The sequence below is a fragment of the Brevundimonas sp. GW822-FHT03E11 genome (assembly GCF_058801445.1).
Genome location: NZ_JBXANG010000004.1, coordinates 390,377 through 445,694, shown reverse-complemented (window position 1 = coordinate 445,694; position 55,318 = coordinate 390,377). Strand labels below are relative to the sequence as shown.

At 65.9% G+C, this 55,318-nt stretch carries 46 protein-coding genes and 2 tRNA genes; 38 read left to right on the top strand and 10 right to left on the bottom strand.

Annotated features, from left to right (window positions below):
• Positions 1 to 181 precede the first annotated feature (181 nt).
• The 8 genes from serS to AC1RKE_RS09745 all read left to right on the top strand — a co-directional run bounded on the left by serS (position 182) and on the right by AC1RKE_RS09745 (position 8,979).
• Positions 182 to 1,642 carry a serine--tRNA ligase gene (gene serS, locus AC1RKE_RS09780; RefSeq protein ID WP_395942416.1) on the top strand — a complete coding sequence of 487 codons (1,461 nt, stop codon included), beginning with the start codon at positions 182 to 184 and terminating at the stop codon, positions 1,640 to 1,642.
• A gap of 126 nt (positions 1,643 to 1,768) precedes the next feature.
• Positions 1,769 to 2,560, top strand: coding sequence for a 5'/3'-nucleotidase SurE (surE, locus tag AC1RKE_RS09775; RefSeq protein WP_348685271.1), 792 nt, complete (start codon positions 1,769 to 1,771; stop codon positions 2,558 to 2,560).
• Positions 2,557 to 3,201 carry a protein-L-isoaspartate(D-aspartate) O-methyltransferase gene (locus AC1RKE_RS09770; protein ID WP_054765861.1) on the top strand — a complete coding sequence of 215 codons (645 nt, stop codon included), beginning with the start codon at positions 2,557 to 2,559 and terminating at the stop codon, positions 3,199 to 3,201. Before surE ends, AC1RKE_RS09770 begins: the two co-directional genes overlap by 4 nt.
• A gap of 275 nt (positions 3,202 to 3,476) precedes the next feature.
• Complete coding sequence (locus AC1RKE_RS09765) at positions 3,477 to 4,526, top strand: peptidoglycan DD-metalloendopeptidase family protein (RefSeq protein WP_321208062.1); 1,050 nt, start codon at positions 3,477 to 3,479, stop codon at positions 4,524 to 4,526.
• Between the two features lie 104 nt (positions 4,527 to 4,630).
• On the top strand, positions 4,631 to 4,948 hold the full coding sequence (gene yajC / locus AC1RKE_RS09760; RefSeq protein ID WP_054765860.1) for a preprotein translocase subunit YajC: 318 nt from the start codon (positions 4,631 to 4,633) through the stop codon (positions 4,946 to 4,948).
• A 35-nt stretch (positions 4,949 to 4,983) separates the two neighbouring features.
• Positions 4,984 to 6,576 carry a protein translocase subunit SecD gene (gene secD, locus AC1RKE_RS09755; RefSeq protein WP_201462670.1) on the top strand — a complete coding sequence of 531 codons (1,593 nt, stop codon included), beginning with the start codon at positions 4,984 to 4,986 and terminating at the stop codon, positions 6,574 to 6,576.
• On the top strand, positions 6,576 to 7,565 hold the full coding sequence (gene secF, locus AC1RKE_RS09750; RefSeq protein WP_228184220.1) for a protein translocase subunit SecF: 990 nt from the start codon (positions 6,576 to 6,578) through the stop codon (positions 7,563 to 7,565). The genes secD and secF overlap by 1 nt, the downstream gene beginning before the upstream one ends.
• A gap of 109 nt (positions 7,566 to 7,674) precedes the next feature.
• Positions 7,675 to 8,979 (top strand): cation:proton antiporter, encoded by a 1,305-nt coding sequence (locus AC1RKE_RS09745; RefSeq protein WP_348683993.1) that lies wholly within the window; start codon positions 7,675 to 7,677, stop codon positions 8,977 to 8,979.
• A 51-nt stretch (positions 8,980 to 9,030) separates the two neighbouring features.
• On the opposite strand, the gene AC1RKE_RS09740 is transcribed toward AC1RKE_RS09745, so the two are convergent.
• Positions 9,031 to 10,236: a pyridoxal phosphate-dependent aminotransferase gene (locus tag AC1RKE_RS09740; RefSeq protein WP_348683995.1), complete on the bottom strand. Its 1,206-nt coding sequence runs from the start codon at positions 10,234 to 10,236 to the stop codon at positions 9,031 to 9,033.
• Positions 10,237 to 10,359: 123 nt separating this feature from the next.
• Here AC1RKE_RS09740 and AC1RKE_RS09735 point away from each other — a divergent pair, with 123 nt between their 5' ends.
• From AC1RKE_RS09735 to AC1RKE_RS09695, 9 genes are all read left to right on the top strand, one after another.
• A complete protein-coding gene (locus AC1RKE_RS09735; RefSeq protein WP_152950322.1) occupies positions 10,360 to 11,073 on the top strand; it encodes a TVP38/TMEM64 family protein in 714 nt (237 codons plus the stop codon).
• 284 nt (positions 11,074 to 11,357) lie between these two features.
• The gene (locus AC1RKE_RS09730) at positions 11,358 to 12,398 is read left to right on the top strand and encodes a rod shape-determining protein (protein WP_054765854.1); all 1,041 of its coding nucleotides are present in this window, start codon (positions 11,358 to 11,360) and stop codon (positions 12,396 to 12,398) included.
• 152 nt (positions 12,399 to 12,550) lie between these two features.
• A complete protein-coding gene (gene mreC, locus AC1RKE_RS09725; RefSeq protein WP_054765853.1) occupies positions 12,551 to 13,672 on the top strand; it encodes a rod shape-determining protein MreC in 1,122 nt (373 codons plus the stop codon).
• Complete coding sequence (locus tag AC1RKE_RS09720) at positions 13,669 to 14,187, top strand: hypothetical protein (RefSeq protein ID WP_287104064.1); 519 nt, start codon at positions 13,669 to 13,671, stop codon at positions 14,185 to 14,187. Before mreC ends, AC1RKE_RS09720 begins: the two co-directional genes overlap by 4 nt.
• Positions 14,184 to 16,181 (top strand): penicillin-binding protein 2, encoded by a 1,998-nt coding sequence (mrdA, locus tag AC1RKE_RS09715; protein ID WP_395941948.1) that lies wholly within the window; start codon positions 14,184 to 14,186, stop codon positions 16,179 to 16,181. Before AC1RKE_RS09720 ends, mrdA begins: the two co-directional genes overlap by 4 nt.
• Positions 16,178 to 17,332, top strand: coding sequence for a rod shape-determining protein RodA (gene rodA, locus AC1RKE_RS09710; RefSeq protein WP_201462665.1), 1,155 nt, complete (start codon positions 16,178 to 16,180; stop codon positions 17,330 to 17,332). The genes mrdA and rodA overlap by 4 nt, the downstream gene beginning before the upstream one ends.
• 197 nt (positions 17,333 to 17,529) lie before the next feature.
• A complete protein-coding gene (gene uxaC / locus AC1RKE_RS09705) occupies positions 17,530 to 18,945 on the top strand; it encodes a glucuronate isomerase (protein ID WP_348683452.1) in 1,416 nt (471 codons plus the stop codon).
• A gap of 98 nt (positions 18,946 to 19,043) precedes the next feature.
• Positions 19,044 to 20,423: a mannitol dehydrogenase family protein gene (locus AC1RKE_RS09700; protein WP_348683451.1), complete on the top strand. Its 1,380-nt coding sequence runs from the start codon at positions 19,044 to 19,046 to the stop codon at positions 20,421 to 20,423.
• Positions 20,424 to 20,426: 3 nt separating this feature from the next.
• The gene (locus AC1RKE_RS09695) at positions 20,427 to 21,926 is read left to right on the top strand and encodes a UxaA family hydrolase (protein WP_348683450.1); all 1,500 of its coding nucleotides are present in this window, start codon (positions 20,427 to 20,429) and stop codon (positions 21,924 to 21,926) included.
• A gap of 45 nt (positions 21,927 to 21,971) precedes the next feature.
• On the opposite strand, the gene AC1RKE_RS09690 is transcribed toward AC1RKE_RS09695, so the two are convergent.
• The 3 genes from AC1RKE_RS09690 to kduD form a co-directional block, all read right to left on the bottom strand.
• A complete protein-coding gene (locus AC1RKE_RS09690; protein WP_228184211.1) occupies positions 21,972 to 23,621 on the bottom strand; it encodes a pectate lyase in 1,650 nt (549 codons plus the stop codon).
• Positions 23,622 to 23,731: 110 nt separating this feature from the next.
• A complete protein-coding gene (locus AC1RKE_RS09685) occupies positions 23,732 to 24,775 on the bottom strand; it encodes a sugar kinase (RefSeq protein ID WP_082382699.1) in 1,044 nt (347 codons plus the stop codon).
• Between the two features lie 19 nt (positions 24,776 to 24,794).
• Positions 24,795 to 25,553: a 2-dehydro-3-deoxy-D-gluconate 5-dehydrogenase KduD gene (kduD, locus tag AC1RKE_RS09680; protein WP_348683449.1), complete on the bottom strand. Its 759-nt coding sequence runs from the start codon at positions 25,551 to 25,553 to the stop codon at positions 24,795 to 24,797.
• A gap of 224 nt (positions 25,554 to 25,777) precedes the next feature.
• Between kduD and AC1RKE_RS09675 the strand changes: the two genes are divergently transcribed.
• Positions 25,778 to 26,440 carry an RpiB/LacA/LacB family sugar-phosphate isomerase gene (locus AC1RKE_RS09675; protein ID WP_182714294.1) on the top strand — a complete coding sequence of 221 codons (663 nt, stop codon included), beginning with the start codon at positions 25,778 to 25,780 and terminating at the stop codon, positions 26,438 to 26,440.
• Positions 26,441 to 26,495: 55 nt separating this feature from the next.
• On the opposite strand, the gene AC1RKE_RS09670 is transcribed toward AC1RKE_RS09675, so the two are convergent.
• A complete protein-coding gene (locus AC1RKE_RS09670; RefSeq protein WP_224764259.1) occupies positions 26,496 to 27,545 on the bottom strand; it encodes a LacI family DNA-binding transcriptional regulator in 1,050 nt (349 codons plus the stop codon).
• Positions 27,546 to 27,848: 303 nt separating this feature from the next.
• Between AC1RKE_RS09670 and AC1RKE_RS09665 the strand changes: the two genes are divergently transcribed.
• From AC1RKE_RS09665 to AC1RKE_RS09655, 3 genes are all read left to right on the top strand, one after another.
• Entirely contained in the window at positions 27,849 to 28,550 is a 702-nt protein-coding gene (locus tag AC1RKE_RS09665) for a 2-keto-4-pentenoate hydratase (protein WP_395941947.1), read from the top strand.
• An 83-nt stretch (positions 28,551 to 28,633) separates the two neighbouring features.
• Complete coding sequence (locus AC1RKE_RS09660) at positions 28,634 to 29,920, top strand: MFS transporter (RefSeq protein WP_152950316.1); 1,287 nt, start codon at positions 28,634 to 28,636, stop codon at positions 29,918 to 29,920.
• A 53-nt stretch (positions 29,921 to 29,973) separates the two neighbouring features.
• Positions 29,974 to 30,972, top strand: a complete 999-nt coding sequence (locus AC1RKE_RS09655) for an alpha/beta hydrolase (protein WP_201462657.1) — start codon at positions 29,974 to 29,976, stop codon at positions 30,970 to 30,972.
• A gap of 5 nt (positions 30,973 to 30,977) precedes the next feature.
• Here the strand turns inward: AC1RKE_RS09655 and AC1RKE_RS09650 are convergent, their stop codons facing one another.
• The gene (locus tag AC1RKE_RS09650; RefSeq protein ID WP_395941949.1) at positions 30,978 to 32,534 is read right to left on the bottom strand and encodes a carboxylesterase/lipase family protein; all 1,557 of its coding nucleotides are present in this window, start codon (positions 32,532 to 32,534) and stop codon (positions 30,978 to 30,980) included.
• A 302-nt stretch (positions 32,535 to 32,836) separates the two neighbouring features.
• On the opposite strand from AC1RKE_RS09650, the gene AC1RKE_RS09645 reads away from it, so the two are divergent.
• Positions 32,837 to 35,692 carry a TonB-dependent receptor gene (locus AC1RKE_RS09645; protein ID WP_348683179.1) on the top strand — a complete coding sequence of 952 codons (2,856 nt, stop codon included), beginning with the start codon at positions 32,837 to 32,839 and terminating at the stop codon, positions 35,690 to 35,692.
• Between the two features lie 149 nt (positions 35,693 to 35,841).
• Here the strand turns inward: AC1RKE_RS09645 and AC1RKE_RS09640 are convergent, their stop codons facing one another.
• Positions 35,842 to 37,206 (bottom strand): MFS transporter, encoded by a 1,365-nt coding sequence (locus AC1RKE_RS09640; RefSeq protein WP_287395441.1) that lies wholly within the window; start codon positions 37,204 to 37,206, stop codon positions 35,842 to 35,844.
• 213 nt (positions 37,207 to 37,419) lie between these two features.
• Here AC1RKE_RS09640 and cyoA point away from each other — a divergent pair, with 213 nt between their 5' ends.
• The 7 genes from cyoA to AC1RKE_RS09605 are packed head-to-tail and all read left to right on the top strand — an operon-like array spanning position 37,420 to position 44,308.
• A complete protein-coding gene (gene cyoA, locus AC1RKE_RS09635) occupies positions 37,420 to 38,634 on the top strand; it encodes a ubiquinol oxidase subunit II (RefSeq protein ID WP_348683178.1) in 1,215 nt (404 codons plus the stop codon).
• Positions 38,635 to 38,647: 13 nt separating this feature from the next.
• Positions 38,648 to 40,648 (top strand): cytochrome o ubiquinol oxidase subunit I, encoded by a 2,001-nt coding sequence (gene cyoB / locus AC1RKE_RS09630; RefSeq protein WP_333896477.1) that lies wholly within the window; start codon positions 38,648 to 38,650, stop codon positions 40,646 to 40,648.
• Between the two features lie 3 nt (positions 40,649 to 40,651).
• Positions 40,652 to 41,278, top strand: coding sequence for a cytochrome o ubiquinol oxidase subunit III (cyoC, locus tag AC1RKE_RS09625; protein WP_333896476.1), 627 nt, complete (start codon positions 40,652 to 40,654; stop codon positions 41,276 to 41,278).
• On the top strand, positions 41,275 to 41,670 hold the full coding sequence (cyoD, locus tag AC1RKE_RS09620) for a cytochrome o ubiquinol oxidase subunit IV (protein ID WP_152950309.1): 396 nt from the start codon (positions 41,275 to 41,277) through the stop codon (positions 41,668 to 41,670). The genes cyoC and cyoD overlap by 4 nt, the downstream gene beginning before the upstream one ends.
• 42 nt (positions 41,671 to 41,712) lie before the next feature.
• The gene (locus AC1RKE_RS09615; protein WP_333896475.1) at positions 41,713 to 42,441 is read left to right on the top strand and encodes an SURF1 family protein; all 729 of its coding nucleotides are present in this window, start codon (positions 41,713 to 41,715) and stop codon (positions 42,439 to 42,441) included.
• Complete coding sequence (locus AC1RKE_RS09610; RefSeq protein ID WP_333896474.1) at positions 42,438 to 43,775, top strand: ATP-binding protein; 1,338 nt, start codon at positions 42,438 to 42,440, stop codon at positions 43,773 to 43,775. Before AC1RKE_RS09615 ends, AC1RKE_RS09610 begins: the two co-directional genes overlap by 4 nt.
• A complete protein-coding gene (locus AC1RKE_RS09605; RefSeq protein WP_054765832.1) occupies positions 43,772 to 44,308 on the top strand; it encodes a response regulator transcription factor in 537 nt (178 codons plus the stop codon). The genes AC1RKE_RS09610 and AC1RKE_RS09605 overlap by 4 nt, the downstream gene beginning before the upstream one ends.
• 100 nt (positions 44,309 to 44,408) lie before the next feature.
• On the opposite strand, the gene AC1RKE_RS09600 is transcribed toward AC1RKE_RS09605, so the two are convergent.
• Positions 44,409 to 44,483 (bottom strand) — tRNA-Asn (locus AC1RKE_RS09600).
• Positions 44,484 to 44,545: 62 nt separating this feature from the next.
• Here AC1RKE_RS09600 and AC1RKE_RS09595 point away from each other — a divergent pair.
• Together AC1RKE_RS09595 and AC1RKE_RS09590 are read left to right on the top strand one after the other, a co-directional pair.
• The gene (locus AC1RKE_RS09595) at positions 44,546 to 45,370 is read left to right on the top strand and encodes a TrmH family RNA methyltransferase (RefSeq protein ID WP_054765831.1); all 825 of its coding nucleotides are present in this window, start codon (positions 44,546 to 44,548) and stop codon (positions 45,368 to 45,370) included.
• 17 nt (positions 45,371 to 45,387) lie between these two features.
• Positions 45,388 to 45,549, top strand: a complete 162-nt coding sequence (locus AC1RKE_RS09590) for a hypothetical protein (protein WP_233455775.1) — start codon at positions 45,388 to 45,390, stop codon at positions 45,547 to 45,549.
• 77 nt (positions 45,550 to 45,626) lie between these two features.
• Here the strand turns inward: AC1RKE_RS09590 and AC1RKE_RS09585 are convergent.
• A tRNA-Cys gene (locus tag AC1RKE_RS09585) sits at positions 45,627 to 45,700 on the bottom strand.
• Between the two features lie 134 nt (positions 45,701 to 45,834).
• Between AC1RKE_RS09585 and AC1RKE_RS09580 the strand changes: the two genes are divergently transcribed.
• From AC1RKE_RS09580 to AC1RKE_RS09560, 5 genes are all read left to right on the top strand, one after another.
• On the top strand, positions 45,835 to 46,464 hold the full coding sequence (locus tag AC1RKE_RS09580; RefSeq protein WP_333897582.1) for a protein-L-isoaspartate O-methyltransferase family protein: 630 nt from the start codon (positions 45,835 to 45,837) through the stop codon (positions 46,462 to 46,464).
• A 136-nt stretch (positions 46,465 to 46,600) separates the two neighbouring features.
• On the top strand, positions 46,601 to 48,136 hold the full coding sequence (locus AC1RKE_RS09575; protein ID WP_054765829.1) for a TolC family outer membrane protein: 1,536 nt from the start codon (positions 46,601 to 46,603) through the stop codon (positions 48,134 to 48,136).
• A gap of 158 nt (positions 48,137 to 48,294) precedes the next feature.
• Positions 48,295 to 48,918, top strand: a complete 624-nt coding sequence (locus tag AC1RKE_RS09570; RefSeq protein ID WP_348683174.1) for a DUF2497 domain-containing protein — start codon at positions 48,295 to 48,297, stop codon at positions 48,916 to 48,918.
• 103 nt (positions 48,919 to 49,021) lie between these two features.
• The gene (locus AC1RKE_RS09565; protein WP_348683172.1) at positions 49,022 to 51,751 is read left to right on the top strand and encodes a valine--tRNA ligase; all 2,730 of its coding nucleotides are present in this window, start codon (positions 49,022 to 49,024) and stop codon (positions 51,749 to 51,751) included.
• 130 nt (positions 51,752 to 51,881) lie between these two features.
• Entirely contained in the window at positions 51,882 to 52,607 is a 726-nt protein-coding gene (locus tag AC1RKE_RS09560; RefSeq protein WP_395942091.1) for a TlyA family RNA methyltransferase, read from the top strand.
• Between the two features lie 189 nt (positions 52,608 to 52,796).
• Here AC1RKE_RS09560 and AC1RKE_RS09555 read toward each other — a convergent pair whose 3' ends face one another.
• Entirely contained in the window at positions 52,797 to 53,444 is a 648-nt protein-coding gene (locus tag AC1RKE_RS09555) for a YMGG-like glycine zipper-containing protein (protein WP_183215448.1), read from the bottom strand.
• 205 nt (positions 53,445 to 53,649) lie between these two features.
• Between AC1RKE_RS09555 and AC1RKE_RS09550 the strand changes: the two genes are divergently transcribed.
• Positions 53,650 to 54,894 (top strand): class I SAM-dependent RNA methyltransferase, encoded by a 1,245-nt coding sequence (locus AC1RKE_RS09550; RefSeq protein ID WP_201462651.1) that lies wholly within the window; start codon positions 53,650 to 53,652, stop codon positions 54,892 to 54,894.
• Positions 54,895 to 54,898: 4 nt separating this feature from the next.
• Positions 54,899 to 55,288, top strand: a complete 390-nt coding sequence (locus tag AC1RKE_RS09545) for a hypothetical protein (protein ID WP_348685302.1) — start codon at positions 54,899 to 54,901, stop codon at positions 55,286 to 55,288.
• Positions 55,289 to 55,318 lie beyond the last annotated feature (30 nt).

Genomic DNA, 55,318 nt, shown 5'->3' with positions numbered 1-55,318 from the left:
GCGCTTTGCGCCGCGCCACCTCCCCCAGAGGGGGAGGATTTCGGTCATCGCATTCCTCCCCCTCTGGGGGAGGGGGACCGCGCGAAGCTTGGTAGAGGGGGAACCGGCCGGCCGCCGTTGCCCGTAACCGCGCGGGCGGGTAGAGCGTTCGGCTTCTCCCGCCCAACCGAAGTTTCAGACCATGCACGACATCAGAGCCATTCGCGAAAACCCCCAGGTTTATGTCGCGGGCTGGTCGTCGCGCGGGGTCGATCAGGCCGACGGGCTGGTGGCGGACATCCTGCGGCTGGACGCCGAACTGCGCCACGCCCAGACCACGGGCCAGGACGCCCTGGCCAAGCGCAACGCCGCCTCCAAGCTGATCGGCGCCGCCATGGGCAAGAAGGACATGGCCGAGGCCGACCGGCTGAAGGCCGAGGTCGAGGCGCTGAAGGGCGATATCGCGGCGGCGGCCGAGGTCGAGGCCCGCGTCGGCAAGGAACTGCGCGACCTGCTGGCGGGGTTGAAGAACCTGGCGGCCGAGGATGTGCCGGACGGCGAGGACGAGGCGGGCAATGTCGAGGTCTCGCGCTGGGGCACGCCGCGCGAAGGCGGCCCGGCCAAGGATCACGCCGACCTGGGCGAGGCCCTGGGGATGCTGGACTTCGAGGCGGCGGCCAAGATGTCGGGCGCCCGGTTCGCGGTGCTGAAGGGCCAGCTGGCGCGGCTGGAACGGGCCGTGGGCCAGTTCATGCTCGATATGCAGACGGACCAACACGGCTATCTGGAAGTGAACCCGCCGCTGTTGGTGCGGGACGAGGCGATGTTCGGCACGGGGCAGTTGCCGAAGTTCAAGGACGACCTGTTTCAGACGTCCCTAATGGACGAAGAGCGTCGTATTCGCGCACTCATTCCCATGTGGAACGCACGTCTGGCGCGACCGATTGGAAGTAGGACAACCTCTCTGACGACCGGGGAGGTGGGGCGGCAAGGCATTCCCCTGATGGAGCCATCGGAATGGACTGAGACGCTCAATGAGCTAGCAATCAGTAATCGCTACCTCATCCCCACCGCCGAAGTCTCCCTGACCAACCTCGTGCGCGATCAAATCCTGTCCGAGGACGACCTCGCCACGCCAATGCGGATGACGGCGCTGACGCCCTGCTTCCGGGCTGAGGCCGGGTCGGCGGGGCGGGATACGCGCGGGCTGATCCGTCAGCACCAGTTCTCCAAGGTCGAGATGGTGTCGATCACGCGGCCGGAGGACTCCGAGGCCGAGCACGAGCGGATGACGGCCTGCGCCGAGGCGGTGCTGAAGGCGCTGGAACTGCCGTTCCGGCGGATGCTGCTGTGCAAGGGCGACATGGGCTTCTCGGCCCAGAAGACCTTCGACCTGGAGGTCTGGCTGCCCAGCCAGAACACCTATCGCGAGATCAGCTCCTGCTCCAACTGCGGCGATTTCCAGGCGCGGCGCATGGACGCCCGGTTCAAGCGAGCCGGCGAGAAGAAGACCGAGTTCGTCCATACGCTGAACGGGTCGGGGCTGGCGGTCGGCCGGACCCTCGTGGCGATTATGGAGAACTATCAGCAGGACGACGGGCGGATTGCGGTGCCGCAGGTGCTGCAGCCGTATATGGGAGGTTTGACCCATGTGGGCGCTTAATCCTCCCCCGTTGGGGGAGGGGGACCGCGACGCGGTGGAGGGGGCCTTCCGCCCCCGTGCCGGTTCCGCCTTGCCCCCCTCTGGCGCGCTATGCGCGCCTGTCTCCCCCCAAGGGGGGGAGATCGCATGAGAATCCTCCTGACAAACGACGACGGGATCGAGGCGGAAGGTCTTGAATCCCTTGAGCGGATCGCGCGGACCCTGAGCGACGACATCTGGGTGTGCGCCCCCGCCGTCGAACAGTCGGCCAAGGGCCGGGGCATCACCCTGACCGAGCCGCTGCGGGTGCACAAACTGGGCGAGCGGCGGTTCTCGGTGACCGGGACGCCGACCGACTGCGTCATCCTGGCGGTCAACGATCTGATGCCGCAGAAGCCCGATCTGGTGCTGTCCGGCGTCAACCGGGGGCACAATATCGGCGAGGACGTCAGCTATTCCGGCACGGTGGCGGGGGCGCTGCAAGGCATGGCCTTCGGCATCCGCTCCATCGCCCTGAGCCAGAGCCTGGAAAGGTTCCATGACGAGGTGGTCGCCCACTGGGAGACGGCCGAAGCCTTCGCCCCGGCCATCATTTCGCGTCTGCTGGACCAGAAATGGGCGCCGGGCGTGGTGATGAACCTGAACTTTCCCAATCTGCCGCCCGAACGGGTCGAGCAGATCGAGGTGACGACGCAAGGCTTCCGCGACGTGGGCGAGATGCATGCGGTGCGCCGCACTGACCTGCGGGGGCGCGACTATTACTGGATGAGCTTCCGCGGCGAGAAGCAGGAGCATGCCGAGGGCACGGACCTGAGGGCCATCGAGGCGGGGCGGATTTCGGTCACGCCTCTGCACATCGACCTGACCCACATGCCGAGCGTCCATGACCTGAAAAAGGTGCTGGGCGGGGCGCCGCCGAAGACGGTGAAGGCGGCATGAACCTGCACGACGACCGCGCCGGACGGCTGATCCTGTCGCTGCGCCAGCAGGGGGTGACGGACCCCCGGGTGCTGGGCGCGATGGAGAGCATCGACCGCGCGGTCTTCGTGCACGAAAAATTCCTGGATCAGGCCTGGGAAGACCAGGCCCTGCCGATCGACTGCGCCCAGACCATCAGCCAGCCCTATATCGTCGGCCTGATGACCCAGGCCCTGGACGTCCAGCCCCGTCACCGGGTGCTGGAGATCGGCACCGGCAGCGGCTACCAGTGCGCGGTGCTGAGCCGGCTGGCGCGCTATGTCTATTCGGTGGAGCGGTATCGCAGTCTGCTGGTCGAGGCCGAGGCGCGTCTGCGCGCCCTGGAGATCGAGAACGTCATCACCCGTCACGGAGACGGCGGCCTGGGCTGGATCGAACAGGCGCCCTTCGACCGGATCATGGTGACGGCCGCATCGCCGGGCGAGCCGACCGAACTGTTGAAACAGCTGAAGCCAAACGGGGTTCTGGTGGCGCCGGTGGGCCGCACCTCGGTGCAGATCCTGCACCGCTATGTGGGGCAAGGTGACGGCTCGTTCCGGCGCGAAAGCCTGACGGAAGTGCGGTTCGTGCCCCTGGTCGAGGGGACGGCGAAGGAGGGGTGAGACCTTCCCCCGCTTGCGGGGGAAGTGTCAGGTCGTGGCGCGAAGCGACACGCCTGACGATGGGGGAAGTCATGCTTCTTGAAAGAAAACTTCCCTCTCCGACCCTGGTCCGCTGCGCGGACGCCAGGCCACCTCTCCCGCAAGCGGGAGAGGGTCTGGACGGCCGTTAACCTTCCCGCCCCACTTTGGCGATGATTGCGGGCTTGGCTTGGGCGGCGCGAGCGGGCAAACCGGGCGGGCGGATTTAACCACGTAAGGAGCGGCCGGTGCAGGTGATGTCGGGCGGAATGAGAGCGGTTGTGATCTTGGCGGCGTCGCTGAGCGCAGCGGCCTGTATGACCTATCCGTCCGAGCCGCAGTATTCGACGCGCCCTGTTCCTGCCGGAGGCGCCCAGCCGCAGGCTCAGCAGGGCCCCTATGGTCAGCCGGCCCAGCCGCAGACCCCCGCCCAACCGTATCAGCAGCCGCCGGCGACGGCGCCGGTCGGCTCGATCGACGGCGGGGCCCTGCCGCCGCCGGTTTCGGTCACGCCGGCCCAGCCGACCTATCCGGCGACGCCCGCCCCATCTTCGCCGCCCGCCGTGGTGACGCCGGGCGCGGCCTATGTGATCCAGCCGGGCGACACCATCTCGGGCGTCGGCCGGCGGTTCCAGACGCCGGTTCAAACCCTGATCGACCTGAACGGGCTGGGGCCGCGCGGCGCGATCACCAGCGGTCAAAGAATCATTCTGCCCGATTCCGCCGTGGACACGGGACGCGATCCCTACGCCACGGGGCCGTCGCCGGCCGGTGTGCTGGTGCCGAACTCGGGGGTGGTTCCGCCGCCCCCGCCGCCGCCCTCGGGCAATCCGGCCCTGCCGGCCCAGACGCGGCCGGTCCAGACGCGGCCGGTCGAGAGCGCGCCCGGTCCGGCGACGACGCCCGTCGCAGGCGGAACCATCGCCCTGCAATGGCCGGTGCGGGGCGACATCCTGAGACGGTTCGGTCCGGTCGGCATGGGCGAGCGCAACAATGGGATCAATATCGGCGCCTCGGCCGGCGCCTCGGTCGTGGCGGCGGCCGGTGGGCGCGTGGCCTATGTGGGCGACGATCTGGTGGGCCAGGGCCTGACGGTGCTGATCGTGCACAACGGCGGCTGGCGCACGGTTTACGGCCATCTGGGCTCGGCCACGGTCAAGGACGGCGACGACGTGCGCGCGGGTCAGCAGATCGGCACCGTGGGTTTGACCGCCGGGGACGGCCGCCCGTCGATCCATTTCGAGACCCGCCAGATGCGCGGCGACGACCCCGTGGCGGTCGATCCCCTGAGCGTATTGCCGCGCTGATCGTTCGTTACGTTGCAATCCGCGAAGCGCGGCCCTAGGTTCCGCGCCTCGTTTTAATGGGGGCGCCGACGAGGGCCGCCCCGCCTTGTGTTCGGAGAGACCCCATGGGCGCCCCAGCTGACGGCGGCATGATGGCCGTGATCATGCAGTTCCTGCCGATCGTCGCCATCTTCATCCTGTTCTACTTCCTGCTGATCCGTCCGCAGCAGAAGCGCGCCAAGGAACATGCGGCCGCCATCGCCGCCGTGAAGCGCGGCGACACGGTGGTCCTGTCCAGCGGCGCCATCGGCAAGGTGACCCGCGTCGAAGAGGCCGAGGTCAATGTCGAGATCGCGCCCAGCGTCAATATCCGCGTCGTCAAGGCGATGATCGCCGAGGTGCGCAACCGCACCGCCGTCGCCGCCAACGACTCCAAGGCCTGAGACCCGAAGCGTATCGCTGAACCTGGACTGTCCTCATGATTCAGCTGTCGCGCTGGAAAATCATTCTCGTCGTCGCCTCGGCGATCATCGGCTGCCTGCTGGCCTATCCCAACCTGCTGAGCCCGGCTCAGCGGGAGGCGCTGCCCGGCTGGCTGCCGAAGAACGCCCTGAACCTGGGGCTGGACCTGCAGGGCGGCTCCTATCTGCTGCTCGAGGTGGACGTGCCGGCGATGCGCGAGAAGCGCGTCACCAATCTGATCGAGGACGTGCGGGTGACCCTGAACGGCGAGGGCATCGCCACCAACGGCCTCCAGCGCGAGGCGGGCGGCGTCGTGGTCGCTTTGGCGGACCCGGCGAAACAGACCGCCGCCTTTGAAGCCCTGCGCCGCCTCGCCGGCGCGCCGGGACCGTCCGGCCAGGTCGAACGGACGGCCAGCCGCGTCGGTTCGGACCGGGTCCGATTCGCCTATACGGACGCGGCCCTGGCCGGCATGGGATCGACGGCGGTCGATCAGTCCATCGAAGTCGTCCGTCGCCGCATCGACAGCCTGGGTACGCGCGAACCCTCGATCACCCGCCAGGGCGCCGACCGGATCGTGGTCCAGGCGCCGGGCGAGAGCGATCCGCGCAAGCTGGAGGAGGTCATCGGCCAGACGGCCCAGCTGACCTTTCAGATGGTGGATACCGAAAACTCGGTGACCGAGGCCCAGGCGGGGCGTGTGCCGCCGGACGCCGAACTGCTGACCGATGAACAGGGCACGCCCTATCTGGTCAAGAAGCGGGTTCTGGTTTCGGGTGAGAACCTGACACGGGCCTCGGTCGACGCCGATCAGAGCGGCCGCCCCGCCATCGGCTTCCGCTTCGACGGCGCCGGCGCCCGCCGCTTCGGCGAGGCGACCTCGGCCAATATCGGCAAACCCTTCGCCATCATCCTGGACGGCAAGGTCATTTCCGCGCCGCGCATCAACAGCGCCATCACCAACGGTTCGGGCATCATCGAAGGCCAGTTTACGATCCAGGAAGCCGCGACGATGGTGAACCTGCTGAACGGGGGCGCCCTGCCGGCGCCGCTGAACGTCGAGGAACGCCGGACCGTCACCGCCGAACTGGGCGCCGACGCGGTGGCCGCAGGCGCCCTGTCGACCGCCGTCGGCTTCGCCATCATCGTGGTCTTCATGATCCTGGCCTACGGCTTCCTGTTCGGGGGCGTTTCGGTGGTCGGCCTGATCCTGAACGGCGTGCTGATCGTGGCGGCCATGTCGCTGACCCAGGCGACCCTGACCCTGCCGGGCATCGCCGGTCTGATCTTGACCTTCGCCGTGGCCGTGGACGCCAATGTGCTGATCTATGAGCGGATGCGCGACGAGGCCCGGACGGGCCGCAGCGTGATCGCCAGCATGGACGCCGGCTTCTCCAAGGCCTGGGGCACGATCCTGGACGCAAACGTCACCACCCTGGTGGCGGCGGCGATCATGTTCGTCTTCGGCGCCGGGCCCGTGCGCGGCTTCGCCTGGACGCTGAGCATCGGCGTCTTCACCTCGGTGTTCTCGTCGGTTCTGGTGGCCCAGGTGCTGCTGGCCTACTGGCTCAAGACCGCCAAGCCCAAAAAACTGCCGATCGCGGAGTAATGGCGATGCGTGGATGGCCTCTCATCAAACTGCTGCCGCAGAAGACGAATTTCCATTTCGTCAAATACGCCCGGTACGCCGCCGTCCTGTCGGTGGTGCTGTGCATCGCCTCGATCGTGGGCTGTTTCGTGCCCGGCCTGAACATGGGCATCGACTTCCGGGGCGGCGCCTCGATGGAGGTGTCCAAGCCCGCCGGCCAGACCATCGAGCTGGACCGGGTGCGCGAGGCGGTGAACGGTCTGAACCTGGGCGACGTCCAGGTGCAGGGCATCGCCCGGCGCGACACCAATGTCGATGACGGCTCGACCGCCATCCTGCGCTTCCAGGTGCCGGAAGGCCGCGATCAGACCCAGGTGGTGAACCAGGTCGAGCGCGCCATCAGCGGCACGGTCGGCGAGGTGCAGTATTCGGGCGTCAGCGTGGTCGGGTCCAAGGTGTCCGGCGAACTATTCACCTCGGGCCTGTTGGCCCTGGCCGTCGCCATCGGCCTGATGTTCCTCTACATCTGGTTCCGGTTCGAGCCGCAATTCGGCTTCGGCGCCGTGATCGGCCTGCTGCACGACGTGGTCCTGACCTTCGGCCTGATCGTGGTCTTCCGGCTGGAGTTCAGCCTGAACATGGTCGCCGCCATCCTGACCGTCATCGGCTATTCGATGAACGACACCGTGGTGGTGTTCGACCGGCTTCGCGAGAACCTGCGCAAGTACAAGACCATGCCGTTGGGCGAGGTGATCGACCTGTCGCTGAACGAGACCCTGTCGCGGACCATCATCACCGGCGTGACCGCCGTCATGGTGCTGGCGGCTCTTGCGATCTTCGGGGGTGAGGCCCTGTTCGGCTTCTCCATCGCCCTGATGTTCGGCATCATCGTGGGCACCTATTCGTCCATCTATGTCGGCGCGCCGATCATCCTGCTCTGGGGCGTCAAGCGCGGCGCCCTGGCCGAGGAGGCCAAGCCGGTTAAGCTGGGCATGGCCAGCCGGCCCTGATCAATACGGTCTCGGTCTGCGGGGGGCCTTGAATAGGCGACGAGGGCGTTTAGGGTGAGCGACCTGTGATCGTTCTCAAGAGCGGCGCGCCCTGGGGAGGGATCATCGCATGACCAACGCGGAGCTGAGCGTCGCCTTTTTTCTGCAGATGGCGGTGATCATCGCCGCCTGCCGAGTGGTGGGATGGGCGGCCAAGCGCTGGTTGGGCCAGCCGCAGGTCGTCGGCGAAATGATCGCAGGCGTGATCCTGGGGCCGTCCCTGTTCGGACTTCTGGCTCCCGACTTGCAGGCCGCCCTGTTTCCGAAGGAGTCGCGGTCCATCCTGTTCGTCGGCGCCCAGCTGGGCGTCGGCCTCTACATGTTCCTGGTCGGGCTGGGGTTTCGCCGGGATCATTTCCGCGCCCATGCGACCAGCGCGGCGGCCGTGTCGCTGGCCGGCATGGCGGCGCCGTTTCTGGTCGCGGTCGCCATCGCGCCCTGGCTTCTGAGTCTTGGCCTGTTTGGCGAGGGAATCGTGACCTGGCAGGCCATGCTGTTTATGGGCGCGGCCATTTCGATCACCGCCTTTCCCATGTTGGCCCGCATCATTCACGAACGCGGCCTGAGCGGATCGCGGTTGGGGTCGCTGTCTCTGGCCGCGGGCGCCATCGATGACGCCGGGGCGTGGTGCGTACTGGCGATCGTCCTGGCCAGCTTCGGCGCCGGGCCGATGGTGGCGGTGGTGGCGATCGTCGGAGGCGGCGCCTTCGCCCTTTTCATGATGACCTTGGGGCCTCGGCTTCTGGCGCCCCTAGGCCGGATCGCAGAGCGCGAGGGCCGCGTCGGACCGAGCGTGTTGGGCGTCGTCCTGATCCTGTTCATGCTCAGCGCATGGGCGATGGACGCCGTCGGCATCCACGCGGTCTTCGGCGGCTTCATCCTGGGGGTCGCCATGCCGCGCGGCCTTTTGACGGCGGAGATCAAACGTCAGCTGGAGCCTTTCGCCGTTCTGGTCCTGCTGCCGATGTTCTTCACCTTTTCTGGGCTCAACACGCAGCTGACGATGGTGGACAATATCGGTCTGGCCGCCGTCACCCTGGTGATCCTGGCCGGCTCCGTCCTAGCCAAGGGGGGCGCCTGCTGGGCGGCCGCCCGGCTGACGGGCCAGGACAACGCCACGGCCCTGGGTATCGGCGCCCTGATGAACGCGCGCGGGCTGATGGAGCTGATCATCATCAATATCGGACTTCAGCGCGGCGTCATCGGCCCAGCCCTGTTCTCCATCCTGGTTCTGATGGCCATCATCACGACCCTTATGGCGTCGCCGCTGTTCGAATGGGTCTATGGCCGCAGGGCGCGAGAGCGAGGGGAGCTGGGCGATCCGAATGAACCGGACGGCGACGGAGCCCAACTGTCGCCTCGCGCCACGGCCTGAACTGCGGCCGTTGATCCGGACGGACACAGAGGCGTCCGTCCGGTGGAAAAATCAACGCAGCGAGGCGGCGAAGCGCTGGATGCGGGTGCAGGCCTCTTCCAGCACGGCGTCGGAGGTGGCGTAGCTGATGCGGAAATAGGGCGACAGGCCGAAGGCCTCGCCCTGGACCACGGCGACGCCCTCGGCGTTCAGCAGCTCGGCGGCGAAGGTCGAGTCGCCGTCGATGACCACGCCCGACTCCGTAGTCTTGCCGATCAGGGCGGCGATGGAGGGATAGACGTAGAAGGCGCCTTCCGGCACAGCACAGGTGATCCCCGTCGCCTGGTTCAGCATCGAGACGACCAGGTCGCGGCGCTTCTCGAAGGCGATCTTGCGCTCGGGGATGAAGTCCTGGGTTCCGTTCAGGGCCTCGACCGCGGCCCACTGGCTGATGCTGGTGGGGTTGGAGGTGGTCTGGCTGGCCACCTTGCGCATCAGGTCGATCAGCGGCTTGGGGCCGCCGGCGTAGCCGATGCGCCAGCCGGTCATGGCATAGGCCTTGGACACGCCGTTGACCGTCAGAGTACGGTCGATCAGGTCGGGGGCGACCTGGGCGACGGTGGTGTATTCGAAGTCGCCATAGACGAGGTGCTCGTACATGTCGTCGGTCAGCACCCAGACGTGGGGGTGACGACGCAGAACCTCGGCCAGGGCCAGCAACTCCGCCTGGGTGTAGGCGGCGCCGGTCGGGTTGGAGGGGCTGTTCAGGATCAGCCACTTGGTCTTGGGCGTGACGGCGGCCTCCAGCACCTCGGGGCGCAGCTTGAAGCCGTCCTTCTCCTCGCCGACCACGGTCACGGGCTCGCCCCCGGCGAGCAGGACCATGTCGGGATAGGAGACCCAGTAGGGAGCAGGCACGATGACCTCGTCGCCGGGGTTCAGGGTCGCGACCAGGGCGTTGAAGATGACCGGCTTGCCGCCCGGGGCGACGTGGATCTGCGACACGTCGTAGGTCAGGCCGTTCTCGCGGGCGAACTTGGCCACGATGGCCTTCTTCAGTTCGGGCATGCCGTCGGCGTCGGTATATTTGGTCTCGCCGCGGTTAATGGCGTCGATGGCGGCCTGTTTGATATTCTCCGGCGTGTCGAAGTCCGGCTCGCCGGCCCCTAGACCGATCACGTCGCGGCCTTCTGCTTTAAGCTTCCGGGCCTGGGCGGTCACGGCGATGGTGGCCGAAGGCTTGACACGGGCGAGGGCGGAAGATTGCAGGCTGGACATGGGAATCCCATCGGTCTTGGAAGGTTGTTGCCGGGGAGGCGAGGTTCCTTACGCGCGCAGGCCCGCCGGGACAATCCGCCCAGGCTCGCTAATGTACAGCCGGGGTGATAAGCGGCGCGTCTGATGCGTTGGATCCTCGATTTCCTGTCCAATATGGAGGCGCGGCGCTGGCGCGCCGTGCTGGCGACTATTGTCGTCCTGGGCGCGATGACGGCTCTGTTTGCTGTGGGTAAGAGCCAGCTGGGGCTGGACGCCGAGGCGCGGCTGGAGGCTTGGCTGGGCGGGTTCCGGCACGGACCGTGGGGCCTGCCTGCGGCCGTGATCGTGTTCACGGTCGCAGCCTTCTTCGGCGCGCCTCAGTTCATTCTGATCGCCGCCTGCGTGGTGGCCTTTGGCCCCTGGTTCGGGTTTCTGTACAGCTGGATCGCCACGGTCGCCTCGGCCGCCGTCACATATTGGATGGGGCGCGGGCCGACCGCGCGGGTGCTGGAGCGGCACGGCGGCAAGACGGTGGGGCGGCTGACCCGGTTCGTGGGTCAGAACGCCTTCTACGCCAGCTTCATGATCCGCAACGTGCCCTCGGCGCCCTTCATCGTGGTCAACATGGCCTTTGGCGCGGCGCGGGCGTCCTTTCCGGGCTTTCTAGCCGGGTGCGCGCTGGGGGTTTTGCCCAAGACGGCGCTTGTGGCGTTTTTCGGCGGCTCCTTCATGACGGCCGTCAGCGGCGACGGGGTCTGGACCTCGGCGATCCTCGCGGGCGTGGCCCTGGCATGGTTGGGTCTAATGCTGGGGGTCCGGGAGTGGGTGAGGCGTCGCGAAAAGGCGCGTGGGGACTGACGTCGCGGCAGGCGCTGGCAGGATGTTTCACAGGAAGTCCTTGCCGCTCATGACACTATCGTGAACGGCCCTGAGCGCCAAGCTTCCACAGGCCTGGGGGTGAACGCGTGTCCGGCACGCGAAGGGGGTTGTATTCCCTGTTTCATACGGGCACACGGGCCAGCGGTAGGCATGGCGAAGACGATCAGGAAGCCGTCCGGCAAGGGGATGTCAGGACGGCGGGGCGTCGCCAGGTCGACTGCGAAACTGACGCCCTCGGTCAAAGAACAACGGTATCGATTCCCATGAGCTTTTCCCTTTTCGGCGCGATCTCCAACGACATCGCGATGGACCTGGGCACCGCCAACACCCTGATCTACATGAAGGGCAAGGGCATCGTCCTGAACGAGCCGTCCGTGGTGGCCCTGCGCAACGTCGGCGGACGCAAGATCGTGCACGCCGTGGGCATTGAGGCCAAGCAGATGCTGGGCCGAACGCCCGGCCACATGGAAGCCATCCGCCCGATGCGCGACGGGGTCATCGCCGACTTCGAAGTCGCCGAAGAGATGATCAAACATTTCATCCGCAAGGTGCATAACCGCAAGGGATTCGTGAACCCGAAGATCATCGTCTGCGTGCCGTCCGGCGCCACGGCGGTCGAGCGTCGCGCGATCAATGATTCTTGCCTGAACGCCTCGGCGCGCCGCGTGGGCCTGATCGACGAGCCGATGGCAGCCGCGATCGGCGCCGGCCTGCCGATCCACGAGCCGACCGGCTCCATGGTCGTCGATATAGGCGGCGGCACCACCGAGGTGGCCGTGCTCTCGCTGTCGGGCATCGTCTATTCGCGTTCGGTCCGCGTCGGCGGCGACAAGATGGACGACAGCATCATCAGCTATATGCGTCGCAACCATAATCTGCTGATCGGCGAGACCACTGCCGAGCGCATCAAGAAGGACATCGGCACCGCCCGCATCCCGGCCGACGGGGAAGGCCTGTCGATCGAGGTCAAGGGCCGCGACCTGATGCAGGGCGTGCCGCGCGAGGTCCGTATCTCGGAACGCCAGGCCGCCGAAGCCCTGGCCGAGCCGGTGACCCAGATCATCGAGGCCGTGAAGGTCGCGCTGGAGGCCACCCCGCCCGAACTCGCCGCCGATATCGCCGACAAGGGCATCATGCTGACCGGCGGCGGCGCCCTGCTGCGCGGCCTGGACGTCGAAATCCGTGACCACACCGGCCTGCCGGTTTCGGTGGCGGACGACCCGCTGTCGTGCGTGGCGATCGGCTGCGGTCGCGTGCTGGAGCATCCGCGCTGGATGAAGGGCGTGCTCGACTCGGCGCTCTGATCTTTTTTGATTGCGGCCGGACGTAAGTCCGGCCGCAGATCCTTTTCAGCCCTGCGTGATCGACGGTTCCATTCCGGCCCTGATTTTGCGATAGGCAGGCAGAACGACAGGGATCGCCTGTCAATTCCAACCCCTTTTGTGGAAGGTCGCCCGTGGCGTTTCGCGACGGTCCCTTTGAAAACCTGAAGGTGCCGCTGGTCTGGACCGCCGCGGTTGTGGTCGTCGTGTCGATCGTGGCCGCCGGCCTCCTACTGGTGAGCGATCGCAAGGCCGTCGACGGCGGTTCCAGCTATGGCGCCGTGCGCGGAGCGGCTGATACGGTGACTGGACCTGTCAGCGGGATCTTGGCCGCGCCGGTGCGCTGGGTCGGCGCCGTCACCGACTATGTCGGGGGCTATTTCTTCGCGGTGTCGGAAAATCGGAAACTCAAGGCGGAATTGGCGGAACTCCAACCGTGGCGCGACCAGGCCATCGCCCTGAAGAACGTCAACGCGCGCTATGAAGCCTTGCTGGGGCTGCGGACTGAGCCGCCCGTTCCGATGATCACGGCGCGCGCCATCTCCGACGCGCGCGGACCCTTTAATCGGGCCAAGCTTCTGGACGTGGGCACGCGCCGCGGCGTGCGGATCGGCAATCCGGTGATCAATGAACACGGCCTCGTCGGTCGCGTGACGGGCGCGACCGGAGGCGTGAGCCGCATGGTGCTCCTGACCGATGTGGCGTCTCGGACGCCCGTCCTGGTGGATCGCACCGATGCGCGGGCGCTTCTCACCGGCGACGGCAGCGACAACCCGCGTCTGGAGTTTGTTCGCGGAGCCGGCTCGGTGCAGCCGGGTGATCGCATTCTGAGTTCTGGGGACGGTGGGGGACTGCCGCGCGGCATACCGATCGGCGTCGCCGCCAAGGGCATTGACGGCAGCTGGCGCGTCAAACTGTTCAGCGATCGTGGCGCTGTCGATTATGTGCGTGTGCTGTTGTTCCAGGACTTCGGCCAACTGGTCGATCCCAACGCCCTGAATGCGCCGCCCCTGGCGGGTCTGGGGACGGCGCCCGAGCCCAGCCTCGAACAGGCGGCTGCGATTGCGGACGTTGCCGCACGCCGGCAAGCGGCCGCACGCGCCCAGGCCGAACGCACGCGGCAGGCCCAGGCCTCGCAGGCCGCAACCGCCGGGCCGTCGGTTCAGCGCGGTCCGGCTCCGCGCGCCGCTCCGGATCAGTCCACGCCTGAGACTCCGCCGGGCGGACCCTCGCCTGCGCCGGGAGGCGCCGCGTGAGACGGCCGGTTGCGGTCCGCGTCGTCGGGCCTTTGCAATGGATCCTCTATCCGGCCCTCGTGGCGGCCGCGGCGACCATCGTCCTTGCCACCCCCGCCCAGCTTTTCGGCCTGACCTTGCCGGAGCCGGTCGTGCCCATGGTTCTGGCCTTCGCCTGGCCCTTGATCCGTCCGTCGATGACGGCGCCGGCTGTGCTGTTCGCCCTGGGCCTGTTCCTTGACCTGTTTTGGAACGGCCCGCTCGGCATGTGGGCCCTGTGTCTGATGGGGGTCTATGGCGTCCTGCTTCTGTCGCGCAATCTTTTGGCCGGACACGAAGGGCTGATCCGGTTCGCCTGGTATGTGGCCTGCACCCTGGGGGCGTTTCTGTTCGCCTATGTCATCGTGACGGTGCGGGCGGGCAATCCGCCGGCCATTCTGTCGCTGATCGGCCAGATCGTGCCGACCCTCCTGCTTTATCCGGTCGCTGACTGGATGCTTGAGCGGTTCGACGATGGAGACATTCGCTTCCGATGAGCGGCGAACCTTCCATTTTTTTCGCCGACGTCAATGAACGACAGGGCTCGTTCCTGCGGCGCACCTTCGTGTTCGGCGGCCTGGCGACCCTCGGCGTGGCGGCGCTTGTAGGACGGCTGGCCCAGCTCCAGGTCGTGCAGGCGCAGGAGTATGCGACGCTCTCGTCGCAGAACCAGTTCAACTTCCGCATGGTTCCGCCGCCTCGGGGCCTGATCAAGGATCGCAACGGCGTCGTCATCGCCGGCAACCGCCCCAGTTTCCGAGTGCTGGTGGTGCGCGACGAAACCAAGGACCTGGACCAGACCCTTGACCTGCTGGGTCGGCTGCTTCCCGACACCCTGGAACGCCGCCGCGCCATCATCCGCGACGTCAACGCCTCGTCCAAGTTCAACCCGGTTCCGGTCAAGAGCGACCTGACCTGGGAGGAGTTCGCCAAGGTCAATCTGTACGCCAACGAGCTGCCGGGCGTCATGGCCGATATGAACGACGCCCGCTACTATCCTTTCGGCGGCTCTTTCGCCCATGTGGTCGGCTATGTGGCCAAGGTGTCCGATCGGGACGTCAAGGCCATCCGCGACAGGGGGGAGGAGGTTCCGCCCCTGCTGTTCAACCCCAGTTTCCGCATCGGCCGGCAAGGGGTGGAGAAGGCGCTGGACGAGGCCCTGCGCGGCGAGCCCGGCGGTAATCGCGTCGAGGTGGACGCGCGGGGTCGGGTGGTGGCCGAGGATGTGGGCGGCTCCCGCCCGGCGGTTCCCGGGCAGGAAGTGGTTCTGACCCTCGACGCCGACATTCAGAACCGGGCGCTGGAGGTGTTCGGCGAGGAGTCCGGGGCCTGCGTCGTGATGGACGTCCGCAACGGCGACATCCTGGCGATGACCTCCGCCCCCTCGTTCGATCCCAACCTGTTTGTGGGGGGCGTGCCTTCCAGCATCTATCGCGCCTTGGCCGACTATGAACGTCGCCCGCTGCTGGACAAGGCTCTAACGGGGACGTTCGCGCCCGGCTCGACCTTCAAGCCGGTCGTCGGGCTGACGGCGTTGAAACGGGGCGGCGACCCGAACCGACGGATCGTCTGCAACGGGGCCTACTATCTGGGGCGGCGGTTCGCCTGCCTGGGGCGACACGGTTCGCAGGACATGCGTTCGGCGATCAAGAACTCCTGCAACGTCTATTTCATGACCCTGGCGGTCGAGGTCGGGCCGGACGCCATCGCCGAGACGGCGCGCGAAATGGGATTCGGCCAGACCTACGACATCGGCATCTCCGGCCAGAAGCCGGGCCTGGTGCCTGACCGAGAATGGCGGCGGAAGAATCCCGTGCGGGGCGACGGCAAATGGTATCCGGGCGAAACGCCGAGCTACGGCATCGGTCAAGGCGCCTTGACGGTCAACGCCCTGCAATTGGCCGTCTATGCTTCGCGACTGGCCAATGGCCGAAAGGCCGTGACACCGCGGCTGATCAAGTCGATCGGGGGAGTGGAGCAGGGGGGCGACCGCAGCTTCGCCGACCTGCCCTATGATCCGGCCTTCGTGCAGGTGATGCGGGAAGGGATGGAGGCGGTGACCGACGTCGGCGGGACCGGCTTCAGGAACAGCCAACTGGGCCTCGGCGACATCCGCATGGCGGGCAAGACCGGGACGGCGCAGGCGCAGAACTACGGCGCCGGGTCGCGCAAGGGCGCGGGCCGGCCCTGGGCCCAGAAGGACCACAACCTGTTCATCGCCTTCGCGCCGGCGGACAATCCCCGCTACGCCGTGTCGGTGATTGTGCAACACGGCGGCATGGGCGGCGGTACAGCCGGCGCGCCGCGCGCGCGGGAGGTGATGAAGGTCGCCTTGCTGAAGGATCCGGAGATGCGCGCGCGAATGGAGCGCCCCCCGGCGCCCGAGCCGACAGAGACGACGGACCTGACCCAGCCTTCGACCCTCGAGCCGACGACCCCGACGCAGGAGGCGGTTGATCCGCTTCCCCCATCGACGGAGCCGCGCTTATGACCGCTTCCGCCCTGTCTCGTCCCGGCGAGCGCGAGCGCGTTTCGACCAAGATCAGCCAGCTCGACTGGCGGCTTCTGCTGCTCATCTGCGCCGTAGGCGGCGCGGGCGCAATGATGCTCTATTCGGTGGGGGGCGGCTCATGGTCACCCTGGGCGGCTAAACACCTGATCCGGTTCGGCGTCTGCCTGGTGCTGATGCTGGGGCTGTCGATGATCAACATTCGCTACTGGTTCGCCCTGGCCTATCCCATCTATGGCATGGCCCTGTTCCTACTGGCTCTCGTCGAGACGCCGTTGGGCTACACCGCGCTCGGCGCCACGCGCTGGCTTGACCTGGGCGTGACCCGCATACAGCCCTCGGAAATCATGAAGATCGGCGTGGTTCTGGCCCTGGCGCGTTGGTACCACGGGGCCTCGGCCAAGGAGGCGAGCTTTCACTGGAAGCTGATCATTCCCGTCGCCATCATCGGCATGCCCTTCCTGCTGGTGGCGCACCAGCCGGATCTGGGCTCGGCCATGCTGATCGGCCTAACCGGCGCGGCCATCATGTTCATGGCCGGTCTGAACTGGAAGATCATCGCCGCCGTCGCCGCCGTCGCCACGGTCGCCGTCCCGCCCTATGTGATGTTCGGCATGCACGACTATCAGCGCCACCGGGTGCTGACCTTCCTGAACCCTGAGGCGGACATGGCCGACAAGGGGTATCAGATCGTCCAATCCAAGATCGCGATGGGCTCGGGCGGGCTTCTTGGCAAGGGCTACGGCCTGGGCAGCCAGAGCCAGCTGGAGTTTCTGCCCGAGCGGCACACCGACTTCATCTTCGCCGCCTTCGCCGAGGAGTTCGGCTTCGTCGGCGCCTTCTTCCTGCTCGGCGCCTATGCGGCCATCATATTGATCTCTTTGCGAATAGCGTCCCTGTCCCACAGTCATTTCGGCCGTTTGGCGGCGTCCGGCGTGATCGCCACCTTCGCCATGTATGTGCTGATCAACGGCGCCATGGTTATGGGGCTTGCGCCGGTCGTGGGCGTGCCCATGCCGCTGTTGTCCAACGGCGGCACCGTGATGCTGACCGTCATGATCGGCTTCGGCCTCGTCATGGCGACGCGGGTGCATCGATACGCCGAACTGCCGAAGGGCCATGGGCTGATCTGAGGCCGATTGAAAAGCGCGCCTCGGCAGGCCGTCCGCCTAGACCTCGCACGTTTGATTACAGCGCCGCAGATTCAGCGTGCGCCGTAGGCAGACTAGACTACTAAGGTAACCGGTGTCTTTTTTGTCCTCAGCCCTGTAACAGGAGGAACAGAAACGACTCGTCGCGTCCGACCGGCGGGAACTGAGGGAAGGATTTCATGACCCAGCCGCTCCGACTACATCCCGACCGCCTGTTTCCGGCCGATGCGGGAACCCGCGCAGTCGCGCGGCGGCTGTACGACGCTGTCAAAGATCTGCCGATCATCAGTCCGCACGGGCATACAGACCCCAGCTGGTTCGCCCTGAACCAAGCCTTCGCCAACCCGGCTGAGCTGCTGATTACGCCCGACCATTACGTCTTTCGAATGCTGTATTCGCAGGGGATGGCGATGGAGTATCTGGGCGTGCCGCGCGTCGACGGCGGGCCTGTGGAGACGGATCGCAGGAAAATCTGGCGCCGGTTCGCCGAGAACTATCACCTGTTTCGCGGCACGCCTTCGCGCCTCTGGCATGACTGGGTCTATGCCGAGGTGTTCGGCCTAGATGTGCGTCTGTCGGGCGAGACGGCGGACCACTATTACGATGTCATCGACGCCGCCCTCAAAACCGACGGTTTCCGGCCACGCGCGCTGTTCGAACGCTACAATATCGAGGTTCTGACCACCACCGAGAGCCCGCTCGACACCCTGGATCACCACAAGACCATCGCGTCGTCAGGCTGGAAAGGCAGGGTGCTGACCGCGTTTCGACCCGACCCGGTCCTGGATCCGGACTATGAGGGTTTCCGCGACAATCTGCACAGCCTGGCCGATCTTACCGGTCGCGACGTCATGAGCTGGGACGGCTATCTTCAAGCCCTCCGCGACCGTCGCGCCTTCTTCATCGAAAGGGGCGCGACCTCGACCGACCACGGCCATCCGACCGCCTTTACGGCGGATCTGCCGAGAGGAGAGGCCGAGGCTCTGTTCCGTCGCGTATCCACGGCGTCTGCGACAGCTGCGGACGCCGAGCTGTTTCGCGGCCAGATGCTGACCGAAATGGCCGCCATGTCGGTCGAGGACGGCCTGGTGATGCAACTGCATCCCGGCAGTTTCCGCAATCATTCGGCGACGGTGTTTGATCGCTTTGGACGCGACAAGGGATGCGACATTCCCACCCCGACCGATTACGTCAGGGCGTTGAAGCCGCTGCTGGATCGCTTTGGAGCGGACAGGCGCCTGTCCTTGATCGTCTTCACCCTCGACGAGACCAGCTACAGCCGCGAACTGGCTCCGCTGGCCGGTCATTATCCGGCGTTGAAACTGGGCCCCAGTTGGTGGTTCCACGACAGCCCAGAGGGCATGCGCCGCTTCCGCGAACAGGTCACCGAGACCGCCGGCTTTTACAACACGGTCGGGTTCAATGACGACACCCGCGCCTTCCTGTCGATCCCGGCCCGTCACGATGTGGCGCGGCGCATGGACTGCAGCTTCCTGGCCCGGCTTGTGGTGGAGCATAGGATCGAGGAGGACGAGGCGCACGAGGTCGCCCACGCCCTGACCTATGGCCTGGTCAAGGCGGCTTACAAGCTGTGAGCGGTCAAACGTCCCGGCTGAACTCAGGGGCTTTGTCGCAACTGCCTTTGGACGTCGCTCAGCCCAAATATGACCGAGCGGAGGTGAGGACCGGCGTAGTGCATCTGGGGTTGGGAGCCTTCCACCGCGCCCATCAGGCGGTTGTTTTCGACGACGCCCTGGCCGGCGGCGACCTGCGTTGGGGGGTTCTCGGGGCCTCGCTGCGGTCGCCGGGCGTCAGAGACCAACTAAATCCCCAAGACGGACTGTACACCCTGGTGCTGCGTGACGGGGCGCGCGAGGATCTTCGCGTCATTGGCTCGGGCTGCGGCGTCCTGGTCGGCCCAGAAGACCCCGCCGCCCTGGTGGCCGCCATGGCGAGGGCTGAGGTTCACATCGTCACCTTGACCGTCACCGAAAAGGGTTACCGTATCGACCCCGCAAGCGGCGATCTGATTTTCAATGATCCGGACGTGGCCGCGGATTTGACCGATCTGGAGGCGCCGCGCACGGCCCCTGGATTCCTTGTTGCGGCGTTGAAGGCGCGCAAGGCTGCGGGCCTCAAACCCTTCACCGTCATCAGCTGCGACAATCTTCCGCAGAACGGGCAAAGAATCAGGGCGGCCGTGCTGGCGATGGCGGGCCGTATCGACCCTGACTTGGCCGATTGGATCAGGCGTCATGGCGCCTTCCCGCAGACCATGATCGACCGGATCGTTCCTGCGACCACCCCCGACGACGTGGCGCGACTGACCGGCCGGCTCGGCGTCGAGGATCAAGGCATGGTCAAGACGGAGCCCTTCACCCAGTGGGTGATCGAAAACCATTTCGCCGGCGAGCGACCGGACTTTCCAGGCCTGGGCGTTCAGTTGGCGGAGTCCGTCGAGCCTTGGGAGAACGCCAAGCTGAGACTTCTGAACGGCGCTCACTCCGCCTTGTCCTACCTGGGGGCCCTGGCCGGCTTCGAACATGTGCATGAGGTGGTGGGCGTGCCGTCTTTCCGCACCTATGTCCAAGCCCTGTGGGACGAGGTCGAGACGACGTTGGAGCCGCCGCCCGGTTTGGTGATCGCCGACTATCGGAACGCCCTGATGGCGCGCTTCTGCAACGCCGCCCTGATGCATCGCACACGCCAGATCGCCATCGACGGTTCTCAGAAGCTGCCGCAGCGACTGTTGGCGACGGCCGCAGATCGTTTGGCGGCAGGGCTCGGGATCAAGGCGACGGCGCTGGGCGTAGCGGCCTGGATGAGGTGGCAATCGGGTTTGACGGAAGGGGGAGAGCGCTTCGAGGTCGATGATCCGCTGGCCGCCGAAACGGCCCGGCGTCTGGCTGAGGCTGACAATGAAGCCGACCAGGTGCTGAGTCTTCTGAGGCTTGCGGCCGTTTTTCCGCAGCGCCTGGCGGCGGACGACCGCTTCGCCCTGGCGGTTACGGACGCCTATCTGTCGCTGTGTCGCAAAGGAGCGGTCGAGGCGGCGCGGGAGGCGGCGGTCTAGATCATGTCTCGCATTCTGGTCTTAAATTCACTCGACGACGTCGCCATCGCCCTGGATGACATTTCCGAAGGCCAGACTCCCGAAGGCTTGGACGTCCCCGCGCGCACCCACATCCCCACGGGTCATAAGATCGCGCGTCATGCTGTGGAAGCGGGAGGAGTGGTTCGTCGCTATGGTCAGGTCATCGGCCGCGCCGGCATGGCGATCGCGCCGGGAGACCACGTTCACATCCATAATCTGATGATGACCGACGATGGACGAGAGGCCGAGGTGGGGGCGGATCTGCGTTCGCCGCCGCTGCGGTCTGACGCGACCTTTCAGGGGATCGTTCGCCCGGACGGGCGAGTGGGGACGCGAAACTATATCGGCGTGCTCACCAGCGTGAACTGTTCCGCCACAGTGGCGCGCCGCATCGCCGACGCCTTTCCTGATGACGGCCTGCCGGACGGTGTCGACGGAGTGGTCGCCTTCACCCACCAGGGGGGATGCGGCGGCTCATCCCTGTCTTCCGATGTGGCCCTCTTGCAGCGCACCCTGGGAGGCTATGCCCGCCACCCCAACTTTCACGCCCTGCTGATCGTGGGGCTGGGGTGCGAGGCCAATCAAATCCCCGCCTGGCTCGCCAATGAGGGGCTGAACGCCGGTCCCACCCTTCACGCCCTGACCATACAGGAGGCCGGAGGAACGGCGCGCGCGATCGAGGCCGGCGTCGCGATCGTTCGCGATCTGATCACGGAGGCCGCCAAGACACGACGCACGACCGTGTCGGCCGAGCATCTAACGGTCGGCCTTCAGTGCGGCGGTTCGGACGGCTGGTCCGGCGTCACGGCCAACCCGGCCTTGGGCGAGGCGGTTGATCGGCTGGTCAGCCACGGCGGGTCGGCCCTGTTGTCGGAGACACCCGAAATCTGGGGCGCCGAACACCTGCTGCTGCGCCGCGCAGCGTCACAGGCCGTCGCCGACAAGCTGCAGGCGCGCCTGGCCTGGTGGCGCGACTATGCGGCGCGGCATCAGATGGAGCTGAACAACAACCCCTCTCCGGGCAATCTGAAGGGCGGATTGACAACCATCCTGGAGAAGTCTCTGGGGGCCGTCGCCAAGTCGGGCTCGACGCCGCTCAACGATGTGATCGGCTATGCCGAACCGCGGGCGGCCAGGGGGCTCAGCTTCATGGACAGCCCAGGCTACGATCCCTGTTCGGCGACGGGCCAGATCGCCTCGGGCGCCAATCTGATCGTCTTCACCACCGGCCGTGGCTCAGTCTTCGGGGCCAAGCCGGCGCCCTCGATCAAGATCGCGTCCAACGCCAAATTGGCGCGCTGGATGGACGAGGACATGGATATCGACGCTTCGCCGGTGCTTACGGGCGCCAGCCTGGCCGACGTCGGCGAACGGATCTTCCAAAAGATGCTGGCCGTGGCCTCTGGCGAGCCTTCAAAGTCGGAGGCGCTGGGCATCGGCGACAATGAGTTCGTCCCTTGGCAGGTGGGCGCCTATCTCTAAGGGCCGGACGCCGGACGGCCCGATCATTCGGGCCGCCCGCTCCGGTCAGGCGACCAGCGCCTGGATCAGATCGCCCATGTTTCGAATGAAGACCGAGGTGGAAACGCCCTCGACCGGGTAGTCGGTCCGATAGGGCGACGTGTCCCAGACGTCGCCGACGCGTGTCATCTGATATTCGCCGCCGGTCACGGCCGTCGGGGAGTCGCCCCTGTAGGGGTTCGACGTCGTCGTCAGCGGCGTCGGCCAATAGCCCCGCGTATTCAGTCCCGCCAGAACCTCGGCTACGCGACTTTCGCTGACCGGCGACGGCCGTTTGGCGTCGCTGGACATGTCCCAGACATCGACGTCCTGAAGGGTGAAATAGGTCGGAAGCCGTAGAGAGCCCGGTCGCGCCTTCAGCGGCGACCCTTGCGTCGCAGCCTCGACGGGCAGGGCGGAGAGGCGGGCGTACTCCGCGCGAAGAGCGGGCGTGTCCACGTTCCGGAACGAACCGTAGTGGACGATCAGATTCTCGGGATTGTCGTCGGCGTAGTACTGGCCGTTGGCGACGTTGGACCCCCGACGATGGATGTAGATCGGGGTGTTGGCGCCTTCGAGAATGAAGGTGGGATGGGTTCGCCCCGGTGTATTGAGCGGCGGCTTGGTCGCGACCTGATCCAGCCAGTCCAGGGCCTCAGGCAGGCGGTCAAGGAATTTCCGGTCCCCGGTCAATCGGTAGAAGCCGAGCATCGACTTGATGTTGGTGCCCGTCGCATGGGTGACGAAGGCCTGAGGTTCGATCGTCCGCGCGCCGGCCGGCTTTAGGGTGTCGGGGAAATGCTGCAGGCCCCAGGCGGGCTGTGGCTGAGGCTGTTGGGTTCTGACGAAGATATCCATGCCGCGGTTGATCGCATCCAGGATGCGCGAGTCGCCGCGTCCGTTCCGCGCCAGTCCGTGCCAGGCGTAGATCAGAAACTCCAGATTCTCGCCTGCGACATCGTCATTGAAGGTGATGTAGGGCGTGTAATCAGCGTGCCCGTGGACGCCGCCATTCTGCACGAAGGGGTAACGTTGAGGCCAGCCGCCGTTCGGATACTGGCTATCGAGGACAAAATCGATCGCCTTGTTCAGAGGCGCCAGATATTTGCGGTCTCGCTTTTCGAGGTACAGGCGAAGAAGCAGTTGCGAGGCCTCAGCCGTACCCGCGTCATCGAAGGTGGCGTTGCCGTAGTAGCGATGAAATTCTTCCAACCGCCAGGCGTTCTTGCCGACCGTGTCGTACCACCGCCTCAGCGAAGCCTCGCCGGCCGTGTCGATGACATAGTTCCAGCCGCCGGCCGGGTGTTGGCCCCGGACTAGAGCGTCGGCGGCGGACTTGGCGGCCTCATAATAGAATTCGTCGCCGGTCGCATGGTAGGCGTCCAGGAACAGGTGCCCCATGGTCGCGGTTCCAGGCGGCTGCACCCAGATCATGGTCGGGCCGGCTTCCAGCTCGCCCCAACGCCGAGAAAAGTCGGGCAGATACTGCCAGACATAACCGCCTTCGACTGCAGCCTCATCGGTCATAAAGCGTGCGGCCCGCTTCATCCCCGCCAGGATGGCGTCCCGCTGAGGCGCCGAGGCGGCGACAGCGAGGGCGGGTGCTGAGGCGGCGACGAATGTGGCGGCGGCGCCGGCGGCCAAGACGGCGCGACGGCTCATGGAAGGGGCATGCATGCTGAAACTCCTGGACCTCTGAAACGGCTCTTCGCGGCCGGTTGGAGACTCAATCAAGCACGACTGACACCGGTTTCCTAGGGGAGTCTTGACGGGATCCGGCTTGGGATCTAACGGCGAATGTCGAACCCGTTGTCACCCATGGCCGCCCGCACCTGATCGGCCGAAAACAGGTTGAAATCGCCCGGAACCGAGTGTTTCAGGCCGGCGGCCGCCAAGCCGAAATCCAGCGCCTGCTGATCCGACCAGCCGCTCCAGAGCCCGAACAGCACGCCGGAAGCGAAGGCGTCGCCACCGCCTACCCGGTCCACGACACCGGCCATGTGCAGGGCGTCCGCCTGCGTTTCGACGATCCGTCCACCGTCTCGCGTCAGCATCACCGCTGAAAGCGCCTGGTCGGCGACGCTGTCTTGCACCCGCAGGGTGCAGGCGATGCGTTGAAGACGAGGAAAGGCGTCGAAGGCGGCCTTTGCGGCCTCGCGACGCCGGACGGCCGGGTCGGCGTCGTCGAACCGCGTCCTCAGCACCAGGCCGAAGTCACGATCGTCAGCAAAGGCCAGGGTCGCGCCGCTCAGCATGCCGCCCAAGACCCTCGGGGGATCGCCGTCCCATTGCTCCCACAGCTTTCCGCGGAAGTTGCCGTCATAACTGACCTTAACCCCCAGGCGCGCCGCAGCGTCTATCAGGGCGACGGCGGCGGACGAGCCGTTAGGGCCCGTAGCCGGCGTGACGCCGGACGCGTGCAGCCATTCCACCCCGTCCAGCAAGGCGTCCCAATCGAACGCCGTATGGACATGTTCGACGAAGGCGGAGCCGGCGCGGTCGTACAGGACTTCCGATGGGCGCCTTACGGCCCCAGGGGTGAGGAAGTACAGGCCCATTCGACCGGCCTTGAACACGACCGTCGAGGTATCGACGCCGTGTCGGCGCACTTCGTCACGCGCGGCGCGACCCAGGACGTTGTCGGGCAAGACTGTCGCCAAACCCGTGGGGGCGCCGAATTGGGCCAGGGAGACCGCGACATTCGCCTCCGCGCCCCCTGGACGGACCGTCAGGGCGGGAGACTGCAGAAGCAACTCGTGCTGATTGGGCGAAAACCGCAGCAGCATCTCGCCGAAGCAGAGGATGCGGCGGGGAGATGCGCTGTGGGTCATGCTTCAGACTAGCCGTCGCTCAGCGCGCCTGCCAACCGCCGTCGACCGGCAGGATGGCGCCTTGGACATAGTCGGACGCTCGGCTCGCCAGGAAGACGGCGGCCCCGCCGAGGTCCGAAGGCTCGCCCCAGCGGCCGGCCGGGATGCGGCCCAGGATTTCAGCCGAGCGGACGGGGTCCTCGCGCAGCGCCTGAGTGTTGGCAGTGGCGAAATACCCAGGCGCAATGGCGTTGGCGGTGATGCCGTGCGGCGCCCATTCGTTGGCCATCAGCTTGGTCAGGCCGGCCACGCCCGACTTGGAGGCGGTGTAGGAGGGCACCCGGATGCCCCCCTGGAAGGAAAGCATGGAGGCGATGTTGATGATCTTGCCGCCTTCGCCCTGTTTGATGAAGTGACGGGCCACGGCCTGGCTGAGGAAGAAGACGGTCTTCAGATTGATGTTCATCACCAGGTCCCAGTCGGCCTCGGTGAAGTCCACGGCGTCGGCGCGGCGGATCAGGCCCGCATTGTTGACCAGGATGTCGATCCGGCCCATCGCCTCAAGGGTTTCCTGAACCACGCGCTCGACCGGTTCGATCGAGGTCAGATCGGCGCTGACCGCATGAGCGCGGCGTCCCATGGCCTTCAGCTTGGCGACCGTGTCGTCGGAATCCGACAGGGCGACCGAAACGATGTCGGCGCCGGCTTCCGCCAGAGCCAGAGCGATTCCCTGGCCCAAGCCCACATTGCCGCCGGTGACCAGGGCGACTTTTCCGGTGAGGTCGAATGGAGTGGTCATATTGTGTTTCCTCTGGTCTGCGCCTTTTGCGACGCCGTTTAGCGGGTGTGATGCGGCAAGGGCGAATGTTCCGCTCTGTCAGCCTCGCCGCGAAATCGATCCGGGTGACCTTGCATCTCTCCCCATGTGGACTAGGTAACCGGTGTCATATTATGATGCAATCCATTAGCCCATAATCGCGCGACATGGTTCGATGTCGCCTGAACTCGCCTTGAGGAGTCCCCATGAAGATCGCGCTCATTATCGAAAACAGCCAGGCCGCAAAAAGCGAGACGGTGCATGCGGCTCTGTCCGCCGTCGCGGAGCCGCTGGGGCATCAGGTGTTCCACTATGGAATGTACGCCGCCGAGGATAAGGCGTCGCTGACCTATGTGATGAACGGCGTGCTGACCGCCATCCTGCTCAACTCCGGCGCCGCCGACTTCGTGGTGACCGGTTGCGGCACCGGCATGGGATCGATGCTGGCCTGCAACAGCATGCCGGGCGTCTTCTGCGGCCTGGTCATTGATCCGACCGACGCCTTCCTGTTCGGCCAGATCAATGACGGAAACGCCATCTCCATGCCCTATGCCAAGGGGTTCGGTTGGGCGGCGGAGCTGAACCTTCAGGACGTGTATCGCAAACTGTTCGAGGGCGAGCGCGGCCTGGGCTATCCCAAGGAACGTGCGGAGATCATGCGCAAGAACCGAGGCGTGCTGCGCGATCTGAAGGCCGCATCCTGCAAGGACATGCTGACCGTGCTGAAGGAGATGGATCAGGACTTGCTGAAAGCCGCGATCGCGGGCGAGCGGTTTTCCGAATACTTCTTCGCCAACGCTACGGACGAAGGTATTCGTGATTATCTGAAGGGCGTTCTAAGCGGCGCGAAGGCTTTGGAGCCCGCATAAGGCCAAGGCTCGGCCGGCGCGTGAACTGCGCCGGCCGCCTCTGGGAAAGGCTTTTTCAAGCCGCAGGAATAGCGGATTTCCGCACCACGAGAGCAGGTCGGACTTCCGGCTGCTTCAACTGGGCCGCATCCACGCCGCGCATGGGCGCCAGAAGCTTCTCGGCCGCCATGCGGCCCATGTCGCGAATCGGCAGGCGGACGGAGGTCAAGTTCGGCCAGACCCGCGCGGCCATGGGCAGGTCGTCGAACCCGACGATCGACAGGTCGCGCGGCAGCTCCAGCCCCCGCTCGCGGGCGGCCTGCATGATCCCGATCGCCATGTCATCGTTGAGGGTGAAGATGGCGCTGGGCGGGTGGGCCAAGGAAAGCAGGGCGTGGCCGGCTTCAACGCCTGATTCAAACGTATAGGCGCCCTTGAAGTCGTATTCGGACGCCAGTGGAATCCCGCGCGCCGACAGGGCGTCGAGAAAGCCCTTGCTTCGCACCGCCGATGATCGGAACAGGTCCGGCCCGCGAACCAGACCGATCCGCAGGTGGCCAAGGTCGGCAAGGTGATTCGCCGCCTCAGCCGCCCCTATTCCGTCGTTCGTCACCACCATCGACGCCGGCTCATCCAGGGCCACCGAGGCGATCCGGACATAGGGGCAATCCAGTTCGCGCAGCAGCGCGATGACCGCCTCGTCCTCAGACACCGACGGGGGCATGATGACGCCATAGAGCCTTTGCCGCTCCACGAAGCCTCGGATGTCCTCAAGCAGAGTAGGGGAGTTGCGGTTGCAAGGGTGGACGACAAGTTCCAGCCCCGAACCCTTCAGGGCGTCCAGCACGCCTTGCTGCATATTGACGACATAGGTCGGACTGGGGTTGTCGTAGATCAGGCCGATCAGGAAAGAGCGGCGGAACGCCAGCCCGCGCGCCTGGGGATCGGGCGTAAAGCCCAACGCCTTGATGACCGCATTGACTCGTTCCCGCGTGTCCTGGCGCACGAACGGCGACTGGTTGATCACGCGCGAGACGGTCTTTTTGGACACTTCCGCCACGCGGGCGACGTCGTTGATGGTGGCCCGCTTAGCCGTCTTGCCGGGGCGCGGATCGTCTTGAGCCAAGGTGCGGCTCCTTCCTTCTTGTCGAGCTTCAGCCATAACGCCGACTCGCGTCGGACGCTACAAACCTCTTCAAAGCGCATTGACACCGGTTTCCTCCCTCGCTCTTATCGCGGCCTGTTTGCGAGGCCTTACCTTGATCCGCACCTATTCATTCGTGAGCGTCGCGTCATGAGCGCGACGCCGATCGCCGAAATCGGGACGGCCTCTGTCGCCGTGGAGCCGGATAAGATCGCAGCGCGGTTCGTGGCGGCGCGACTGGCCTGCCGCGCCACGCCGGACTATCCAGGTCGGATTCCCGAAAACATGGCCCAGGCCTATGCGATCCAGTCCGCCGCCATAGAGCGGTTTCCCGACAAGGTCGTCGGATGGAAGGTCGGCGGAGTGCCGCCTTCACAGCAGCCGGAGTTGGGGGTTCACCGACTGGCCGGCGCCATCTTTGCACGCAATGTTTGGGCGAGCGCTGAAGGCGCCGCGACGGCGTTGCCGGAGATCGAGGGCGGCTTTGCAGCCGTCGAGTCCGAGTTCATCGCCCGCATCGGTCATGATCTGGACCCCGACAAAACGGATTGGAGCTTGGCGGACGCCGTCGCGGCGATCGACAAGATCTTCGTGGGCGTCGAGCTGGCGGGCAGCCCCTTGTCGGCGATCAATGACCTGGGCTCCGCAGTCGTCGCCTCAGACTTCGGCAACAACGGCGGCCTGATCATCGGGCCTGAATTGGCGGATTGGCGCGAGCGGCTGGAAGCGATCGAGGTCGAAACCTTCGTCAACGGCGAGAGCGTCGGTGTCGGAGGTTCTGCGTCGCTTCAGGGCGGCGCAATGGAGTCCGTCCGTTTCTTGGCCGAGCATTGCGCCCGATGGGGCCGACCGCTGAAGGCCGGCATGTTGATCTCCACCGGCGCCGTTACCGGCGTACACCGGGTCCATGCAGGGGATCAGGCCGTATGCGTATTCAGGGGCGTTGCCGAACTCCATTGCTCGGTCGTGAGGGCTGAAGCGCAGTAATCTTCTTAAACACGTCAACCTGGCCGCCGTTGAGGGACGAGAGAGCCGGGACGCGTGAGGAACCATCAGGAACGGGAATAATCATGACCGACGCGTCAAGCGCAGGACCGATTGAGATCAAGGCGCCGTCGCCGGGCAAGTATCGGTGGATCATCATGTGGCTGCTGTTTGCAGCCATGGTCATCAACTATGTCGATCGCCAGATGATCGGCTTCTTGAAGCCCATGCTGTCAACCGAGTTCGGTTGGTCGGAGACCGACTACGCCGACATCGTCTTCTGGTTCCAGGCCTCCTACGCCGTGGCCTATCTGCTCTGGGGCCGGATCATGGACCGCGTCGGCGCGCGCTGGGGCTTGGGCGTGGCATTCGGCATCTGGCAGATCGGCCACATCCTGCACGGCGCGGCGCGGGATCTGTCGCACTTCATGATGGCGCGCATGCTCCTGGGCGTCGGCGAGGCCGGCGGATTCCCTGGAGGCATCAAGGCCGTCGCCGAGTGGTTCCCAAAGAAGGAACGCGCCCTGGCGACGGGCCTGTTCAACGCGGGCACCAATATCGGCGCCATTGTCACGCCCCTGATCGTTCCGGGTCTGGTTCTGGCCTTCGGCTGGCAACTGGCCTTCGTCATCACCGGCCTGCTGGGCCTAATCTGGCTGCCGATCTGGCTCCTGGTCTATCGCCGGCCGCGCGAACAGAAGCGGCTGTCGGCTGCCGAGCTGGCCTATATCGAGCAGGATCCTGCCGATGTCGTTGAAAAGGTCAAATGGACCAAGCTGTTGGGCGTCAAGGAAACTTGGGCCTACGCCCTGGGCAAGTTCCTGATCGACCCCATCTGGTGGATGTTCCTGTTCTGGCTGCCGGACTTCCTCGGCAAAACCTACGGACTTGATCTGAAATCCTTCGGCCCCCCGCTGGTCGCCATCTACCTGTTGTCGGACGTGGGATCGGTCGGCGGCGGCTGGCTGTCGTCTCGCTTCATGCACCGCGGCATGAGCGTCAATAGGGCCCGCAAGATCACCATGCTGATCTGCGCCCTGTGCGCCGTCCCGGTCGCTTTCGCCGCCATGGCGTCCAACCTCTGGGTGGCGGTCGGCATCATCGGTTTGGCCACTGCGGCCCACCAGGGCTTTTCGGCCAATCTCTACGCCCTGCCGGGCGACGTCTTCCCGCGCTCGGCGGTCGGTTCGGTCGTCGGGATCGGGGGCATGTTGGGGGCCATCGGCGGCATGGCGATGGCGAAGTACGCCGGCTATGTGCTGGAGCAGATCGGCACCTATACGCCGATCTTCATCGTGGCGGCTTCAGCCTATCTGATCGCCCTGTTGGTGGTGCATCTGCTTTCGCCGAAGTACGCTCCGGCCAAGGTCTGATCAAAGCGCGGCCGGACGATCACTCGTCCGGCCGCTTCTTTTTGGATGAAGAGATGAAGCTGCTTCGAAGACATCTGCTCGGCCTGGTCTTGGCCGCAGGCGGCCTGGCCTTCGGACGACCGGCGGCGGCCGAGGCTTTCTCTGCTGGAGAGCGGCAGGCGGCCGCGCCGCCCGACCCCGACGAAACGATCCGGTTGTGGCCCCGCGGCGCGCCGGGCGGGGAGGGGGTGCGGCTCACGCCGATCGTGCCGGAGCGTTCGACCGATCCGGCTTTTCACGACCGCTACGCCCAGTACACCGATGATCCTATGCTGACGGTCTTTCGGCCGGCACGACCCAACGGCTCGGCCCTGCTGTTGATTCCGGGCGGCGGCTACCGTTGGGCGGTTCTCGACAAAGAGGGCTACGACGTCGCCCGCGTCTTCGCGGCGACCGGTACGACCTGTTTCGTGCTTCGCTACCGACTTCCGGCGGATGGTTGGGCCGCCGGGCCGGACGCCCCGCTACAGGATGCGCAACGGGCGATGCGGCTGATCCGCTCCCGCGCGGACGTCTATGGAGTGGACCCGGCGCGGATTGGCGTCCTCGGGGCCTCTGCGGGCGGGCATCTCGCAGGATTGCTCAGCGCCAGGCGCGATGAGACCTATCCCGCCATCGACGCCGAAGACGCCGTTTCGCTAAGGCCCGACCTGACGGTCTTGATGTACCCGGTGGCCACCATGGCTGACCCCCACGCCCACCAGGGTTCGCGAACCCATCTGCTGGGCCAGGCTCCTGCAGCGGACCAGATCAGGGCCTATTCTCTGGAGGCGATGGATTGGCGGGACGCCGCGCCGGTTTTCATGCTTCACGCCATGGACGACCTGGCGGTCCCGGTCGAGAACAGCCTTCAACTGTTGAGGACGCTGAAGGCTGCGGCCGTGCCGACGGAGGCACACCTCTTTCAAGAAGGCGGCCACGGCTTCGGCGTACGTCTGATCCAGGGCCGGCCCGCCCAGGTCTGGCCTGACTTGGTCCGGGCCTGGGCCGGTCGGCTGAACGTGCCGCTCTAGGCGGGTCAGGTTCCGGGCTGGATATAGGGAATGGCGGCGAAGAAGGCGCGCTCGTCGCCCCTGGGATCGTTCGCCATGCGTGGCTCGACATCAAACAGCAGAGTCTGGCGCTGTGGCAGTTCGTAACGGTCCCAGCGCGGCAGGCCCGGGTGGTTCGGATCACCGTCCCGCGCCAAGGCGGCGAATGCCTTTCGCATGGCCGCTGAGACGGTCTCGGCGCCAGGACCGTTCACGCGGGATTCGGGCGAGGCGACAGTTCCGAAGACCAGGGGGATGTCCGCCGTGTGGAAGGCGCCCTTGCGGCCAGAGGCCATGACGCCGGGAAAGTCGAGCTGATAGACCCAGGCGGGCGCGCCGGCCTTGGCGCGTTCCTCGGCCTCGATCACCGAGCCACGCCAGGAGCGGCCGGCCGTGGTCGCGGCGATCAACACCTGGTCGGGCGACCAGTCGGGATGCATGCGACGATAGGCGTCGACGACGACCTCGGGCGCGACGTCGATCCGCATGACGGACGGCGTCAATCGGCCCGGCAGCGTGTCCCAGGTCAGGTCTTGGTTTTTGGGATCGTCGCCCATGAAGCCCAGCGTCTCCTCGCGCGTATTGCCGATGATCATGGGCGTCTTGAGACCCGAGGACGCGGCGTCCGGATAGAAGGGATGTCGGGGCAGGGCGCGGAAATCCAGGACCGGGCCGAAATACAGCCCGCCGAATCCGAGAATCGGGTCCTGCACCGCCTGGGCTTCGAGCAGGCGCTCCACCGGCAGGGTCGCCGCTTCGGCCGCGCGATCGGGTGTCAGCCCCAGGGCCTTCAACCACGTCACAGCGCGAGTGGTGGCGTTGATCGGTCCGGACGCCGTGACCTGCTGACCGCTCATGGTGGCGGCGCAGTGGAACAGGCCTTCCGCCGCCGGCATGGCCATCAGGGTGGCGATCTTCGCGCCGCCGCCGGACTGGCCGAACAGCATGATCCGATCGGGATCGCCGCCGAAAGCCGCGATATTGTCGCGAACCCATCGCAGCGCGAGGATCAGGTCAAGCTGACCGACGTTTCCAGAGTCTTCAAAGCCCGGAACGAGCCGCCCCAGATAGGCGTAGCCGAAGGCGTTGAGGCGATGATTGAGCGTGACCACGACCACGTCCTCCTCTGCGGCCAGTCGCGAGCCGTCATAGAGGGGATGCGAGCCCGAGCCGGTGGCGTAGGCGCCGCCGTGGATATAGACCATCACCGGCCGCCGAGCGGCGTCGGCGCCGGGGGTCCAGACGTTCAAGAAGAGGCAGTCTTCGCTTTGGTTGGGTTCATCCCCGCGTTGGGGAGCGGCGGCGCCGAACTGGACGGCGAGGACCGGCGTCCGCCAAGGCACGGGCGGTTCGGGCGGCCGAAATCGCCGTGTTGGGGCTCCGTAGCGAATCCCCTTGAAGACGCTGAGCTCCCTTTCCCGCAGACCGAGGACGGGCCCAGCCGTCGTCGTCACGCGCGGCGCCGAGGCGCGCGGCCCTGCCGTCGCCGTTTGCGCTATAACGGCGGCGGACAAACCCGCCGCTAAGGCCGTTCGCCGCGTCATGGGCGTCTGTCCTGCGGAACTGCTGGAGAGGGGCTGCTTCAACCTGATGTCCTTCCCTGTCGCCGGTGTTCTGTCGCCCGGTCGGTAATGGTCGGCAAGGCCGCCTTGCCTATGATGCGCGGGCCTCGAAAACCCGTCAGACGTCCGTCTTGCAATAGAAAGGCGACTGTGCGTACAACAACTATGACACCGGTAGCAGTACTTTGGCAAACCAAAGCTGACACCGGTGTCGTCCGCCAGCAGCGGGCGGCTGAACGGAGGCGGTTGATCTCCGAGGGCCATGAACGGGAGGAGAAAACCAAATGACCCCACGCCAGAAATTCGCCCAACGCGCCCTGACCGCGACCGCATCGCTCGGCGCCTTGACCCTCGCGCTGATGGCGCACGACGCCGCCGCTCAGGCGACCGAGACGGCGCCCCAGCCGCAGAACGCCACTGAGGTTGATGAGATCGTGGTCACCGGTTTTCGGGCCAGCCTTCAGAACGCCCTGAATATCAAGCGACGCGAGGCTGGCGTGGTGGACGCCATCTCGGCCGAAGACATCGCTGATTTCCCTGACACCAACCTCGCCGAGTCGATCCAGCGTATTCCCGGCGTGTCCATTGACCGCGACGCCGGCGAAGGCCGCACCTTGACCGTCCGGGGTCTAAGTTCGGAGTTCACCCGGACGCGGATCAACGGCATCGAAGCCCAGGCTTCCACCGGGGCGACCGATTCTTCCGGCGGCGTCAACCGAGGGCGGGGCTTCGATTTCAACGTCTTCGCCTCGGAGCTCTTCAACAATATCACGGTGCGCAAGACCTCCTCGGCCGAGGTGGAGGAGGGCTCATTGGGGGCCACGGTGGACCTTCGGACCAGCCGACCCTTCGACAAGATGGGCTTCCAAGGCGCGCTGTCTGGCCAGTACGGCTACAATGACCTGTCGGAAGACTGGAGCCCCCGCTTCGCGGGCCTGATCTCCAACACCTGGGCCGACGATCAGCTGGGCGCCCTGTTTTCCATCGCCTACAGCGAACGTGAGAGCCTCGAAGAAGGCTTCAGCTCCGTCCGTTGGGGCCCGGCCAGCGCCGACGGGGGTTTCCAGAACGGCAGCGTCCTGCCCAGCCCGGCGAACACCTATCATCCGCGTATTCCGCGCTACGGCAGCCTTGAACATGGTCAAGAGCGGCTCGGCGCGACCCTTTCGCTTCAGGCGCGGCCCGGCAACGGGCCGACCCTGTTCACCCTGGATATGCTCTACTCTAAGTTGGATTCGACCCGCAGCGAGAACTTCCTGCAAGCCTGGTCCCTCAGTCGAGGGGCGGATCAAGGCGGCAAGCCCCAGGTGGATATCGTCGATTTTGCAATCGATCCCGACACCGGCGAGATGACCTATGCCCGGCTCGACGACATGGACATCCGCAGCGAGCAGCGGTTCGACGTCCTGGAGACTGAGTTCAAACAGATGACCTTTGCGGTCGAACACGAGTTCTCGGACCGACTGAGGTTCAACGGCCTGATTGGGCGCGCGGAATCGAGCTTCGGCAATCCGGTGCAGGTCAGCGCCATCATCGACCGACAGAATGTCGACGGCTACTCCTATGATTTCCGGGAAAATCGCAATCTTCCGGCCATCAACTGGGGCTTTGACGTCACCGATCCGACGCAATGGTCCATCGTCGGCCCGACCGGCGCCCAGCCCCGGTCCGAGCTGCGCTCCAGCGCCAACTTTCAGGACAATGTCTACACCACCGGCGAAGCCAATTTCGCGTTCGAGCTGAGCGAGCGCCTGACGCTGAAGGCGGGCGTCAGCCGCAAGGAATATGAATCAAGCAGCCGGGCCTTTGCGCGTGTGGCGAATGGCGCGCCGGCGCTTCCGGCTGGGGTGACCATGGCGGATGTGACGGATCTGCGGACCGGGTTCGGCAAGAATCTGGACCTGCCCGCCGGGGCGGCGACATCCTGGATCCGTCCGGACCTGGAGGCGCTGCAGACCGTCTGGGATTATCGTTGCAACTGCGACACCGGGGTGGCCGGCGGCGACTTCCGTCTGGTCGGGTTGAACGGCAACCCTTCTACCTACGGCAACTGGCGCGAGGTGACGGAGACCGACACGGGCGGCTTTGTTCAGGCGGACTGGAATCTGGAGATCATGGGCCTGCCGGTCCGCGGCAATGTCGGCGTGCGTCAGGTCAAGACCGAGGTCGAAGCCCTGGGCTATTCGAACGTCGGCGGGGTGGCGACGCCGGTGACGGGCGAGAACGAGTACGACGACACCCTGCCGTCGCTGAACGTCGCGGTTGAGCCGATGGAGGACCTGATCGTCCGCTTCGGCGCCGCCAAGGTGATGTCGCGTCCGCCGGTCACCAGCCTTGTTCCGGTGTTTGCGCTGAGCGCGGTCAACGCGTCGAGCAACACCGCCTCGCTTGGAAACGTCGAACTGGAGCCCTATCGCGCCAAGACCTATGATCTGTCGGTCGAATATTATTTCGCGCCCGAAGCCCTGCTGTCCTTCGCCTATTTCTACAAGGACATCTCCACCTTCGTGCAGACGACCCAGCAGACCCTGACCTACGGCGAACTGACGGCGCTCAATCCTGTGGCCTTCCCGGCGGTCTCCACCCGGCCGCCCGGTTCGCCCTATGTGTTCAGCACCCCCACCAATACGAAGGGTGGACCGCTGAAGGGGTTTGAAATCAGCTACCAGCAGACCTTCAGCTTCCTGCCGGGGCCGCTGTCCAATATCGGCGCACTGCTGAACTATACCCACGTCGAGTCTGAGATCGACTACTGCACCACGGCGAGCTGCGCCGTCATCGTGACCGAGGACCTGGTGAACCTGTCGCCCGAGGCTTGGAACGCCACCCTCTACTACGACGACGGCAAGCTGAACGCGCGGATATCCGCCGCCTACCGCGACGCCTATTACCAGAATGTCCCGGGTTCAAACGGCGCGGCGGGTCTGATTCCGTTCCAGGGCAAGTCTGAGACGACGACGATCGACGCCTCCGCCTCTTACAATCTGACGGACAGCCTCAGCTTGTCGGTTGAGGGGCTGAATCTGACGGACGAGGAAAACCGTCAGAACCACGGCGACTTGGGCGGATCCCGCGACAGCACCTATGTCTACCACCACACCGGCCGCCAGATTTACATCGGGGCGCGCTACCGCTTCTGATCGACGGGCCTTCCCGTCCATCGTGCGGCCGAACGGGCGATGCTTAGGCATCGCCCGTTTTGCATGAAAGGCTCTGGGTTTGGCCTTTACGCAGTAAGAACCCCGGTCCGCAGGGCGGACCGGGGTTGGAAGGTCAGGCCGGTTTATGATCAGGCCTTTGCGGCCCGTTGCTTATCCGAGGCGCTGCGGGCCAGCTCGCGGTTCAGCCACAGGGCGACCAGGGTGCAGATTGCGCCGGACAGCAGATAGGCGCCGGCGGCGATCAGGCCGAACTGGCTGGAGATCCACAGGGCGGCGAGGGGAGCGAACCCGGCCCCGAACAGCCAAGCCAGATCTGACGTCAGGGCCGAGGCCGTATAGCGGTTCGCCAGGGAGAAGCTGGAGGCCACCGGACCCGAGGCCTGGCCGAATGACAGGCCCAGCAGGATGAAGCCGGAGATCATGAAGGTCAGCTCGCCGATCGCGCCGCCGTTCAACAGTTGAGGCGCAAAGCCCGAGAAGGCGGCGATGCCGGCGGCTGTGATCGCCAGCAGGGTCCGGCGGCCGTAACGGTCAGCCAGAAGACCCGAGGCCAGGATGGACAGAAGACCGAAGGCGGCGCCGACCATTTCGATCAGCAGGAAGCGCACCGGCGTCTCCTGCGTGAACAGGAAGACCCAGGACAGGGGGAAGACGGTGACCATGTGGAACATGGCGAAGCTGGCCAGGGGCGCGAAGGCGCCGATGGCGATGCGCGGACCCTCGGCCTTAACAGCGGTGTGGACCGGCACCGGCTGAAGTTCGCGCGTCTCGAACAGCTTCTGGAAGCTGGGGGTGACGACGATCCGAAGCCGCGCGAACAGGGCCACGACGTTGATCGCGAAGGCGACGAAGAACGGATAGCGCCAACCCCAATCCAGGAAGTCGGCGGCCGACAGGGTGTTCAGGAAGAAGGCGAACAGGGCGGAGGCCACGATCAATCCGATCGGGGCGCCCAACTGCGGGATCATGGCGTACCAGCCGCGCCGGTTCTCCGGCGCGTTTAGGGCCAGAAGCGAAGCCAGCCCGTCCCAGGCGCCGCCCAGGGCGACGCCCTGGCCGATGCGGAAGACGGCGAGCAGGACCGCCGCAGCGATGCCGATCGTCTCATAGCCGGGCAGGAAGGCGACCGCGACGGTCGAAGTGCCCAGAAGGAACAGAGCGGTCGTCAGCTTGGCGCCGCGCCCGAACTTCTGGTCGATGGCGATGAAGAGCGCGGTGCCGAGAGGCCGCGCCAGGAAGGCCAGGGCGAAGACGGCGAAGGACAGCAGGGTGCCGCCGATCGGACCGGCAAAGGGAAAGATCAATTGCGGGAACACCACGACCGAGGCGATGGCGTAGACGAAGAAGTCGAAGAACTCCGACGTGCGGCCGATGATCACACCAATGGCGATCTCCCCGGCGTCCACCTTGCCATGGCTATGGTCATGACGGGCATGGAGGGCGGCGGCGTCGCGTTCCAGCGACTCTGACGAGGGGGTCGTCGAGGCGGACATGGGCTGGCATCGCTCCGTAAAACGGGTAAAATTGGAAGATCACGGCTCAGACGCCGTATTATGACCGCGCGCCCTTTGCGATGAAAGGCGGTCCGAGGGGATAGGACAGATTGTCCAATGTCGTTCCGCATCGAAGCTGACTATCGGGCCGAATTCGAACGCCAACCGTCGCGACTCCTCCCCCTTGTCCGACGTTTTCCGATTGGAGCCGTCTTGCGCCTTCTGCGCCTACTTCTGCTCGCGCCCCTGGCAGCCGCGCTGTCGGCCTGCGACCTGGTCGTCCTGAAACCTGCAGGCGACGTCGCCCAGCAGCAGGGCGACCTGTTGATGGTGTCGACCCTGCTGATGCTGCTGATCATCGTGCCGGTGATGGCTCTGATCGTCTTCTTCGCCTGGAAGTACCGGGCGTCGAACAAGGAGGCCGAATATCAGCCCGACTGGGACCACTCGACCCATCTCGAAGTCGTGATCTGGGCGGCGCCGCTGCTGATCATCATCTGCCTGGGCGCCCTGACCTGGGCGGGCACGCACCTCCTGGACCCCTATCGCCCGATCGACCGGATCAAGCCGGGGCAGGCCGTGGCCGAAAACGTCGAGCCCCTGCAGGTCAATGTGGTGGCCCTGGATTGGAAGTGGCTGTTCATCTATCCGCAGTACGGCGTGGCGACGGTCAATGAACTGGCTGCGCCGGTGGATCGCCCGATCCGGTTTCACATCACCTCCTCCTCGGTGATGAACTCCTTCTATATTCCGGCCCTGGCGGGTCAGATCTACGCCATGCCCGGCATGGAGACCAAGCTGCACGCCGTGATCAATCGACCCGGCGACTACGAGGGCTTTTCGGCCAACTATTCGGGCGACGGCTTCTCGCACATGCGCTTCGTCTTCCACGGGGTCGATCAGGCCGGTTTCGACGGTTGGATCGCCGGCGTGCGGCGCGGCGGCCAGGTTCTAGACCGTGAACGTTATCTGGATCTGGAAAAGCCCAGCGAAAAGGTCCCTGCCCTCTATTTCGCCAATGTCGAAGGCGGCCTGTGGGACGCCATCCTCAATATGTGCGTCGAGCCCGGCAAGATGTGCATGGGCGAGATGATGGAGATCGACCGCAAGGGCGGCCTCACCATGGCTTCGGTGCGCAACACCATGCCGCTGGTCTACGACAAGTACGCCGGCCGCGGGAAGAACGCCGCCATCTTCGGCTCTGACGACAGCTATGTGATGACCATCTGCACCCCCTTGCAGGCCGAGGCGGCCGCCGCAGAGCGTATTCGCCGCGCTGAATTGGATTCGGTCAGCGCCCCGGTCAGCCTGGCTCCTTTGATGAGGCAGGGCCTGTCGCTTCAGGGACAGCCGATGGCGGCGCTGTCCCGATCACAACAATCGACGGGGGCGGTTTCGACCGACGTCCGTTCCGCCCCCAACGCTTGAGCGAACACAGTCGATGAACGCTGACACCCTCATTCCCCTTATCTTCGGGCGGCTGACGCTCGAGGCCCTGCCGCATGAGCCGATCGTGCTCGCGACCATGGTCGTCGTCGTGCTCGGCGGGGCCGCCCTGGTGGGCGCCCTGACCTATTTCAAACTGTGGGGCTATCTCTGGAAGGAGTGGTTCACCACCGTGGACCACAAGAAGATCGGGATCATGTACATGATCCTGGGTCTGATCATGTTCGTGCGCGGCTTCGCCGACGCGATCATGATGCGCCTGCAACAGGCCATGGCCTTCGGCGGATCCGAGGGCTATCTGAACGCCCACCACTATGACCAGATCTTCACCGCCCACGGCGTGATCATGATCTTCTTCGTGGCCATGCCGCTGGTGACGGGCATCATGAACTATGTCGTGCCCCTGCAGATCGGCGCGCGCGACGTGTCCTTCCCCTTCCTGAACAACTTCAGCTTCTGGATGACGACGGCCGGCGCCGTCATCGTCATGGCCTCTTTGTTCGTCGGCGAGTTCGCCCGGACGGGCTGGCTGGCCTATCCGCCGCTCTCGGGCATCGGCTACAGCCCCGGCGTCGGCGTCGACTACTATATCTGGGCGCTTCAGATCGCGGGGGTGGGGACCACCCTGTCCGGCATCAACCTGATCGCCACCATCGTGAAGATGCGCGCGCCCGGCATGGGCATGATGAAGATGCCGGTCTTCACCTGGACTTCGCTGTGCACCAACGTGCTGATCGTGGCGTCCTTCCCGGTCCTGACCGCCGTCCTGGCCCTGCTGACGCTGGACCGTTACGTCGGCACCAACTTCTTCACGAACGACTTCGGCGGCAATCCGATGATGTACGTGAACCTGATCTGGATCTGGGGTCACCCGGAGGTCTACATCCTGATCCTGCCGCTGTTCGGGGTCTTCTCGGAGATCGCCTCGACCTTCTCGGGCAAGAAGCTGTTCGGCTACACCTCCATGGTCTACGCCACGGTCGTCATCACCATCCTGTCTTACCTGGTGTGGCTGCACCACTTCTTCACCATGGGCTCAGGCGCCTCGGTGAACTCCTTCTTCGGCATCACCACGATGATCATCTCGATCCCGACGGGCGCGAAGATCTTCAACTGGCTGTTCACCATGTATCGTGGCCGCATTCGTTTCGAACTGCCGATGATGTGGCTGGTCGCCTTCATGCTGACCTTCGTCATCGGCGGTATGACGGGCGTGCTGCTGGCGGTGCCGCCGGCCGACTTCGTGCTGCACAACTCGCTGTTCCTGATCGCCCACTTCCACAACGTCATCATTGGCGGCGTGTTGTTCGGCCTGTTCGCCGCCATCAACTTCTGGTGGCCCAAGGCCTTCGGCTTCAAGCTGGACAAGTTCTGGGGGATGGTCAGCTTCTGTTGCTGGGTGCCCGGCTTCTGGCTGGCCTTCGCGCCCCTGTACGTTCTGGGTCTGATGGGCGTGACGCGCCGGATGCGCGTGTTCGACGATCCGTCGCTGCAGATCTGGTTCGTGATCGCGGCCATCGGCGCGGGCGTCATCGCCCTGGGCATCGCCGCCATGTTCATCCAGTTCGCGGTCTCGATCATCAATCGCGACAAGCTGCGCGACACGACCGGCGACCCTTGGGGCGGCCGGACGCTGGAATGGGCGACCTCTTCGCCGCCGCCGGCCTATAACTTCGCCTCCACCCCCGTCGTCCATGACGCCGACGCCTGGTGGGACATGAAAAAGAAGAAGTATCAGCGCCCGCTGAGCGGCTACAAGGCCATCCACATGCCCTCGAACACGGGCGCCGGCGTCATCATCTCCGGCCTGTGCCTGGTGATGGGTCTGGCCCTGGTCTGGTACATCTGGTGGCTGGCGGCGCTAAGCTTCCTGGGCGTGCTGGCGGTCTCGATCGCCCATACTTTCAACTACAAGCGCGACTACTACATCCCTGCGGATGAGGTCCGCGCGACCGAAGAGGCGCGCACCCGCCTCCTGGCCGGAACGGAGGCCTGATCCATGAGCGCGACGGCGATCAAGATCGACGACCCGAACGTCTTCCACCTGGAAGAGGAGCCGCATCACGAGGAAGGCTCCAGCACCATGCTGGGCTTCTGGCTCTATCTGATGAGCGACTGCCTCATCTTCGCGATGCTGTTCGCCGTGTTCGGCGTCGTGGGGGGCAACTATGCCGCAGGTCCCGGACCGAAGGAGCTGTTCGACCTGGAGCTGGTAGCGGTCAACACCGCCATGCTGCTGTTCTCGTCGATCACCTACGGCTTCGCCATGCTGGCGATGGACAAGAACAAGACGCGCCAGACGCTGATCTGGCTCGCCGTCACTGGCCTGTTTGGTCTGGCCTTCCTGGGGATCGAGCTCTACGAGTTCGCCCACCTGATCCATGAAGGCGCGACGCCGCAACGCAGCGCCTTCCTGTCGGCCTTCTTCACCCTGGTCGGCACCCACGGCCTGCACGTGACCTTCGGCATCATCTGGCTGGTGACGCTGATGGTCCAGGTCAGCGGGAAGGGGCTGATCCCCGCCAACAAGCGCCGCCTGATGTGCCTGTCGATGTTCTGGCACTTCCTCGACGTCATCTGGATCGGCGTCTTCACCTTCGTCTATCTGCTGGGCATGGTTCGATGAGCGCCGACAAGAACGACCACTCGCCGGAGTCCCACGACACCGACCACCTGGGCCACGAGGGGCATAATCACGGCTCCTTCAAGAGCTATCTCATCGGGTTTGTGTTGTCGGTGATCCTGACGGCCATCCCCTTCTGGCTGGTCATGACCGGGGTCCTGCCGACCCAGGCCACCGCCCTGATCGTCATGGCCTTCGCCGTGGTGCAGATCGTGGTCCACATGATCTACTTCCTGCACATGAATTCGAAGTCCGAAGGGGGCTGGACCATGCTGGCCCTGATCTTCACGATCATCGTCGTGGTCATCGCCCTGTCGGGCTCGCTGTGGGTCATGTATCATTTGAACACCAATATGATGCCCTCCACCCATGACATGAGCCAGATGTCCTCCTGAGAGGACGGCTAGGAGACCACCATCCAGGCCCGGCAGTCCATCGTGCGGCGTACTTCCCCGGTTCTCCTCTGGGCCGGGCTAGGGGCGGCCCTGCTGTTCGCCGGCTTCGTCGCCCTTGGCGTCTGGCAGCTCGAGCGGCTGAGGTGGAAGACCGAGCTGATCGCACAGGTGGACGCCCGTGTTCACGCCGCCCCTCAACCGGCGCCGGGCCCCGCCGCCTGGGCGACGCTGTCTCAGGCCAATGATCAGTACCGACGGGTCATGGTCCGCGGCGTGTTCGATCATGGCCGCGAGACCCTGGTTCAGGCGGTGACCGACTATGGCGCCGGCTTCTGGGTTCTGACGCCGCTGCGAACGACGCAAGGCTTCACCGTTCTGGTCAACCGGGGCTTCGTTACCCCCGAGAGGCGCGCGCCCGAGACTCGAAGCGGCGCGCAGGTGGGCGGTCCGCAGACCGTCGTGGGTCTTTTGCGCGTCACCGAGCCCGGAGGCGGCTTTCTTCGCGCCAATGATCCCGGCGCGGGGCGCTGGTATTCGCGCGACGTCGCGGCCATTGCGGCGGCGCGCGGCCTGTCGAACGCCGCACCCTATTTCATCGACGCCGACGCCCGACCGAACCCGGACGGATGGCCGCGCGGCGGATTGACAGTTATCGCCTTTCCGAACTCTCATCTCGTCTACGCCCTCACCTGGTTCGGCATGGCCTTGCTGACCCTGGTCGGATACGGCGTGTTGGCGCGCGAAACGCGACGCCGACGGGCGGCGCCATGAATTCGGTCTTGCAGCGCCTGTTCGGAATGGGCGACTGGCGCGAGACGGCGGTGTCTCAGGAAGCCGTAAACCGCCGCAATCTTCGCCTTCTGGTGCAGTTGCGATGGCTGGCCGTGGCGGGACAGATCGCCACCATCCTGATCGTCCACTTCGTCATGGATATTCGGGTTCCGATCGGCTGGCTGCTGATCGCCCCGGCCGGTCTGGTGGTGGTGAACCTGATCAGCATTCCATTGACCCAGAGGCGCGACGCCATATCCGATCAGGAACTGATGCTGGCGCTTCTCGCCGACGTCGCCGCCCTGACGTGGCAACTGTTCCTGACCGGCGGCTCGACCAATCCGTTCGTCGCCCTTTATATTTTGCAGGTGGTCCTGGGCGCCGTGCTTCTGGCGCCGGCCTATGCCTGGTCGCTGATCGTCGTGACCAGCCTGTGTTTCGCAGGCTTGGGTCTGTTCAACCGGCCGCTCGACCTCCCTGGGGAGCATGGCGGGGGCTTAAGCCTCTATTTGGCGGGCGGTCTGATCTGTTTTCTGCTGATCGCGGTGTTGTTGGTGCTCTTCATCACCCGGATCACCGAGAATCTGAGAGCCAGGGACGCCTATCTTGCGGACATTCGGCAGCAGGCGACCGAGCGGGACCACATCGTCCGCATGGGGTTGCTCGCGTCCGGGGCGGCCCATGAGCTGGGGACGCCCCTGGCCTCCCTCTCGGTCATCCTCAGCGACTGGCGTCGCATGCCTCTGCTGAAGGCCAACGCCGATCTGACCCAGGACATGGAGGTGATGCAGGCCGAGGTGGAGCGCTGCAAATCCATCGTGACCGGTATTCTGATGTCGGCGGGAGAGGCGAGGGGACAGGCGCCGACCCAAACCACCCTGGTGCGATTTCTGCGCGAGGTCGCCGACGGCTGGGGCGCGCGGGACAGCCGCGTGAAGGTGGAGCTGACGCCGTGGAACGGACTCGATCCACGGATCATCGCCGACCCGGCCCTGCGACAGGTTCTGAGCGTCCTGTTCGACAATTCGGTCGAGGCGGGCGCGCGGCGGGTCATCGTCACGCCCACGGTGACCGAAGGCTGTTTGCAGGTCACGCTGCGGGATAATGGGCCGGGCTTTCCCGCCACGGTTCTTGAGCGGCTGGGCAAGCCCTATAATACGACGAAGGATCGCCCTGGCGCGGGCCTGGGCCTGTTTCTGCTGGTCAATGTGATCCGCTCCCTCGGCGGCGTGGTCGAAGCGTCCAATCCCGCCGCAGGCGGGGGAGAGGTGCGGCTGACCGTCCCGATCGACGTACTGGCGCCGGAGGATAATTCTGCTGGAGAACTTCCATGAGCGATGAAGCCCCCGTGCTGTTGATCGTCGAGGACGACGAGTCCTTTTCGCGCACCCTGCGGAAATCCTTCGAGCGTCGCGGCTACACTGTCGTCAGCGCCGACGGCCCCGACCAGATGGGCGAGGTTTTGAAGACGCATCGGCCCGGCTTCGCCGTAGTGGATCTGAAACTGGGGGGCGCCTCGGGCCTGGCCTGCGTCTCCACCCTGCATGCACTGGACCCCGAGATGAACATCGTCGTTCTGACCGGCTTCGCCAGTATCGCGACGGCGGTGGAGGCCATCAAACTGGGCGCCCGCCACTATCTGGCCAAGCCGGCCAGCACCGACGACATCGAGGCCGCCTTCGGCAAGGCTGCAGGCGACGCCGATACGCCGCTGACTACTCGCCCCACCTCCATCAAGACTCTGGAATGGGAACGCATTCACGAGACCCTGGCTGAGACCGATTTCAACATCTCAGAGGCCGCCCGCCGCCTGGGCATGCACCGCCGCACCCTGGCGCGAAAGCTGGAGAAACGCCGCGTCACCTGATCGACAGGCCGAGGTCGTCGCCGCATGCGAAAGGCGGCGGTGAGCGATCGGATGTGAAGGGAAGGGGGCGCCGCCGATCTCGTTGGCGACTAATCCCGAGTGGCTCCGCGGGTAGGATTCGAACCTACGACCAGCCGATTAACAGTCGGCTGCTCTACCACTGAGCTACCGCGGAACTGCTCGGGAGGCGGGCCTATAGCAGCGGCCGTTCGATTCGTGCAATGGGGAAAATGACGAATGCGCACGATCTCCATCCATGACCCTGACGATCCGAGGATCGCCGGCTTTCGCCACATCCGCGAACGGGACCTGACCGGCCGAGAGGGACTGTTCGTGGCCGAGGGCGAGGTGGTCTTGCGCGTTCTGGCCTCCGCCGCTTCACGCTGCCGTCCACGCGCGATCCTGCTGGCGCAGAAGCGCGTCGAGGCGCTGGCGGACGTGATCGCGATCCTTCCGGCCGACGTTCCCGTCTATGCGGCTTCCCAGGCGGTGCTCGACGGGATCGCGGGCTTCGCCCTGCACCGCGGCATCCTGGCCCTGGGGGAGAAGCCGGCGACGGCTTCCGTCGAGGCCCTGCTGTGCGACGTGCGAGCGGATGATGTGTTCGTCGTGGCCTGCGGCGTCGGCAATCACGACAATATGGGCGGCCTGTTCCGCAATGCGGCCGCCTTTGGCGCGCGGGCGGTTCTTCTGGACGACCTCTGTTGCGACCCCTTCTATCGCAAGGCCATTCGAGTTTCCGTCGGGGCCGTGCTGCGAACCCCATTCGCCGTGGGAACCAGGGCGTCAGCCTTGGTCGAGGCGCTTCGAGCGGCCGGCGTCGAGGTGCTGGCGCTGACGCCCTCGGCGACCGAGCGATTGGCCGACTATCGTCGCAGCGGACCGGTGGCCGTCGTGTTGGGATCGGAAGGGCCGGGCCTGCCCCCAGAGGTGATCGGTCGATGCCGGGCGGTCGGCGTTCCCATGGCGGGCGGCTTTGATTCGCTGAACGTCGCGGCGACCAGCGCCCTGGCTCTGTATCAGATGACATCGAACGGAGATCACCCAGAGTTTAAGCGTTAACCTTCTATTTACCTTGCGTGTCGAACGAAGTTGTGGCGACCATCGGCCTGCTGGGGGGGCTGATCATGAATCTTCTGTACTTTCTGAACAGGAACGCCAGGGTCGCTCTGGCTATCGCCTTGGGTGTCGCCGCCTTGGGCGCGGCCGGTGCGATCGGGTGGATCACCGCACCGGTCTGATTCGGATCGGCGGCTGAGACAGAAGGGGCGCGAACCGTGCGGTTCGCGCCCCTTTTCAGTGCAGCGTCTCTTCGCGATGGAGGCCTGACCGGGAATCGAACCCGGGTGCAAGGATTTGCAGTCCTCTGCGTCACCACTCCGCCATCAGGCCGCTCTGATCCCCGATCACTCGGGGGCGGTCATCGCGAGGGGCGTTCGCTATCAGATCGGATTGTCCGCTGCAACGCACGGAACTATAAGCACGCGATAATTCCTCTCCCCCTCCCGTTTGAAGGCTGACCACAGATGGATTTCACTGCCGAGCGCAAGGCCATGGTCGATTCCCAGGTTCGCGTGAACGATGTCACCAGCCATGAGATCCACAAGGCGATGATGGCGGTGCCGCGCGAGAACTATTGCGCGCCAGACCGGATCTTCGCCGCCTATTCGGATGCTGAGGTCGAGATCGCGGCCGACCGTCGATTGATGCCGGCGCGGGATTTGTCGAAACTGCTTCAGGCCGCCGACGCCCGCGAGGGCGAAAAGGCCCTGGCCATAGCGGCGCCCTATGCTGCGGCGGTGCTGGCCCGCATGGGCTTGACGGTGACGGCTCAGGAAGCCGAACAGGCGGTGTTCGACGTTGTCGGGGCGGCTTTGGAGGCGGAAGGCGTCGCGACGGCCCTGGCCCCGCTGAGCCGACCGGTCGGCGAGGGCTGGGATCTGATCGTCTGCGAAGGCGGCGTCGCCGCCGTGCCGGACGCCTGGGGCGCCGCCCTGCGGATCGGCGGTCGGATGGTTCTGGTCGAGCGTCGTGGCGCTATCGGCAAGGCGGCCCTCTACACCAAGGGCCGAGAAGGGCTGTCTCGCCGCGAACTGTTCGATTCGTCGCCGGCCCTCCTGGCGGAACTGACGCCGGCGCCCAGTTTCGCCCTGTGAAACCGACGGTAAGCCCGGGTGCAGCCTGGACTTGGCGGTGAGCGTGAAAAAAACTTAACTGGCGTGGAACGGGCGGAAGCCGCAGTTACGCTGAAGAACATCGGACGCTCGCGGGGGCGTCAGGCAAGGACGGACAATGTTGAAACGCTCGCGTACCCTGGCTTCGGCCGCTGTGGTTGCTCTCGTGACCGGACTGGGCGCGCCCGCCTGGGCTGAAACCCTCCAGGATGCGATCGCCCTGGCCTATCGCACCAATCCGAACCTGCTGGCGCAACGCGCCAACCAGCGGGCTTTGGACGAGACGGTCGTTCAGGCGCGGTCGGGCCTGCGGCCGACGCTCAGCGGTTCGGTGGGGGCCAGCTACACCCGCAACGACTTCCCGACCGTGACCCAGTTCGTCGACACCAACAATGACGGCGTGCCCGACACCCAGGTCTCCAGCTCCTCGAGCGAGAGCGACGGCGCCACGGCTGGGGTCAGCCTGTCCCAGAACATCTGGACGGCGGGACGCAGCGCCCTGGCGATCGACCAGGCCCGCGCCGGGGTGTTGGCGGGCCGGGAGACCCTGCGCGGTACCGAACAGTCGGTCATGCTGGCGGTGATCCAGGCCTATGTGAACGTCACCCGCGACATGGAGATCCTGCGTATTCGCGAGGAGAATCTGTCGGTTCTTCAGCGCCAGCTGGAAGAGACCAGCGCACGGTTCGAGGTGGGGGAGATCACCCGCACCGACGTGGCCCAGGCCGAAGCCTCCCTGGCTCAGTCGCAGGCCGACCTGGCCAGCGCGCGGGCGCAACTGTCGACCTCGCGCGCCGCTTATGCCGCCGTGGTGGGCCAGTCGCCGACCGACCTGGAGGCCGCCCCCGTCCTGCCGACGATTCCGGCCGATTTCGACGCCGCCATGGAGGTGGCCCTGGCGCGCAACCCCGGTCTTCTGGCGGCGCAATACCGGCTTCAGCAGGCCGAGGCGGCGGTGGCGGCGGCGCGCGCCGAATATCTGCCTTCCATTCGCGCGACAGCCTCCTACGGCGGTACGGCGACCGACCTCAGCAATCTGGATGAGCTGGCGGATCGCCGCAGCTTTACGGCCGGCGCTACCCTGTCGGTGCCGCTGTTCACCGGCGGCCTGAACCGTTCGCGGGTCGCCCAGTCTCTGGAACAGGCCAACGCCGCCCAGATCGCCATCGAGGCCGAACGGCGCACCATCCTGCAGAACGTCAGTTCCGCCTACGCCCAGGTTCTGTCCACACGGGCGAACGTCACCGCGGGGAACGAGGCGGTTCGCGCCGCCTCCGTCGCCGCCGAGGGCGTGCGGCAGGAGGCCCAGGTGGGCCTTCGCACCACTCTGGACGTGCTGAACCAGGAAGTGGCTCTGCGCTCGGCCCAGACCGCCCTGGCCAGTGCCCGCGCCGCCGAATATGTCGCCCGCGCCTCGCTGCTGTCGGCCATGGGACAGTTGGAAGGGCCTGCCTTGAACCCGACGCTGGAAGCCTATGACGCCAAGGCCAACTACGACCGCGTGCGCAATCGCGGGGCCTTGCCCTGGGACGGCGTGATCGAGGCGCTGGACCGGGTGGCCTCGCCGCCCGTCGTGGACGCTGACGATGCGCCCGACGCCCCGATCGACGCCCAGCTGAAAAGCGAAGTTGTCGAGACGGCGCCGCAGAATTGAGCCTCTGATCAGCCTTCAAGCCTAAAACGCCCGTTGATTCCGGCGGGCGTTGGTGCGACGACAAACGGGCGGCCGGGGGGATCAGCAGTCTTTTCGGGGCGTGTCGCGACGTCTGGCGTCGTGTCTCAGTTTGTTCCAGGTCTCTCCAAGGTTTAGCCATGACCGATCAGCCCGCGCAGGAACCGACCATGGAGGAGATCCTGGCGTCTATTCGCCGGATCATCTCCGAAGACGAGGCGCCGGCGGAAACCCCCGCTGCTGCGGCGGCGGAGCCGCAAGCCGCCCCCGAACCGGAACCCCAGCCGGAGCCTGAGCCGGAACCGGCCGAGACCATCTTCGCCGCCCAGCCGGAGCCGGTCGCCGAGGCCGAGCCCCAGCCAGCGGCTGCGGAAGAAGACGTTCTCGAGCTGACCGAGCTTTATGAAGCGCCGCCTGCCGCAGAGAGCATCGGCGATCTGGATGTGGTCGAAGCCGTTGAAGAGGCCCCTGCCGCGACGGAGCCGGCGCCTGCGGCGTCCAGCGGCTATGACGCCCTGGTCGGCGAAAGCGCCGCCGCCAGCGCCGCCTCGGCCTTTGCGGGCTTGGCGGCCAGCTTCAAGAAGCCGGAGGCCGCGCCTGCGCCGGCGGGAGGCGACATGAGCTTCGTCAGCGGCAATACGGTCGAGGCCATAGTGGCGGAAATGCTGCGTCCGCTGCTCAAGAACTGGCTGGACAACAATCTGCCGGGGATCGTCCAGGCGGCGGTACAGAGGGAAGTCGAACGCATCGCGCGCAGCGCCTAGCCCTTCGCTTCACCTCAGACTATCGAGGGGCGGCTCCTGAAGGGGCCGCCCTTTGTCATTCAAGGCCGCGCCCTGGCCGCACGACAACGATCAAAGAAGACCCATGCTCGAGAAGACCTTCGAACCCCAGGCCGCCGAACCCCGCCTGTACGCCCAGTGGGAAGAGAGCGGCCTGTTCGCGCCCCGCACGGAAGGGGCCGAGGGCGCCTATTCGATCGTCATTCCGCCGCCGAATGTGACGGGCAGCCTGCACATCGGCCATGCGCTGAACAATACGCTCCAGGACATCCTGGCCCGCTATCACCGGATGAAGGGCAAGGCGGTGCTGTGGCTGCCGGGTACGGACCACGCCGGTATCGCGACCCAGATGGTGGTCGAGCGTCAGCTGGCCGCCGCCGGAAACGTCGGGCGGCGCGACATGGGCCGCGACGCCTTCATCGACAAGGTCTGGGAATGGAAGGCTGAGAGCGGCGGGACCATCGTGCGCCAGCTGCGCCGCCTGGGCGCGTCCTGCGACTGGTCGCGCGAGCGGTTTACCCTGGACGAGGGGCTGAACGCGGCCGTGCGCAAGGTCTTCGTGCAACTGCACAAGGAGGGCCTGATCTATCGCGACAAGCGGCTGGTGAACTGGGATCCGCATTTCCAGACCGCCATCTCGGACCTGGAGGTCGAGCAGCGCGAGGTGGACGGCGCCTATTGGCATTTCGCCTATCCGCTGGCGGACGGCATGACCTATGAACACCCCGTCGCCTTTGACGAGGACGGCAAGGCGACGGAATGGGAGACGCGCGACTTCATCGTCGTGGCGACGACCCGGCCCGAGACGATGCTGGGCGACACTGGCGTGGCCGTTCATCCGGAGGATGAGCGGTACAAGGGGCTGGTCGGCAAGTTCGTGACCCTGCCGATCACCGGACGCCGTATTCCGATTGTGGCCGATGAGTATGCTGACCCGACCAAGGGCTCGGGCGCGGTCAAGATCACCCCGGCGCATGATTTCAACGACTTCGGCGTCGGCAAGCGCGCCGGCCTGCCGGCCCTGAACGTCATGGACGCCTTCGCCCGGATCGTCGCCGACGACGTGCCGGAAATCCCGGCCGAATACGTCGGCATGGACCGCTTCGCCGCGCGCAAGGCCATCGTGGCTCGCGCCGAGGAAGAGGGCTGGCTGCGCGAGATCGAGAAGACCAAGCATGTGGTGCCGCACGGCGACCGTTCCGGCGTGGTCATCGAGCCCTGGCTGACGGACCAGTGGTACGTCGACGCCAAGGTCCTGGCCCAGCCCGCGCTGAAGGCGGTGGAGCAGGGCGAGACGGTGTTCGAGCCGAAGTCGTACGAGAAGATTTATTTCGAATGGCTGAGGAACATCGAGCCCTGGTGCATCAGCCGCCAGCTATGGTGGGGCCACCGGATCCCGGCCTGGTACGGTCCGAACGGCGAGATCTATGTCGCCGAGACGGAAGAAGACGCCCGCGAACTGGCGATGGCGGACTATGATTCCGAGGTCGCCCTGACCCAGGACGAGGACGTGCTGGACACCTGGTTCTCCTCGGCCCTGTGGCCGTTCTCGACCATGGGCTGGCCCGAGAAGACCGAGGATCTGGAGCGGTTCTATCCGACCAGCGATCTGGTCACGGCGGCGGACATCATCTTCTTCTGGGTCGCCCGGATGATGATGATGGGCCTGCACTTCATGGACGAGGTCCCGTTCAAGCGGGTCATCATCAACGGCCTGGTCCGCGACGAGAAGGGCCAGAAGATGTCAAAGTCCAAGGGGAACGTCATCGACCCCCTGGGCATCATCGATGAGCTGGGCGCCGATCCCTTGCGCTTCACCATGGCCATCCTGTCTGGCACGCGCGACATCAAGCTGTCGAAGCAGCGGATCGAGGGATACCGCAACTTCGGCACCAAGCTGTGGAACGCGGCCCGGTTCAGCCAGATGAACGGCTGCGCCCGCGTCGAGGGCTTCGATCCCGCGACCGTCGAACAGACGATCAACCGCTGGATCCGGGGCGAACTGACCAAGGCCGAGCGGGCCGTGTCGGAGGCCATCGAGGGCGGGCGGTTCGACGATGCGGCCGGGGCGTTGTACCGGTTCGTCTGGAACGTCTTCTGCGACTGGTATCTGGAACTGGCCAAGCCGGTCTTCCAAGGCGCGGATGAGGCCGCCAAGGCTGAGACGCGAGCCATGACGGCCTGGACCCTGGACCAGACGCTGAAACTGCTGCACCCGGTCATGCCCTTCATCACCGAGGAGCTGTGGGCCGAGCTGGGCAAGGAGGGGCCGGCGCGCGAGACCCTGCTGATCGGCGCCGAATGGCCGGTGCTGCCGGACGGCTTCATCGAAGCCTCGGCCGAGGCCGAGATCGGCTGGCTGGTCGATCTGGTCGGCGAAATCCGGGGGCTGCGGGCCGAGATGAATGTGCCGCCGTCGGCCAAGCCGCCGCTAGCCTTCGTCGCGCCGGACGCCGCCACGGCCGAGCGGATCGCACGCCATCGCGACCTGATCCTGACTCTCGGCCGAGTGTCCGAGGTCGGTTCGGCGGACGCCGCGCCGACGGGGGCCGTGACCTTCGTCTCGGGTGGATCGACGGCGGCCCTGTCGCTGGCGGGGATCATCGACCTGACCGCCGAACGGGCGCGGTTGGAAAAGGAGATCGCCGTCTTTGACGCCGATATCGGCCATGTGAACAAGAAGCTGGGCAATCCCAACTTCGTGTCGCGCGCCGCGCCCGAAGTGGTCGAGGAGCAGCGCATGAAGCTGGCTGAGGCGGAAGCCGGCAAGGTCAAGCTGCAGGCGGCGCTGGCACGGCTCAGCGAGATCGGATGACCCAATCCTCCCCCACGGGGGAGGGGGACCGCAAAGCGGTGGAGGGGGCTCGATCCAAGGCTGGTGTCCGGGGCAGGGCCCCTCCACCACGCTGCGCGCGGTCCCCCTCCCCCGATGGGGGAGGATTTAGATGCGCATCGACCAACTGCTCGTCGCACGGGGACTGTTTGACACCCGTTCCCGCGCCCGCGCCGCCATTGAGGCGGGGCGGGTGAAGGCGGATGGGCGCGTCGTGGCCAAGCCCTCGGAGCAGATCGCCGAGGAGGCCGAAATCGAGGCGGAACCGGCCCACCGCTGGGTCGGGCGCGGGGCGCTGAAGCTGGATCACGCCTTGACTGTCTGGCCTGTGGCGATCGAGGGGCGGGTGGTGCTGGACGTCGGCGCCTCGACCGGCGGCTTCACCGAGGTCTGCCTGGAGCGCGGGGCGGCCAAGGTGTTCGCGGTCGATGTCGGGTTTGGGCAGATGCACGACCGGGTGGCGGCCGATCCGCGCGTGGTCAATCTGGAGCGGACGGACGCGCGCGATCTGACGCGCGACCTGATTCCGGAGGCGCCGTCTGTGATCGTGTGCGACGCCAGCTTCATCAGCCTGAGCAAGGTGCTGCCCGCTGCCCTGGATCTTGCGGCGCCCGGCGCGGATCTGGTCACCCTGGTCAAGCCGCAGTTCGAGGCGGACGGTCCCGGCGCCGGCAAGAAGGGCGTGGTCAAGGACCCCGCCGCCCACGCCGCCGCCGTCGAGCGCGTGCGGGAGTGGCTGGAGGCGAAGGGCTGGGCCGTGCAGGCGACGACCGAAAGCCCCATCACCGGCGGAGACGGCAATGTCGAGTTCCTGCTGTGGGCCAAGCAGCCAGGCTAAACAGCCCTAAGCCGCGCGAAGCGCGGCAGCCCTCCCAGCGCCGGGCTCAAACAGGCCGAAGGCCGGTAGCCCACCCAAAAAGGGCTCAAGTAGGCCGAAGGCCGGTAGCCCCTCACAAATGAGAAACCGCCGGAGGACTGATCCTCCGGCGGCTCCCGTCACGTCGTCGATTTGACAGGGGGGCTGAAATTAATCGACGACGCGATAGCGGCCGTACTGGTCGGGGCAGGTGCGGACATAGCGGGTGTCCGTGCGACCGTCCGGCAGACGGATGCGGCTTTCCGCCAAGCGGCATCGGTCGGAGTTCTGATAGGAATCGATCGGGCGCGAGCGGTAATCATCGTACCGGTCGTCGGCGTAGTCGTCGCGGCGGTCGTCGTAGCGATAGCCGTTATCGCCCGTATAGCGATCGTCGTAATAGCCGTAACTCGGCTGGCTGTAGCCGCCGCCGTAGTAGCCGTTGGAGGCGTAGCCGGCTTGATAGCTGCGGCAGGCGTCCGAGCTGGAGCGGCCGACTTGCGAGCCGATGACGGCGCCCACGACCCCGCCCAGAATACTGCCTTCGGTGCGGCGTCCGCGCGCGGCCAGCTGAGAGCCGATGACGGCGCCCGCGCCGCCGCCGATCACGGCGCCGGCGCCGGTGCGTCCTTCTCGCTCGCGGGCGCAGGGATCGTAGGTCTGCCGACCATAGCGGCCGTAGTCATAGGCGGGGGCGTAGGCGCCGGTTCCGTAGTTGCGGCTGTAGCTGTAGGCTTGAGCCGAGGCGGAGACCGGGGCGGCCAAGGCGCCGATCGTAAGGGCCGCAACTGCGGCGAGTGACGTGTTGGAAAGGCGCATCTTCAACCCCTTATGGTCGGACGTTCAGTGACGGGCGCTGAACGGCTGGACCGGCTGTCTGTTGCATGCAGGTTTAGGACCGCGAAGCTGAACGGCTTTTGAGCGGGCTGTTCATCTTCGTTCATGTTTCGTGGGCCTATCGCGCTCAGCGCTGCTTGAGGCGGTGGCTTGGCGCGGGGGAGCGTCGGGGCTAGAAAGCCCGGCGATGCAGACCTTTACCATCAGCCGCGTCGGCGGGCAGGGCGACGGCGTCGCCGAGACGCCGCAGGGGCCGGTCTTCGCGGGCCTGACCCTGCCTGGGGAGACGGTGCGGGGGGAAGTCGTCGACGGGCGGCTGGAGCAGGTCGAGATCGTGACCCCCAGCCCAGACCGGATCGCGCCGGTGTCGCCCCAGTACGGCGACTGCGGCGGTTGCTCGCTGCAACACTGGGCGGACAGACCCTATCTGGAGTGGAAGCGCGAACAGGTGCGGCTGGCCCTGGCGCGCGAGAAGATCGAGACCGAGGTCGAGGCGACGGTGGCGAGTCCCACCGGAACGCGCCGACGGGTGGCTCTACACGCGCGCCGAACCCAGGACGGCCGGGTGGTGCTGGGCTTCAAGGCGCGGCGGTCGTGGCGGCTGGTCGAGGTGCGGGAATGCCCGGTGGCCGATTCCCGGATCATCCGCGCCATCCCGGCCCTGACCGAGGTGGCGGCGGCCTTTCTGGAGCATCCCAAGTCGGCGCCGACCCTGCACGTGACCTGGACCCTGTCGGGGCTGGACGTGGATGTGACGGGGGTGGAGCGACGCTCGGGCGGGGGGCTGTCGGCCGACGCCCAGATGCGGGCCATAGAGGCGGCGCGGCGGGCCGATCTGGCGCGGCTGAGCCTCGCGGGCGAGACCCTGATGATGGCGCGTCAACCCTTGATCGGCTTCGGCCCCGCCACCGTGCCCCTGCCGGCGGGGGGCTTTCTGCAGGCCGTGCCCCAGGCCGAGGCGGCCATGGTTGAGCGGGCCGTGGCGGCGGTGAAGGGCGCCAAAAAGATCGCCGATCTGTTCTGCGGGGCCGGGACCTTCACCTTCCCGCTGGCGACGGTGGCGCCGGTGATCGCGGCCGATGCGTCCAAGGCGGGGATCGCGGCCCTGAAGGCGGGCGCAGGCTCGGCCAAGGGGATGAAGGCGATCACGGCGGAGGCGCGCGACCTGTTCCGGCGGCCCCTGACCCCCTATGATCTGAAAGGGTGCGAGGCCATCGTGTTCGACCCGCCGCGCGCGGGCGCCATCGACCAGACGGCCCAGATCGCCGGGACCAAGGCCGCCGTCGTGGTCGGGGTGTCGTGCAATCCCCAAACCTTTGCGCGGGACGCGCGGGTGCTGATTGACGCCGGGTTCCGGCTGGAGCGGGTCACGCCGGTGGACCAGTTCCTGTGGTCGGCCCATGTCGAACTTGTCAGTGTTTTCAAGCGGTAGCCCCATGGATGACGAGCTGGAAGATGGCGGCGGGTTTGACGCCGACGACTGGAGCCGGTTAACGCCCTTCGTCGGGGTAGTGGCGACCCTGGACGACGTCCAAGCGCGCCGGGCCGTCTTCGCTTTGGGCGAGACCGACGACCCGCGCCCCATCGCCATGGACCTGCCCCAGCCGGTGATCTGGTGGGAGGAGGACGGCGAACAGGCGGCCGTCGCCGTCCAGGCCGAGAGCCATCTGGGGCCGGACGGCGAGGCGATGGAGATCCTGGGCCTCATCCTGCCGGACGGGGAGGGGGCGGTGGCCCTGATGGAGGATGTCGATCTGGTCGACGAGACGGACCCGACTTGGCGCGATCTGGTGACACGGGCCGTCGATCCGTCGGCGGCGGACTAGGCCTGATCGTTCAAGAAAAATGAGTGCACT

Coding starts and splice junctions, on each gene's coding strand:
- serS (WP_395942416.1), top strand. CDS start 182: ATGCACGACATCAGAGCCATTCGCGAAAACCCCCAGGTTTATGTCGCG.
- surE (WP_348685271.1), top strand. CDS start 1,769: ATGAGAATCCTCCTGACAAACGACGACGGGATCGAGGCGGAAGGTCTT.
- AC1RKE_RS09770 (WP_054765861.1), top strand. CDS start 2,557: ATGAACCTGCACGACGACCGCGCCGGACGGCTGATCCTGTCGCTGCGC.
- AC1RKE_RS09765 (WP_321208062.1), top strand. CDS start 3,477: ATGTCGGGCGGAATGAGAGCGGTTGTGATCTTGGCGGCGTCGCTGAGC.
- yajC (WP_054765860.1), top strand. CDS start 4,631: ATGGGCGCCCCAGCTGACGGCGGCATGATGGCCGTGATCATGCAGTTC.
- secD (WP_201462670.1), top strand. CDS start 4,984: ATGATTCAGCTGTCGCGCTGGAAAATCATTCTCGTCGTCGCCTCGGCG.
- secF (WP_228184220.1), top strand. CDS start 6,576: ATGGCGATGCGTGGATGGCCTCTCATCAAACTGCTGCCGCAGAAGACG.
- AC1RKE_RS09745 (WP_348683993.1), top strand. CDS start 7,675: ATGACCAACGCGGAGCTGAGCGTCGCCTTTTTTCTGCAGATGGCGGTG.
- AC1RKE_RS09740 (WP_348683995.1), bottom strand. CDS start 10,236: ATGTCCAGCCTGCAATCTTCCGCCCTCGCCCGTGTCAAGCCTTCGGCC.
- AC1RKE_RS09735 (WP_152950322.1), top strand. CDS start 10,360: ATGCGTTGGATCCTCGATTTCCTGTCCAATATGGAGGCGCGGCGCTGG.
- AC1RKE_RS09730 (WP_054765854.1), top strand. CDS start 11,358: ATGAGCTTTTCCCTTTTCGGCGCGATCTCCAACGACATCGCGATGGAC.
- mrdA (WP_395941948.1), top strand. CDS start 14,184: ATGAGCGGCGAACCTTCCATTTTTTTCGCCGACGTCAATGAACGACAG.
- rodA (WP_201462665.1), top strand. CDS start 16,178: ATGACCGCTTCCGCCCTGTCTCGTCCCGGCGAGCGCGAGCGCGTTTCG.
- uxaC (WP_348683452.1), top strand. CDS start 17,530: ATGACCCAGCCGCTCCGACTACATCCCGACCGCCTGTTTCCGGCCGAT.
- AC1RKE_RS09695 (WP_348683450.1), top strand. CDS start 20,427: ATGTCTCGCATTCTGGTCTTAAATTCACTCGACGACGTCGCCATCGCC.
- AC1RKE_RS09690 (WP_228184211.1), bottom strand. CDS start 23,621: ATGCATGCCCCTTCCATGAGCCGTCGCGCCGTCTTGGCCGCCGGCGCC.
- AC1RKE_RS09685 (WP_082382699.1), bottom strand. CDS start 24,775: ATGACCCACAGCGCATCTCCCCGCCGCATCCTCTGCTTCGGCGAGATG.
- kduD (WP_348683449.1), bottom strand. CDS start 25,553: ATGACCACTCCATTCGACCTCACCGGAAAAGTCGCCCTGGTCACCGGC.
- AC1RKE_RS09675 (WP_182714294.1), top strand. CDS start 25,778: ATGAAGATCGCGCTCATTATCGAAAACAGCCAGGCCGCAAAAAGCGAG.
- AC1RKE_RS09665 (WP_395941947.1), top strand. CDS start 27,849: ATGGCCCAGGCCTATGCGATCCAGTCCGCCGCCATAGAGCGGTTTCCC.
- AC1RKE_RS09660 (WP_152950316.1), top strand. CDS start 28,634: ATGACCGACGCGTCAAGCGCAGGACCGATTGAGATCAAGGCGCCGTCG.
- AC1RKE_RS09655 (WP_201462657.1), top strand. CDS start 29,974: ATGAAGCTGCTTCGAAGACATCTGCTCGGCCTGGTCTTGGCCGCAGGC.
- AC1RKE_RS09650 (WP_395941949.1), bottom strand. CDS start 32,534: ATGACGCGGCGAACGGCCTTAGCGGCGGGTTTGTCCGCCGCCGTTATA.
- AC1RKE_RS09645 (WP_348683179.1), top strand. CDS start 32,837: ATGACCCCACGCCAGAAATTCGCCCAACGCGCCCTGACCGCGACCGCA.
- AC1RKE_RS09640 (WP_287395441.1), bottom strand. CDS start 37,206: ATGTCCGCCTCGACGACCCCCTCGTCAGAGTCGCTGGAACGCGACGCC.
- cyoB (WP_333896477.1), top strand. CDS start 38,648: ATGAACGCTGACACCCTCATTCCCCTTATCTTCGGGCGGCTGACGCTC.
- cyoC (WP_333896476.1), top strand. CDS start 40,652: ATGAGCGCGACGGCGATCAAGATCGACGACCCGAACGTCTTCCACCTG.
- cyoD (WP_152950309.1), top strand. CDS start 41,275: ATGAGCGCCGACAAGAACGACCACTCGCCGGAGTCCCACGACACCGAC.
- AC1RKE_RS09610 (WP_333896474.1), top strand. CDS start 42,438: ATGAATTCGGTCTTGCAGCGCCTGTTCGGAATGGGCGACTGGCGCGAG.
- AC1RKE_RS09605 (WP_054765832.1), top strand. CDS start 43,772: ATGAGCGATGAAGCCCCCGTGCTGTTGATCGTCGAGGACGACGAGTCC.
- AC1RKE_RS09595 (WP_054765831.1), top strand. CDS start 44,546: ATGCGCACGATCTCCATCCATGACCCTGACGATCCGAGGATCGCCGGC.
- AC1RKE_RS09580 (WP_333897582.1), top strand. CDS start 45,835: ATGGATTTCACTGCCGAGCGCAAGGCCATGGTCGATTCCCAGGTTCGC.
- AC1RKE_RS09575 (WP_054765829.1), top strand. CDS start 46,601: ATGTTGAAACGCTCGCGTACCCTGGCTTCGGCCGCTGTGGTTGCTCTC.
- AC1RKE_RS09570 (WP_348683174.1), top strand. CDS start 48,295: ATGACCGATCAGCCCGCGCAGGAACCGACCATGGAGGAGATCCTGGCG.
- AC1RKE_RS09565 (WP_348683172.1), top strand. CDS start 49,022: ATGCTCGAGAAGACCTTCGAACCCCAGGCCGCCGAACCCCGCCTGTAC.
- AC1RKE_RS09560 (WP_395942091.1), top strand. CDS start 51,882: ATGCGCATCGACCAACTGCTCGTCGCACGGGGACTGTTTGACACCCGT.
- AC1RKE_RS09555 (WP_183215448.1), bottom strand. CDS start 53,444: ATGCGCCTTTCCAACACGTCACTCGCCGCAGTTGCGGCCCTTACGATC.
- AC1RKE_RS09550 (WP_201462651.1), top strand. CDS start 53,650: ATGCAGACCTTTACCATCAGCCGCGTCGGCGGGCAGGGCGACGGCGTC.
- AC1RKE_RS09545 (WP_348685302.1), top strand. CDS start 54,899: ATGGATGACGAGCTGGAAGATGGCGGCGGGTTTGACGCCGACGACTGG.